Origin of the sequence: Pseudomonas sp. WPR_5_2 (assembly GCF_003634475.1) — a bacterium.
In the GTDB taxonomy this organism is placed as follows: domain Bacteria; phylum Pseudomonadota; class Gammaproteobacteria; order Pseudomonadales; family Pseudomonadaceae; genus Aquipseudomonas; species Aquipseudomonas izuensis.
In genome coordinates, this window is the sequence record NZ_RBLA01000001.1 from 1,544,675 (window position 1) to 1,602,345 (window position 57,671).

46 protein-coding genes (1 of these 46 cut by a window edge) are annotated in these 57,671 nt (G+C 61.1%); 29 read left to right on the forward strand and 17 right to left on the reverse strand.

All coding sequences use genetic code 11. The features are described from left to right. Positions 1–241: 241 nt before the first annotated feature. Positions 242–6,082 (reverse strand): manganese-oxidizing multicopper oxidase MnxG, encoded by a 5,841-nt coding sequence (mnxG, locus tag BJ917_RS06845; RefSeq protein WP_121102742.1) that lies wholly within the window; start codon positions 6,080–6,082, stop codon positions 242–244. A 206-nt stretch (positions 6,083–6,288) separates the two neighbouring features. Next, positions 6,289–6,897 (reverse strand): lytic transglycosylase domain-containing protein, encoded by a 609-nt coding sequence (locus BJ917_RS06850; protein ID WP_096512416.1) that lies wholly within the window; start codon positions 6,895–6,897, stop codon positions 6,289–6,291. Between the two features lie 218 nt (positions 6,898–7,115). On the opposite strand from BJ917_RS06850, the gene gspG reads away from it, so the two are divergent. From gspG to BJ917_RS31725, 3 genes are all read left to right on the forward strand, one after another. Further along, positions 7,116–7,565, forward strand: coding sequence for a type II secretion system major pseudopilin GspG (gene gspG / locus BJ917_RS06855; protein WP_096512417.1), 450 nt, complete (start codon positions 7,116–7,118; stop codon positions 7,563–7,565). A 14-nt stretch (positions 7,566–7,579) separates the two neighbouring features. Beyond that, positions 7,580–8,767: a type II secretion system F family protein gene (locus tag BJ917_RS06860; RefSeq protein WP_096515484.1), complete on the forward strand. Its 1,188-nt coding sequence runs from the start codon at positions 7,580–7,582 to the stop codon at positions 8,765–8,767. Positions 8,768–8,935: 168 nt separating this feature from the next. After that, positions 8,936–9,517, forward strand: a complete 582-nt coding sequence (locus BJ917_RS31725; protein WP_147432551.1) for a hypothetical protein — start codon at positions 8,936–8,938, stop codon at positions 9,515–9,517. A 35-nt stretch (positions 9,518–9,552) separates the two neighbouring features. Here the strand turns inward: BJ917_RS31725 and BJ917_RS06870 are convergent, their stop codons facing one another. The 5 genes from BJ917_RS06870 to BJ917_RS06905 form a co-directional block, all read right to left on the reverse strand. Then, on the reverse strand, positions 9,553–10,449 hold the full coding sequence (locus BJ917_RS06870) for a LysR family transcriptional regulator (protein WP_121102746.1): 897 nt from the start codon (positions 10,447–10,449) through the stop codon (positions 9,553–9,555). 174 nt (positions 10,450–10,623) lie between these two features. Next, positions 10,624–11,250, reverse strand: a complete 627-nt coding sequence (ycaC, locus tag BJ917_RS06875; protein WP_096512420.1) for an isochorismate family cysteine hydrolase YcaC — start codon at positions 11,248–11,250, stop codon at positions 10,624–10,626. An 85-nt stretch (positions 11,251–11,335) separates the two neighbouring features. Further along, the gene (locus BJ917_RS06880; protein WP_121102748.1) at positions 11,336–13,174 is read right to left on the reverse strand and encodes an amidohydrolase; all 1,839 of its coding nucleotides are present in this window, start codon (positions 13,172–13,174) and stop codon (positions 11,336–11,338) included. 9 nt (positions 13,175–13,183) lie between these two features. Next, a complete protein-coding gene (locus BJ917_RS06885) occupies positions 13,184–13,795 on the reverse strand; it encodes an antibiotic biosynthesis monooxygenase (protein WP_096512422.1) in 612 nt (203 codons plus the stop codon). Positions 13,796–14,904: 1,109 nt separating this feature from the next. Beyond that, complete coding sequence (locus BJ917_RS06905) at positions 14,905–15,831, reverse strand: LysR family transcriptional regulator (RefSeq protein ID WP_096512424.1); 927 nt, start codon at positions 15,829–15,831, stop codon at positions 14,905–14,907. Between the two features lie 159 nt (positions 15,832–15,990). Between BJ917_RS06905 and BJ917_RS06910 the strand changes: the two genes are divergently transcribed. Next, entirely contained in the window at positions 15,991–16,407 is a 417-nt protein-coding gene (locus BJ917_RS06910; RefSeq protein WP_096512425.1) for a helix-turn-helix domain-containing protein, read from the forward strand. Positions 16,408–16,542: 135 nt separating this feature from the next. On the opposite strand, the gene BJ917_RS06915 is transcribed toward BJ917_RS06910, so the two are convergent. Together BJ917_RS06915 and BJ917_RS06920 are read right to left on the reverse strand one after the other, a co-directional pair. Next, on the reverse strand, positions 16,543–17,367 hold the full coding sequence (locus tag BJ917_RS06915; protein WP_121102754.1) for an alpha/beta fold hydrolase: 825 nt from the start codon (positions 17,365–17,367) through the stop codon (positions 16,543–16,545). 45 nt (positions 17,368–17,412) lie between these two features. Then, positions 17,413–17,988: a flavodoxin family protein gene (locus tag BJ917_RS06920; protein ID WP_121102757.1), complete on the reverse strand. Its 576-nt coding sequence runs from the start codon at positions 17,986–17,988 to the stop codon at positions 17,413–17,415. 373 nt (positions 17,989–18,361) lie between these two features. On the opposite strand from BJ917_RS06920, the gene BJ917_RS06925 reads away from it, so the two are divergent. Then, the gene (locus tag BJ917_RS06925) at positions 18,362–21,166 is read left to right on the forward strand and encodes a winged helix-turn-helix domain-containing protein (protein ID WP_121102759.1); all 2,805 of its coding nucleotides are present in this window, start codon (positions 18,362–18,364) and stop codon (positions 21,164–21,166) included. Between the two features lie 86 nt (positions 21,167–21,252). Here the strand turns inward: BJ917_RS06925 and BJ917_RS06930 are convergent, their stop codons facing one another. Next, a complete protein-coding gene (locus BJ917_RS06930; RefSeq protein ID WP_121102761.1) occupies positions 21,253–22,680 on the reverse strand; it encodes a winged helix-turn-helix domain-containing protein in 1,428 nt (475 codons plus the stop codon). 160 nt (positions 22,681–22,840) lie between these two features. Then, entirely contained in the window at positions 22,841–23,791 is a 951-nt protein-coding gene (locus BJ917_RS06935; protein ID WP_096512430.1) for a GlxA family transcriptional regulator, read from the reverse strand. A gap of 316 nt (positions 23,792–24,107) precedes the next feature. On the opposite strand from BJ917_RS06935, the gene BJ917_RS06940 reads away from it, so the two are divergent. Further along, positions 24,108–24,830: a pirin family protein gene (locus tag BJ917_RS06940; protein ID WP_121102763.1), complete on the forward strand. Its 723-nt coding sequence runs from the start codon at positions 24,108–24,110 to the stop codon at positions 24,828–24,830. Positions 24,831–24,918: 88 nt separating this feature from the next. Here the strand turns inward: BJ917_RS06940 and BJ917_RS06945 are convergent, their stop codons facing one another. After that, the gene (locus BJ917_RS06945; protein WP_121102765.1) at positions 24,919–25,794 is read right to left on the reverse strand and encodes a LysR family transcriptional regulator; all 876 of its coding nucleotides are present in this window, start codon (positions 25,792–25,794) and stop codon (positions 24,919–24,921) included. Between the two features lie 112 nt (positions 25,795–25,906). On the opposite strand from BJ917_RS06945, the gene BJ917_RS06950 reads away from it, so the two are divergent. The 3 genes from BJ917_RS06950 to BJ917_RS06960 all read left to right on the forward strand — a co-directional run bounded on the left by BJ917_RS06950 (position 25,907) and on the right by BJ917_RS06960 (position 29,368). Continuing rightward, positions 25,907–27,142: a YbfB/YjiJ family MFS transporter gene (locus tag BJ917_RS06950; protein WP_121102767.1), complete on the forward strand. Its 1,236-nt coding sequence runs from the start codon at positions 25,907–25,909 to the stop codon at positions 27,140–27,142. An 87-nt stretch (positions 27,143–27,229) separates the two neighbouring features. Continuing rightward, on the forward strand, positions 27,230–28,228 hold the full coding sequence (locus tag BJ917_RS06955) for an NAD(P)H-quinone oxidoreductase (protein ID WP_096512434.1): 999 nt from the start codon (positions 27,230–27,232) through the stop codon (positions 28,226–28,228). Between the two features lie 186 nt (positions 28,229–28,414). Continuing rightward, entirely contained in the window at positions 28,415–29,368 is a 954-nt protein-coding gene (locus tag BJ917_RS06960) for an alpha/beta hydrolase (protein ID WP_121102769.1), read from the forward strand. Between the two features lie 3 nt (positions 29,369–29,371). Here the strand turns inward: BJ917_RS06960 and BJ917_RS06965 are convergent, their stop codons facing one another. From BJ917_RS06965 to BJ917_RS06975, 3 genes are all read right to left on the reverse strand, one after another. After that, positions 29,372–31,186: an ABC transporter ATP-binding protein gene (locus BJ917_RS06965; RefSeq protein ID WP_121102771.1), complete on the reverse strand. Its 1,815-nt coding sequence runs from the start codon at positions 31,184–31,186 to the stop codon at positions 29,372–29,374. Positions 31,187–31,348: 162 nt separating this feature from the next. Next, on the reverse strand, positions 31,349–31,945 hold the full coding sequence (locus BJ917_RS06970) for a DUF6338 family protein (RefSeq protein ID WP_096512437.1): 597 nt from the start codon (positions 31,943–31,945) through the stop codon (positions 31,349–31,351). Between the two features lie 179 nt (positions 31,946–32,124). Then, positions 32,125–33,132, reverse strand: coding sequence for an AraC family transcriptional regulator (locus BJ917_RS06975; protein ID WP_096512438.1), 1,008 nt, complete (start codon positions 33,130–33,132; stop codon positions 32,125–32,127). A gap of 166 nt (positions 33,133–33,298) precedes the next feature. Here BJ917_RS06975 and BJ917_RS06980 point away from each other — a divergent pair, with 166 nt between their 5' ends. The 5 genes from BJ917_RS06980 (at position 33,299) to BJ917_RS07000 (ending at position 36,526) form a co-directional block, all read left to right on the forward strand. Next, a complete protein-coding gene (locus BJ917_RS06980; RefSeq protein ID WP_121102774.1) occupies positions 33,299–34,150 on the forward strand; it encodes a 3-hydroxybutyryl-CoA dehydrogenase in 852 nt (283 codons plus the stop codon). Then, the gene (locus BJ917_RS06985; protein ID WP_096512440.1) at positions 34,137–34,796 is read left to right on the forward strand and encodes a TetR/AcrR family transcriptional regulator; all 660 of its coding nucleotides are present in this window, start codon (positions 34,137–34,139) and stop codon (positions 34,794–34,796) included. Before BJ917_RS06980 ends, BJ917_RS06985 begins: the two co-directional genes overlap by 14 nt. 89 nt (positions 34,797–34,885) lie before the next feature. Then, complete coding sequence (locus BJ917_RS06990) at positions 34,886–35,299, forward strand: VOC family protein (protein WP_096512441.1); 414 nt, start codon at positions 34,886–34,888, stop codon at positions 35,297–35,299. 235 nt (positions 35,300–35,534) lie between these two features. Further along, positions 35,535–35,960: a hypothetical protein gene (locus BJ917_RS06995; RefSeq protein WP_096512442.1), complete on the forward strand. Its 426-nt coding sequence runs from the start codon at positions 35,535–35,537 to the stop codon at positions 35,958–35,960. Between the two features lie 365 nt (positions 35,961–36,325). Beyond that, a complete protein-coding gene (locus tag BJ917_RS07000) occupies positions 36,326–36,526 on the forward strand; it encodes a hypothetical protein (RefSeq protein WP_096512444.1) in 201 nt (66 codons plus the stop codon). Between the two features lie 3 nt (positions 36,527–36,529). Here BJ917_RS07000 and BJ917_RS07005 read toward each other — a convergent pair whose 3' ends face one another. After that, on the reverse strand, positions 36,530–37,309 hold the full coding sequence (locus BJ917_RS07005; RefSeq protein WP_121102775.1) for an AraC family transcriptional regulator: 780 nt from the start codon (positions 37,307–37,309) through the stop codon (positions 36,530–36,532). 230 nt (positions 37,310–37,539) lie between these two features. On the opposite strand from BJ917_RS07005, the gene BJ917_RS07010 reads away from it, so the two are divergent. The 11 genes from BJ917_RS07010 to BJ917_RS07060 all read left to right on the forward strand — a co-directional run bounded on the left by BJ917_RS07010 (position 37,540) and on the right by BJ917_RS07060 (position 49,671). After that, the gene (locus BJ917_RS07010) at positions 37,540–39,186 is read left to right on the forward strand and encodes an APC family permease (RefSeq protein WP_121102777.1); all 1,647 of its coding nucleotides are present in this window, start codon (positions 37,540–37,542) and stop codon (positions 39,184–39,186) included. 29 nt (positions 39,187–39,215) lie between these two features. Further along, positions 39,216–40,142 carry a 4-hydroxyproline epimerase gene (locus BJ917_RS07015; protein ID WP_121102779.1) on the forward strand — a complete coding sequence of 309 codons (927 nt, stop codon included), beginning with the start codon at positions 39,216–39,218 and terminating at the stop codon, positions 40,140–40,142. Positions 40,143–40,193: 51 nt separating this feature from the next. Next, positions 40,194–41,141, forward strand: a complete 948-nt coding sequence (locus tag BJ917_RS07020; RefSeq protein ID WP_121102781.1) for a dihydrodipicolinate synthase family protein — start codon at positions 40,194–40,196, stop codon at positions 41,139–41,141. 80 nt (positions 41,142–41,221) lie between these two features. Next, positions 41,222–42,799, forward strand: coding sequence for an aldehyde dehydrogenase (NADP(+)) (locus BJ917_RS07025; RefSeq protein WP_121102783.1), 1,578 nt, complete (start codon positions 41,222–41,224; stop codon positions 42,797–42,799). 4 nt (positions 42,800–42,803) lie between these two features. Then, positions 42,804–44,084 (forward strand): FAD-binding oxidoreductase, encoded by a 1,281-nt coding sequence (locus BJ917_RS07030; protein WP_121102785.1) that lies wholly within the window; start codon positions 42,804–42,806, stop codon positions 44,082–44,084. Positions 44,085–44,476: 392 nt separating this feature from the next. After that, positions 44,477–45,253 carry an ABC transporter substrate-binding protein gene (locus tag BJ917_RS07035; protein ID WP_096512451.1) on the forward strand — a complete coding sequence of 259 codons (777 nt, stop codon included), beginning with the start codon at positions 44,477–44,479 and terminating at the stop codon, positions 45,251–45,253. 91 nt (positions 45,254–45,344) lie between these two features. Then, positions 45,345–46,034 carry an ABC transporter permease gene (locus BJ917_RS07040; protein WP_121102787.1) on the forward strand — a complete coding sequence of 230 codons (690 nt, stop codon included), beginning with the start codon at positions 45,345–45,347 and terminating at the stop codon, positions 46,032–46,034. Positions 46,035–46,047: 13 nt separating this feature from the next. Further along, positions 46,048–46,746 (forward strand): ABC transporter permease, encoded by a 699-nt coding sequence (locus tag BJ917_RS07045; protein ID WP_121102789.1) that lies wholly within the window; start codon positions 46,048–46,050, stop codon positions 46,744–46,746. 8 nt (positions 46,747–46,754) lie between these two features. Beyond that, on the forward strand, positions 46,755–47,867 hold the full coding sequence (locus tag BJ917_RS07050; protein ID WP_121102791.1) for a succinylglutamate desuccinylase/aspartoacylase family protein: 1,113 nt from the start codon (positions 46,755–46,757) through the stop codon (positions 47,865–47,867). Between the two features lie 18 nt (positions 47,868–47,885). Next, the gene (locus BJ917_RS07055; RefSeq protein WP_096512455.1) at positions 47,886–48,650 is read left to right on the forward strand and encodes an ABC transporter ATP-binding protein; all 765 of its coding nucleotides are present in this window, start codon (positions 47,886–47,888) and stop codon (positions 48,648–48,650) included. A gap of 112 nt (positions 48,651–48,762) precedes the next feature. After that, positions 48,763–49,671, forward strand: a complete 909-nt coding sequence (locus tag BJ917_RS07060; RefSeq protein ID WP_121102793.1) for a MurR/RpiR family transcriptional regulator — start codon at positions 48,763–48,765, stop codon at positions 49,669–49,671. A gap of 105 nt (positions 49,672–49,776) precedes the next feature. On the opposite strand, the gene BJ917_RS07065 is transcribed toward BJ917_RS07060, so the two are convergent. Further along, positions 49,777–50,433, reverse strand: a complete 657-nt coding sequence (locus tag BJ917_RS07065; protein ID WP_121102795.1) for a serine protease — start codon at positions 50,431–50,433, stop codon at positions 49,777–49,779. A 436-nt stretch (positions 50,434–50,869) separates the two neighbouring features. Between BJ917_RS07065 and BJ917_RS07070 the strand changes: the two genes are divergently transcribed. From BJ917_RS07070 to BJ917_RS07085, 4 genes are all read left to right on the forward strand, one after another. Next, a complete protein-coding gene (locus BJ917_RS07070) occupies positions 50,870–51,616 on the forward strand; it encodes a metallophosphoesterase (RefSeq protein WP_121102797.1) in 747 nt (248 codons plus the stop codon). A gap of 175 nt (positions 51,617–51,791) precedes the next feature. After that, positions 51,792–52,517, forward strand: coding sequence for a PIG-L family deacetylase (locus tag BJ917_RS07075; protein ID WP_121102799.1), 726 nt, complete (start codon positions 51,792–51,794; stop codon positions 52,515–52,517). Positions 52,518–53,122: 605 nt separating this feature from the next. Further along, positions 53,123–55,432 (forward strand): dynamin family protein, encoded by a 2,310-nt coding sequence (locus BJ917_RS07080; protein WP_121102801.1) that lies wholly within the window; start codon positions 53,123–53,125, stop codon positions 55,430–55,432. Between the two features lie 10 nt (positions 55,433–55,442). Continuing rightward, positions 55,443–57,671 carry the 5' portion of a dynamin family protein gene (locus tag BJ917_RS07085; protein WP_121102804.1) on the forward strand. It continues 24 nt past the right edge of the window, so the window shows 2,229 of its 2,253 coding nt (coding positions 1–2,229); the start codon lies at positions 55,443–55,445; its stop codon lies off the right edge, out of view.

The following is a 57,671-nucleotide window of genomic DNA, read 5'->3' on the forward strand; positions in this document are numbered from 1 at the left end:
TCTCGACCCTGTGGGAGCAAAGCTTGCTCGCGATGGCGTCAGCAGCCACACCGCAAAACCAAGGCGCTCCCATCGCGGGCAAGCCTTGCTCCCACGACCGCACGGCCAATCTCGACCCTGTGGGAGCAAAGCTTGCTCGCGATGGCGTCAGCAGCCACACCGCAAAACCAAGGCGCTCCCATCGCGGGCAAGCCTTGCTCCCACAGGTTTGGTGGTGTTGCCCACCACCCCTTCCCGACCGTTACGGCACCGGTGCCGGTTCCGGCTCATTGGTCACCCGCAGCAACCCCCACAACCCGGCGGTATTACCGAAGGACGCGTTGTCGCGGTACAGGTAGTCCCCCGGTATCGCGTTGCTGCCGCCGGCGCTCGGGTGCATGAAGCTGAAGTGCGCCGCCGGCAGCACGCTTTCCCGGGCGCCGATGTACATCGACATCGGGTTGAGTCCGAACTTCACCGAACCGACGCCCGGCGTGCCCATCGGGAAGCCACCCACATCGCTTTTCTCGGACTGGAACGGGTTGACCGACCAGACGTGACCATCGAGCTGGAAGGTCGAGCCGCGGCTGCCACCGGACGGCATCAGGATGTGCGTGCGGAACGGTTGCCCCGGCTTGGCGTAGAACACCGGCGTCTGCGGGTCGCTGCCCACCAGCGCGTTGCTGTAGGCCATGTGCGCGTTCGGCACATCGCCGTAGCCATGGCCGTCGGCGTGACCGAACGGCGCGTCCGGGGCCAGGCCGAAGCGGAACCACATCGGTTCGATCTTGTAGTTGATGGCCATGCTGGCGTTGTCTTTCGGATCGTTCGGTACACCGTTGCCTTCCGAGGCAATGCCTTCCACCGGCCGCCCATTGGCCCAGCGCGTGTTCAGGGCGCGTTGCCAGACCATCGCGAAGTCGCGGTAGGTGGCCTGACCCGGCGCGGTCACCGTGGCCGATGCACGTTTGGCATCCTCGACCCAGGTGGCGCCGGCCGGCAGGATGCTCATCGCACCGCCCAGGCCTTTTTGCGGCTGCTTGATGACGTCCGCCGGGGTGATGTTCAACCCGCCGAACTCCACCGCCGTGGCGTTGATGTTGTCGACGTTGCGCCCCAGTTGGGTGATCGGCTTGCCTTCACGCTCCAGGTGCCCGGCGTAGTACTGGTAGGTACGGGTCGGGTACGCGCCCGTGTTGCCGACACGCGGCGGCACGGTCTGGATCGGGTTGGCGCCGACGTTGGCGCCGTCGGATTTGGTGATGTCATACGACAGCAGTTGCGTGTGCAGGCCGACATGACTGGAGGGCCGCAGCAGGTTGTTATTGAAGGTGGTCGAGCCCATGCCGTCGTTACGGTCACGCTTGGCCAGGCCCTGCAAGATCGCGGTCTGGGCCAGGTCCGGCATCACGCTCGGCAGACGGTTTTCCAGGGTGATGTTGATGCAATCACCGGCCGCCGCACGCAGGATCAGCGGTTCTACCGGCACACCGGGTTTGAGCTTGCCGGTGATCGGATCGAGGTCGGCCTTGCGCACATACAGGATCGCGGTCGGGTCATGCAGCGGCCCGCTTTGCCCGCCGATGGTGAAGGTTTCGCCATCCTCGGGATCGGTCACCGTGACCTGTGGAATGCTCACGGTCCGCGAGTTGAGCACCAGGGTGCCCCCCGCCGGTTTCAACGGCCCGCCGACATGTTGGCCGAGACCCGACGGGTCGCCGATGGACAGGCCCAGTGGATTGGCCAGGATGTCGTTGGCCAGCGCCGCGACCACTTCATAATTGCGTTGCACGGTCGGCCGGGTGCCGATGCCGTTCGGGTTGGCGCCAATCCGGGGGCAGATGCCATCGAACGCCACGGTGTTGCGCATGCCGGTCGGTTTCGGGTTGTTCGGCAGCGCGAACAGATCGTTGCGTTGTGCGGTGTAGTTGCGCATCACGCCCCAGATACCGTTCCAGTAACCCTCGATGGACGCGTCCATGGTGTACAGATAGTCACCGGTGGTCGCCGCCGCGCTGGACATCATCGACACCGGCGCATTGAAGCCCATCTGCTCGGAGATCCCGACCATCTGCGACGCGCGCCAGCCGGAGTTGGAGCTGTTGCCGAAACCGGAACCGCTTTGCAGCCATTTCACACCGTGCAGGGTGACGTTGTGCTCCTCCTCATGGCCGCCGGCATGCACCCGCAGCCGCACGTTGTCACCGGTGTAGGTCCGCAGCATTGGGGTGAACGGATCACCCGGTTCCGCACCGCCCTTGTTGATGTGCGGCGGGAACAGCGTGGTGCCGCCGGTCGGGCCGGTGGCCGAGGTGATCAGGTTCGGCGCCAGGTTCATCGCCGGGATCGCACGGTCGGTACGGCTTTGCATGGCGTACGCCAGATCGCCGCCCAGCCCATCGGCCTGCATGCCGCGCTTGCCGTCCGGGCCGACCTTGTTCGGGTCGAACACCCGCAGGGCCAGCGGTTCGTTGCGGTAGTTGACGACGAACATGCCCGGGTCATCCACCGAGATCGCCTGCGGGCAAGGCCGGCTCGGGCAGCCCGGTTTCACGCCGCCTCGCAGTTCCACCACCGCTTCGAGCAACTCGCTGGTGTTGTCGCGCACCGGCGGGTTGATCGCGTAGCGGAAGCTGTCGGCCGTGGCCGGGAACGCTTGCGGGTTCGGCACGCCATTGGGACCTGCGCCCACGTACACACCGGCTTCATAGGCGTGCTGGAAGTCGCTGTATTCGAGGAAGAACTCACGGAAGCTGTCGTTCTTGCCGTCATTGTCCAGGTCACCGGTGGAAATCACCGCCTGCCACGAAGTCGGCCCGCCATCCTGCCGCGCGCCGCTGTACAACGGCTCGCCGGTTTCGGCGTGGAACCAGGTGGAACCGGCCGGCTCGGCCAGCACGGTGGCGTACAGGCCAATCTGTTGGTGGGTCGATGGGCCCAGGTGGTCGTGGGTGAAAATGGTGCCCAGGCCACGGTCGACGCCCTGGGTGTTCACCACCGGGTCGACGAACCAGCGCTGCATCGCCGTGCGCGCCCCGACCCAATCGGCCCGGCCGAACTGGCCGAAGTACGGGTGATTCTTGGCTTTTGGGCAGGCTGGCGTACCGTCGCGCGGGTCAGTGCCTTCGCACTGGTTGTATTCGCGGATGGCGTGGATGCGTTCCTGCACGGCACCTGGGGAGAGCACACCGTCTTCATAGTTCCAGCCGTTGGACGAACCGTCCGCGGCGGTCAGGTCCCATTTCGGCAGGTGGATGTGCTGGCCGATCACGTCGGTCGGCGTGCGCACCTGATAGTCGTCCATCTCATAGGTGGCCGGCACCAGGTTGGTTTGCTGGTATTGCACGCAGTCGAAGGTGTTCATGCGCATCACCAGCGGCTCTGGCGGACGCTGCTTGGTGATCACCGGCCAGGCGTCTTCCCACAGCGCCAGGATGCGCGCTTGCGGGAAGTGGTAGCCGACCTTGTTGTACACCGCGTCGAACTGGATGTTCGCTGCCTTGTAGACCCGCGGACGGTCGGCGGTGAAGGTCGAGGCACCGATGAAAGACATGCCGTCCAGGCGCTCGCCGCTGTTGAACTCGCCGGTGCCGGCGCTGCTGGTCAGGCGTTTCTGCCGGTCATCCATGCAGGGTTCGTAATACGGGGCGCCGGCAATCGGCAGCGCACCGTTGGTGCGGAAGTTGCGCGCCACGATCTGGCTGCCCGGCAGCACGGCGTAACTGGGGTGATCCTTTTTCGCGTGGAAGGCCATGGCCGACTGTTCGACTTCGGTGCCTTCTTCCGGCAGGTAAATCGGTTTGGCGCGGGTCACCGACTTGGAGAAGTCCAGCGACGTGGTAACGGTCTGGGCCTCGCCCCCCTCGGACACGCCGCCCAGGGCATGGCGCGGCAAGCCGCCGTTCCAGCCACCGGACTGATTCGGATCGAGGTTGGCCCACAAGGCTTTGCCACTGGCTTTCAAGCTCTGTGCCGTGGCGGCGTCGAGCATGTCCAGCGGTGGGGTCGGTGGGCGTTGGCCGACCGAGCTTTCCATGCCACCGATCCAGAAGGGATAGCCAGGGTTTTTCAGGGTGCCGTCGGCATTGCGGTTGGCGTCGCTGCGATCGATCAGCGCCAGGGAACCGATGGCCGCACTGTTGGTATGAGCACCGCCACCATGATGCTCGCCGTCATCGTCGCCCTCATCATCGTCATCATCGTTGGCAGCTACCAGGGCTTCGCCGATCTTCGGTACGACAGCGACTTTGCCTGGCATCGGTGCCATGGCTTTGCCGGGCAGCGGCACCACGGCCGGAATCGGCGTGCCGGCAACGATTTCACCGTCGGGCAAGGCCCGTGCGCCTGCCGCCGGTTTGCCGCTGCGCAAGGCATAGGGTTCGCTGTGGAAACCATCGGGGCCCTGTTGCGAGACTTCGAGCCGGGTGCCTTCTTCGAAGACGTCATGCACCCGCCACATGGCCCACATGCCTTGGGCGAAGTGTGGGTAGAAGTGGCAGTGATAGATCGCATCGCCCGCGACCCGGTTGCGGTTACCCGAACCACCGTTGGCGATTTCATAGGTGTAGCCGGCGCCCGGACCGATGCCTTGGGCGTCCACATAGTCGGAGTTGTCGTCGTTGGGGTTGAACAGCCACTGATGGCCGTGCAAGTGGAAGATGTGATGCTCGTAGCCGTTGTGGGTGTTGCGGAATTTGACGAAGTCGCCGATGTAGCTGTGGGCGACGTTCGAGGGCTCCGACGGATACAGCGCCGTGGTCGCCTTGACCCCGACCTGATCGGCGCGCGGGGTCTGGCCAGGGGTGATGCCTTCCAGCCCGGCGTTGGCCGGTACGTCCACCAGCATCGCCACGTCGCCGACGGTATGGGCACTGAGGAAGAACTCTTCATAGGCGCAGGACAGGCAATCGTGCATCGGCCCCACACCCAGGCGGTTGGCGACCACTTCGGCGCCCATGCCGCCGGAGCCGTAGTTGATCATGAACGAATCGCGGGTCGGCTCCAGTACGTGGGCCATGACCGGGTCGGCCCAGTAAGCCGGGAAGGCCTGGGTCACTGCGGTTTCATCCTGGAACTGCGCGGAGAAATCGCGGAACGGCTCCAGCCGGTTGGGGATGGCCGGATTGCGTTTGCCAATACTTTCCAGCGGATAGGTCGAGGCCGGGAAACTGCCGTCGGCGTTGCTGCCCATGACAATCGCATCGGCTTCGCTGGAGACGATTTCATTGCCGTCGACCATGTTGATGATCGGCTTGCCGGCCTTGCCTTCGCGGATCCACGGTTGGCGCTGTGGATAGCGTGCCTGGTAATCGACAATCGGATGACCGGCCGGGGTGCGGCCGGTGCTGGCCAGGCGCATCTCTTCTTCGGTGATGGTGTTGCGGTAACTGCGACCGCCCTTGGGCATGACCGCCACTTGGCCGAACAAGCCATTGGCGTTGTTGCCGGCCGCACCCTCGCCACCAAAGGTCGCGCCGCGGCTGCTTACCGTGAAGGCACCTTCGCGTTCGGCGTACAGGGTGTAGGAACGACTGGCGCCGGGGGCGACCAGGGTGTTGGCGTTGCGCCCGGTATAAGAAGAGATGTCATCGATACTGTTGACCGCTTGCATGCCGTTGACCTGGAAGCCGACATGACGGTCGGCGACCTGTTCGTCAGCCTTGAAGGCTTCACCGCCAGCACCGATTTCGATGCCGCCCTCTTCACCCTCTACTTCGCCGCCCTCATCATGGGCACCAGGGTTGGCCTGGTAGGCCAGCAGGTTTTGCAGGTTGACCGTCAGGCAGTCACCAGCGGCGACCCGCAGGACCAATGGACGCGGGCGCTTGTCCGGCCGCAACGACACCTTGCCCGGCACCGCGGCGCCCCCCTGGTCCAGGGAAACCTGACGGTCATCGACCACGTCGCGACGCAAGGCGAACATCATGCCATTGACGTTCTGCGCCCCGAGACGGTTGAACATCAGCGGCTGGTCCAGCGCCACGACATTCGCCGTCAGGTTGCGTTCGCAACGTACAGCGGCTTCGGCGAACTCGATGCCCAGCATGGACGCGGCCAACAACAGCCAGGGGAGGATGGTGGGAACATGGTGTATGCCGGTCATGATCACGGGCCTCGCTGTGGGCGCTCACAGGGAATAATTCTCGATAACTCCCTTGAGCAATCTGCATGCCATAAAAAATTCATCTATTTTTCAGCCAGTTACAGTCATCACTTAATTCGCAGGGGGAAAATTCCCCACTTTTTCCCCACTTTTTCGCCGGGGCCACTATTCCCCACTGTTGGGGAAAACCACCCCGGGGCTTTCACTCACAACGGGGCATCCGCCGACAGCCCCTGCAAACGCCGGTATTGGTTCAACACGCTGGGCACATAACGCTGGGTTTCGGCGAACGGCGGGATCACGCCGCCACGGCTGAGCACGGCCTGGGGACCTGCGTTGTAGGCGGCCACGGCCAGGGCAATGTCGTTGTCGAACATCGTCATCAGGCGTTTGAGGTAGCGGGCGCCGCCCTGGATGTTGGCCTTGGGGTCGTAGACATTGGCCACGCCCATCTCACGGGCGGTGTCGGGCATCAACTGCATCAACCCCCCCGCGCCCTTGGGCGACACGGCGCGGGCGTCGTAGTGGGATTCGGTCTGGATCACGGCGTGCAGCAGCGCTGCGGGCAATTGATTGTCCGTGGCGGCCTTTGACACCAGCTCGGCATAGGGCCGTGCGGCAATCATCTGCGGCTGCCGGTCGATGCTGACCACGGCCGCTTGGGGCTCATGAATGACCCGCTGATAGTGGCGACCGGGGCGATGGACGTTGGACAGGACGAAGTTGCCCCTGGCGTCCACCGAGACGAACACATCGGCCTGGGCGGTGCCTGCCAGCAGCGTCAGGCCGAGTAGTCCTGCGGTGAGAGTTTTCATTGTTCTACCTCCCCTGCCCGGCCCCGAAAAATGGGGGTATTGCCCCAATGGCCGCTCGTTTATCAGCCATACGCAAGCACTGTGCCGAAACCGCAAAGGGCCTTGGCACGGGGGGTTCGGGGGGAAGACAAAGTCTTTGGCAATCCCTTGCATGGCAATTGCATACGCCTCAATTGCATCAACCCGCTGCGATCCTTTCTGCCGAGTGTGAGGTCATCATGAAACAGCGACTGTATTGCGCCCCGCGTGATTCTTTTCCCAAAGCCCAGCGCGGGTTCACCCTGCTTGAACTGTTGGTCGTGCTGGTGGTGCTGGGGCTGTTGGCCGGCATCGTCGCGCCGAAGTATTTCGCGCAGCTGGGCCGCTCCGAAGTGAAAGTGGCCAAGGCGCAAATAGAAGGTCTGGGCAAGGCCCTGGATTTGTACCGGTTGGAGGTCGGCCATTACCCGTCGACCGAACAGGGCCTGCAGGCGCTGGTCACCGCGCCCAGTGACGAACCCCACTGGACCGGCCCGTACTTGCAGAAAAAACTGCCACAGGACCCATGGGGCCGTAACTACACCTACCGCTGCCCTGGCGAAAACGGTGAATACGACCTGCTGTCCCTGGGCAAGGACGGCCAACCCGGTGGCGAAGGTGAAAACGCCGAAATCACCAGTTGGCAGTGACGGGGATGGCGACCATGCGTTTTCACCTCAAAGCAGTCGGCAAGGCCGGTGTGGTATCGATGACCGTCGAAGCGCCGGGCCACAGTGAAGCCCGGCGCATCGCCGAAGACCAGGGCCTGCGGGTGGTCAGCCTGCACGCCGAGCGACATTGGCGGGCGTTGCGCCTCAAGCAGCGGGAGACGTTCAACCTGGTGCTGTTCAGCCAGGAACTGACGACGTTGCTCAACGCCGGCCTGCCGTTGATCGATGCGCTGGAAAGCCTGGCGGAAAAAGAAACCGCGCCACAGGCTCGCAAAACCTTGAACGAACTGGTGCGCCTGCTCTATGAAGGCAAATCGTTCTCCCAGGCATTGGGCCAGCTGTCGGCGGTGTTCCCCCCGCTGTACGTGGCGTTGGTGCAGTCCAGTGAAAAGACCGGTGCCGTGGGCGATGCCCTGGGCCGATACGTCAGCTATCGCCAGCGCATGGACGAGGTTCGCCAGAAGATCGTCAGCGCTTCGATCTACCCCATGCTGTTGCTGGTGGTGGGCGGTGGCGTGGTTTTGTTTTTGATGGGTTACGTGGTGCCGCGCTTCAGCCTGGTGTTCGAAGGGCTGGGGTCCAACTTGCCGTGGCTGTCTCAGGTGCTGATGAGCAGCGGCATGTTCCTGCACGCCCACCAGGGCGAATTCTTCGGTGCCTTCCTGGCGATCATCGTCTCCCTTACCCTGCTCCAGCGACAGCCGTCCTTTCGCCGGGGCGTGGACCGCCTGATCGAAAAACTCCCGGCGGTGCACCAGCGCATCTTCATGTACGAACTGGCGCGTTTCTACCGTTCCCTGGGGATTCTGCTGCAAGGCGGCATTCCCCTCGTCACCGCCATGGGCATGGTCCGTGGCTTGCTCACCGTGGCTTCCCGCACGCGCCTGGATCAGGCCTGCGAACGGGTGCGCGAGGGGCAATCGTTGTCGACCGCGCTGGAACTCAATCGCCTGGTGACCCCGGTATCCCTGCGCCTGCTGCGCGCCGGCGAACAGTCCGGCAATCTGGGACAGATGATGGAGCGCAGCGCCGACTTCTACGACGAAGAAATCAGCCGCTGGATCGAGTGGTTCGTGCGGCTGTTCGAGCCCTTGCTCATGACCTTCATCGGCCTGCTGATCGGGGTGATCGTGATCCTGATGTACATCCCGATTTTCGAGCTGGCCTCCAGCATCCACTGACCCTCTGGAACGGGCCATGGCGGCGGGTTGCAGGGGGGCTTCAACGTCGCAACTGAATAAATCAGTACGTTGAAGTGTTTTTCAACGTTCCTACTGAATAAAGGAACCAAGCAGCACGTTGCATTGTTCATCAACGTTCCAACTTGAAAAAAGAAAACGGAGAACGACATGCACATCAACAAGCTTTTACTTGCAGTAGCTATTGGCGCGGTTTTGTCGGCGTCTACCGTATTGATTCCGGACAGTCTGTCCGATGTGTCGAGTGCCCACGCGAAAGACGGTGGTGGTGGTGGCGGCGGTGGCGGCGGTGGCGGTGGCGGTGGCGGTGGCGGTGGCGGTGGTGGCGGCGGCGGCGGGAATGGTGGCGGCGGTAACGGCGGCGGTAGTGGGGGCGGCGGCGGAAGCGGCAATGGCGGTGGAAGCGGCAGTGGTCACAGTGGCAGCGACCATGGCCAGGGGCACTCCGGCGGCACCGCTTCAAACTCCGGACGCAGCAGCGACCATGCCGAGCCGGGTGACGATCATGGGGTTCATGCCGGTGAAGCCGGTGACGATCACGGCGTTCATCGCGCCGGCGAAGTGGGTGATGACCGTGGGGCTCATCGCGCCGGCGAAGTGGGTGATGACCGTGGGGCTCATCGCGCCGGCGAAGTGGGCGATGACCGCGGAATGCATACGGCGGGTGAACCGGGAGACGATCACGGCGTTCACGCCGGCGGCGAACCGGGTGACGACAAACGCGCGAACTGATGCACTCCCCCCTGTAGGAGCGAGCAGGCTCGCTCCTACAGGGGATCGTGTGAGCTACCGAGCCTTTCGCGCAAAAACCCGACCAACGCCTGCACCGGTCGTGACGACTGACGATGCTGCGGGTACACCGCCGACAGCGTCAGCGGCTCCGGCCGAAACGCATCCAGCACCGGCACCAGCCTGCCATCCTTCAGCGCCGAACCGACGATAAAGGTCGGCAGGTAGGTAATGCCCATCCCGGCAATCGCCGCGTCCTTGAGCAACTCACCGTTGTTGACCCGCATCCGCCCGGTGACGTTGACGGACAGTGGCTTGCCCTGCCCGGCGAAGCGCCATTGCACCTGACGACCGTGGCCATAGGGCAGGCAGTCATGGCTGAGCAAATCGTCCGGTTTGAGCGGCGTGCCACGCTCGGCCAGGTAAGCCGGGCTCGCGCAATACACGCGCTCGATTGACGCAAGGCGGCGGGCGATCAGCGTTGAATCTTCAAGCAAGCCGATGCGCAGGGCCAGGTCGTAGCCCTCACCGAGCAGGTCCACCGGGCGATCACTCAGGTCCACTTCCACCGTGACGTCACGATAGCGCTGCAAAAACGCTGGCAGCAGACTGCCCAGGTGCGCCAGCGCAAACGACAATGGCGCGCTGACACGAAGGGTGCCGCGCGGCTCGGTGGTTTGCCCGGCGATACCCTGCTCCACTTGCTCAACCTCACCGAGCAGGCGCAGGGCCGATTCGTAATAACTCTGGCCCAGGGGCGTGACGTCCAGGCGCCGGGTCGAACGATTGAGCAGCCGCACACCCAGCCGTTCCTCAAGCTGCATCAAGCGTCGGCTGACGAACTGCTTGGACAGGCCCAATTGATCGGCGGCTGCCGTGAAGCTGCCGGAGTCCATGACCTGGCAGAAAATACGCATGTCTTCGAATGGGTTCATTGTCATGCCCTGGGTGACAGTCAGGGCACTCTATAGCGGTTTTTCACCTTTTTAACCCCCTTGCGCAAAACAATGTGGGAGCGGGCTTGCTCGCGAAGGCGGTAGACCAGACACTTTTGCAGTGACTGTCAAACCGCTTTCGCGAGCAGGCTCGCTCCCACAGGGGTTATGCGTTTATTTGGCAGTGAAGGTCGTGTAGCTGTTGATCAGGTTGCGGTAGTTCGGCAGGCGTTCCGACAGCAGGTTGGCCAGGCCTTCCATATCGTTGCGCCAGTCGCCTTGCAGCTCGCAGGCCACGGAGAACCAGTTCAGCAGATGTGCACCGGCAGCCGACATGCGCGCCCACGCCGCTTGCTGCACGCTGGTGTTGAAGGTGCCGGAAGCGTCGGTCACCACGAACACTTCAAAACCTTCGGCAATGGCCGACAGCGTCGGGAACGCCACGCACACGTCCGTTACCACACCAGCGATGATCAGTTGCTTGCGACCCGTGGCCTTGACGGCCTTGACGAAATCTTCGTTGTCCCAGGCGTTGATCTGGCCCGGACGGGCAATGAACGGTGCGTCGGGGAACTGCGCCTTGAGCTCCGGCACGATCGGACCGTTGGGGCCCTTGTCGAAACTGGTGGTGAGGATGGTCGGCAGTTTGAAGAACTTGGCGATGTCACCCAGGGCCAGCACGTTGTTCTTGAATTCGTTGGGCGAGAAATCCTGCACCAGCGAGATCAGGCCGGTCTGGTGATCGACCAGCAGCACAACGGCGTCATCTTTGTTCAGGCGAGAGTACGAAACGTTGCTCATGAAAAAACTCCTTGGTGGATGATGGTTTGTTGCTGCGCCGGACCCTGTACCTAAAGGTATTGGCATCGGCGCTTATGGGTATTGATCAGAAGGCGAAGCACGAGCAGCCGAAGGCGCCCCAGAAACCCGCGAAATCACTGACCGGCGCATTCGACAGGCGCGCCCGCTCATGGCTGTGGGAATGCACCGCGCAAGGTCCGCTGCACTGGTGCACCTGCGCCCGCATCGGCGAGCCCGGCCGCCAGTGACCCGGGACCTTCACCACCGGTGACCAGTCCGGCAGCACCGGCACGCTGGCAGGTCCCAGCTTCTCGAAATCCCCGGCGGCATACACGACCTTGCCGCCGACCACGGTCAGCACCGACTCGATCCACTTGATGGCTTCTTCCTCGACACTGAAAAAGTCCGCGCTCAGCGCAGCAAGGTCCGCCAGTTGCCCGACCTTGATCTGGCCCTTCTTGCCCTGCTCGGATGAGAACCAGGCACTGCCGTGGGTGAACAGTTCCAGCGCCGTGGTGCGCGGCAAACCTTCCTCATACAGCGCCAGGCCGCCGACGGTACGGCCGCTGACCATCCAGTACAGCGAGGTCCAGGGGTTGTAGCTGGAGACTCGGGTGGCGTCGGTACCCGCACCGACCGGCACGCCTTCGGCGAGCATGCGCTTGATCGGCGGCGTGGCTTCGGCGGCCTGCTTGCCGTATCGGTCGACAAAATATTCACCCTGGAACGCCATGCGGTCCTGAATCGCGATACCGCCACCCAGCGCCCTCACCCGCTCGATGTTCTGCGGGGTGATGGTTTCGGCATGATCGAAAAACCACGGCAAGCCATTGAACGGAATGTCGCGGTTGACCTTCTCGAACACGTCGAGCATGCGGCTGATGGATTCGTTGTAGGTGGCGTGCAAGCGGAACGGCCAGCGCTGCTCGACCAGGTGGCGCACTACCGGTTCCAGTTCGTCTTCCATGCTTTGCGGCAGGTCCGGGCGCGGTTCGAGGAAGTCCTCGAAATCCGCCGCTGAGAACACCAGCATTTCCCCGGCGCCGTTGTGCCGCAGGTAATCATCGCCCTGGTGCAACTTGACGCTGCCGGTCCAGTTCTGGAAGTCGGTCAGCTCTTCCTTGGGCTTCTGGGTGAACAGGTTGTAGGCGATGCGAATGGTCAGTTGCTGATCCTTGGCCAACTGCTCGATCACCTGGTAATCGTCCGGATAATTCTGGAAACCGCCGCCGGCATCGATGGCGCTGGTCAGGCCCAGGCGATTGAGTTCGCGCATGAACTGGCGGGTCGAGTTGACCTGATACTCCAGCGGCAGCTTCGGCCCCTTGGCCAGGGTCGAGTACAGAATCATCGCGTTGGGTCGCGCCACCAGCATGCCGGTGGGGTTGCCATTGGCATCACGAACGATTTCGCCACCCGGCGGGTTCGGCGTGTCACGGGTATAACCGGCCACGCGCAACGCGGCACGGTTGAGCAGCGCGCGGTCGTACAGATGCAGGACGAACACCGGAGTGTCCGGTGCCGCCTGATTGAGCTCTTCGAGGGTCGGCATGCGCTTTTCGGCGAACTGGAATTCGTTCCAGCCCCCCACCACCCGAACCCACTGCGGCGTCGGTGTGCGATCGGCCTGTTCCTTGAGCATGCGCAGTGCATCGGCCAGGGATGGCACGCCTTCCCAACGCAATTCAAGGTTGTAGTTCAAGCCACCGCGGATCAGGTGCAAGTGCGAGTCGTTGAGGCCGGGAATCACGCAACGGCCCTTGAGGTCGATCACCTGCGTGCCCGAGCCGCGCAACGCCATGGCTTGGGCATCGTTGCCGACCGCGACAAAGCGGCCGTCGCGGATGGCCACGGCGCTGGCGTGCGGATTTTCCCGGTCAACGGTATGAAACTGGCCATTGAACAAAATCAGATCGGCGTTCATCGCGGCTCCTTAAGGCAATGTGGAATGGGACTGGCCGGCTTCCAGCCACGGCGCGAACAGGCGCGTGGCCCGCGGCATAAAGACGTACACCACCGACAGTACGATGGTCAGGGTGATCAGGAACGTGGCGACCACGTAATTGGAAAGGAAGGCATTGAGCTTCAACAGCGGCCCCCAGAGCAGTGGCACCAGCAAGGTGTGCGGCAGAATCACCAGCAACGTCACCACTGCCTGCTTCCAGCGCGGGGGTGGCGACGCGGCATCGGCCAGCGGGGCGAACCAGAATTCGTTGAGCGGATTGACCTCGGTCTGGTCGCCGTCCGCCAGCATCGGCGCGGCTTCATCCACCAATGCCTGGCGCTGCGGCGAATCGAGCCAGCGCTGCATGGCCTCGGTGGAGCAAAAGCGCAGCACGCAGGTGAACATTTGCAGGCCGGCGTGCTTGCCACGGACCACGTCCACCCCCAAATGCCCTTCGCTCTGCCCGGCCACCTTGACGATATTGCGCAGCCAGGCTTCATAGGTCGCTTCAAAACCGCTCTTGATCCGGTGTTTGACGATCAGGGTCACGATTTCATCGAACCCCGGGGCTGGCGTGCTCTGGGAATGGGCTTGAGGCATGACGAAAGGCTCCGGCGAATCAGGTTGAGCGAAATAGTGCCGGGGCGGGGGAGGAAAAAATTGGATGTACGTGCTCTTTTTGGGAGGGCGCGTGGATCGGTTGGCTCACCCATTTCCTGTAGGAGCTGGCTTGCCAGCGAAGGCTTTGTGTCAGGCGACGTATTTTTTGATGGTGTACATATCCATTGCTGCGGTAACGGCTGCTTATGGTTTCGCCCTTACGGCGAGTCACTTTCGAAAAGCGCGAAAGTAACCAAAGCGCTCTTGCCCCACCACTCGGTGCCTCGCTATGGCTCGGCATGCCCTCACTCCGGTATTGCTCCGTGGGTCGCCGCGATGGGCCATCCCTGGCCCAGCGCGGCTAAACCGGCGTCCTGCCGGTTTACCCACGGAGCAATGCCTGCGTTCGGCCAGCGTGGTTTTACGGGGCGCCCAGATCAAAAACCAAAGCGAGGCGGCCTGACAGCCGACCTGATTGTTTCAAGCGTCCCCGATTCCCTGTAGGAGCTGGCTTGCCAGCGAAGGACGTCAACGATGACGCGTGCTGCCTGGATGCCCGCGTTGTCTGGACGTTTTTCGCGAGCAGGCTCGCTCCTACAGGGGAACGCGTTCATCCGCAAACTCAGGTTGGCTGTGAGGCCGCCATCGCTGCGATGCGGCGCCCCGACAAGCCAGCTCCCACAGAGGATTGGGCGCGTCCGCCAAAGCAGGTCGAGTGTCAGCTCGCCTCGCTTTGCTTTGGCTTTTGATCCACCCGCCCCTTCGGGAGGCTGAGTGGAGGTGTTCATCCGGGGAGTGGCGCGCAGCGCCGTTCGACGCAGTCGAACACGCTGCATGTAGGTGCAGCGAAGCCAACCGGAGGGCAGTGTCCCCGGATGGATACCGGAGCGAAGGAACCCCGAGCCTTGGCGAGGGGCCGGACGCCGGGGCGAGCCTTTTTGGGTACTTTTTTGGCGTTTGAAAAAAGTGCCTCGCCGTAAGGGCGAAACCATAAGCGGCCGTTACCGCAGAAATGGATATGTACTCAGTCAGCAAAAGCCAGGTCGGCTGTCAGGCCGCCTTCGCGAGCAAGCTTTGCTCCCACAGGGGATCGGGGATATCAGTAAGAATCAGGCAGTCGCCGAAATATCCAGTGGTGCCGACATGAACTGACTGATACGCGAGCGCAACCAGCGCTCCGCCGGGTCGTTGTCATGCACCCCGCTCCAGGCCATCGACAACTGCGCCGCTTCAATCTCGAACGGTGGATCCTCGGCACGCAAGTCACAGCCTTCCACCAAGGCACAGGCTGCATAATCCGGCACGGTGGCGATCATCTCGGTGCCTGCGAGCAATGCACGCAAGCCACTGAACTGCGGCACGCCAAGCACCACTTTGCGACACCGTCCGACTTTGGCCAGGTCGAGGTCGATATTACCGCTCAGGTCACCGGAAAACGACACCATCGCATGGGGTCGCGCACAGTATTCATCGAGGCTCAGCGGCCCCGGCCTAGTGTCGCCACGCAACACCTTGCAGGGGATGTCACGCAGTTTCTTGCGCTTGGCATTGGCCGGTAGATCGGTGGTGTAGCTCACACCGACGGAGATTTCCCCGGACGCCAGCAACGCCGGCATCAACAGGTAATTGGCCCGGCGCACCACGACTACGATTCCCGGTGCCTCTTCCTGCAACTGACGCAGCAATGGTGGAAACAGACCGAACTCGGCATCGTCCGACAACCCGATGCGGAACACATCGCAACTGGTCGCCGGATCGAACTCCTTGGCCCGGCTGACTGCGCCGGAGATGGTGTCCATCGCCGGTTGCAGTTCCTTGAGAATCGCCAGCGCCCGCCCCGTCGGCTCCATGCCGCGACCATTGCGCAACAGCAGCGGATCGTCGAACAGGTCGCGCAACCGGCCGAGGGCGGCACTCACCGCCGGCTGGCCCATGAACAGCTTTTCCGCAACACGGGTCAGGTTCTTTTCGAACATCAACGCCTCGAAAATCACCAGCAGGTTCATGTCGACGCGACGCAGATCGTTTCGGTTCATAGGCACGGGTTCCTTGTGTGTCGGGGCCAGGTGCGAGGATGACGATTGTGTCTGACTTTACGCAAGACTTCCCGCAACGGACGAGGAATTAACAACGTTTAACTCGCAAGCCAGAGCCCTCGGATTCAAGAATTAGTCCTACCGACCCGGACATTCGCCATGGCTCACTTGCAGCAAAAAACTGCCCACGCGACAGTCACTGAAACGCAAAAGAAAAGCGCCGGCGGCCTCAGTCCGTGGCGCGAGCGGTTGGTAAAACAGCTGATCCTCGAGCGCCTGGGTGAATCCCTGGAAGTGACTGAACTGGCCCAGGCCTGTGCGTTGTCGCGCAGTCATTTTTCCCGTGCCTTCAAATGCAGCACCGGCCTCTCGCCACAGGACTGGATTCGCCAGCAACGCATCGCCCGGGCCAAGCTGTTGATCCAGCATACCGACCTTAGCCTCACGCAAATCAGCCTGGAGTGCGGCTTCTGCGATCAGGCGCACTTCTGCCACATGTTCACCCGCAGCGAAGGCATCAATCCGTTTGCCTGGCGTTGCCGGACGGTGCGCTCCCTTCACCAGACCACCCTGTAGGCCGGCACCAATACGGAAGTGAGTGATCCCCACTGTGGGAGCGAGCCTGCTCGCGAATGGGAGTGTCAGTCGACATTACTGCTGAATGACACACTGCATTCGCGAGCAGGCTCGCTCCCACAGAGGGGGAATCGGTCAGCCCTTGAGGAACGCCAGCAGATCAGCGTTGAGTTGGTCCTTGTGGGTATCCGTCAAGCCATGGGGTGCACCGGGATAGATCAACAGCTGCGAACCCTTTACCAACCCTGCCGAAGCAATGCCCGCCGCTTCGATCGGCACCACCTGGTCGGCGTCGCCATGCACCACCAGGGTCGGCACATCGAATTTCTTGAGGTCTTCGGTGAAGTCGGTTTCCGAGAATGCCTTGATGCAGTCGTAGGCGTTCTTGTGGCCGGCGGTCATGCCCTGCATCCAGAACCAGTCGATCATGCCCTGGGATGGCTTGGCGCCGGGTTTGTTGAAGCCGAAGAAGGGGCCGCTGGCGAGGTCCTTGTACAGCTGCGCACGATCCGCCAGCGACGCCTGGCGAATGCCATCGAACACTTCAATGGGCAATCCGCCAGGATTGGTTTCGGTCTTGAGCATCAGCGGCGGCACCGCGGAAATCAGCCCGGCCTTGGCCACGCGACCAGTGCCATGGCGGCCGATGTAGCGCGCCACCTCGCCGCCACCGGTGGAGAAGCCGAACAATACGGCGTCTTTCAGGTCCAGCAGCTCGATCAATTGCGCCAGGTCATCGGCGTAGGTGTCCATGTCGTTGCCGGTCCAAGGCTGGCTGGAGCGGCCGTGGCCGCGACGATCGTGGGCGATGACCCGGTAGCCTTGGGACGCCAGGAACATCATCTGTGATTCCCAACTGTCGGCATTCAGCGGCCAGCCGTGACTGAAGACGATGGGCTGACCGCTGCCCCAGTCCTTGTAGTAAATCTCGGTACCGTCGCGGGTGATAAACGTACTCATGGGCGTGCTCCTTTACGTGGGGTGGGGTTATTGGTTTGAGTTGAATCAGGCAGATGCGCGTCCCATCAGCTCGGCCAGCCGCGCGACTCGCTCTCCCAGGTGCGCGGCGGTGCAACGGTCTTCAGCCGGTGGCGCCTCGTCAGGGGACTGTTCGACATTCGACTGGGCCATCGCGCCCAGGGAGCTGCCGAGGCGATTGAGTTGCCCATCGAACACGCCGATGCCGGAGCGCGCGGGTAGCAGGTCGAGGCCGACCCAGATCATCGAGTGCTGGGCAGCGAACACCGCCATCTGCAGCAGGGTGTTGAGCTTGTCACCGCACAGGCAGCCGGAATTGGTGAAACCGGCCGCCAGCTTGTCGCGCCACGGTTGCGCCAGATAGAACGCCGCTGTAGCGTCCATGAAGCCTTTGAAGGCTGCCGAGGCACTGCCCATGTAGGTCGGGGCACCGAAAATGATCGCGTCGGCGCGGTGCAGGTGGTCCCAGTGCTCATCCACGTCTTCGACCGCCACCAGCAGGCAGGTGCTGCCCGGATGCCGCTCCACACCCCGGGCCACGGCTTCGGCCATGACCCGGGTATGCCCGTAGCCACTGTGATAGACCACCACTACGTTGCTCATTCCGGTGTCCTTTGTGGGAGCGAGCCTGCTCGCGAACGCGTTGTATCAGTCACTGACGATGTTGAATGTGCCGCCGCATTCGCGAGCAGGCTCGCTCCCACATGACCGGGTGGAAGTTGAAGAAGGTGAGTTTTGGGGGTAGACCGGACGCAGGACGAGTTAAACGTTGTTAATTTTTCATGACGCGCCAAAAGCCCCGGCGCCGCGTTATAGACGCCACGCCCAATAAACACGGAGCGACTATCAGTGCGTGGCAACCGACAGTCCGAAGCGAACCCCGGCCGTCACCCAGGTCCTGCATTGCGCTGGCGAAAAAATCTGGGGAATATGCTCGAAAACCGCGAACTGAAAGGCCCCAGGCAGGAGTGACCCGTTGACCCTTTTCCTCGAACAGGCTGTGCATTTCGGCCCCTACAGGATCTACCCCGGACAGCGCCTGATCATGGAGGCCGACCAGCCCCTGCGCCTGGGCCGACGGGCCATGGACATCCTGTTGATCTTGCTCAAGCACGCCGGGAACGTGGTCAGCAAGCAACAACTGATTGCCGAAGTCTGGCCCAACACTGTGGTGGAAGAGATCAACCTGCGGGTGCACATGGCGGCCCTGCGCAAGGCGCTCGGCGACGGTCAGGCCGGCCAGCGCTATATCATCACCGTGGCCCAGCGCGGCTACAGCTTCGTTGCACCGTATTCATTGGAATCAATCGGACAGCGCCCGCAAAACGCTCCGGTTGAATCGAGCGGCCACAACCTGCCCCTGCGCCGCACTCGCCTGATCGGTCGCAAGGCATTGGTCGACAGCCTGGTGACGCAGCTGCCGCGCCAGCGCTTCATCACCCTGGTCGGCCCAGGCGGCATCGGCAAGACCACCGTGGCGCTGCGCGTGGCCGAACATCTTATCGGTCAATACCGCGACGGCATTCGCCTGCTGGACCTGGCACCCATCAATGACCCGCTGATGATCGCCGGTCACCTGGCCACGCTACTGGACCTGTCCCTGCACGATGCCGAACCGCTGAACAGCCTCGCCCTGTTCCTGCGCGAACGGCAGATGCTGCTGCTCTTCGATAACTGCGAACACCTGATCGACCACGTCGCCCTGCTCTGTGAAAGCCTGCTGCGTGGCGCACCGCAGGTGCACATCCTGGCCACCAGCCGCGAGGGTCTGCGGGCCGAGGGTGAGTTCATCCAGCGCCTGGAGTCGCTGGACTGCCCACCGCCCATTGCCGTGCTGGACCGTGCCCAGGCCCTGAGCTTTTCCGCGTTGCAGCTGTTCGTCGAGCGAGCCATGGCCAGCCAGGACAGTTTCGAACTGAGCGATGCCGAGTTGCCGCTGGCAGTCGACATCTGCCGCCGCCTCGATGGCATTCCACTGGCCCTGGAGCTGGCGGCCGCCCAAGTCCCCAGCCTTGGCCTGGGTGGTTTGCTGGCGCAACTGCAGGACAGCTTTCGCCTGCTGCCCCACGGCAGCCAGGCAACCCCGGGCCGGCATCAGACCCTGCGCGCCACGCTGGATTGGAGTTTCGAACTGCTCAGCGCCTGCGAACAAACCTGCCTGCGCCGACTGGGCGTTTTCCGCGGTGGCTTTACCCTGGAGTCGGCAGCGGCGGTGATCGTCGGCGAGCACATCGAACCCCGAGAAGTGTTTGGCTCGATAATGCAACTGGTGGCCAAGTCCCTGTTGAGTGTGGACGTGGGCGATGAAGAAGTGTTCTACCGCCTGCTCGACACGACCCGACGCTATGCCCTGGAAAAACTCGAACAGGCCAGCGAACTGTCCGCCACCCGGGAACGCCACGCCGAACGGTGCCTTGCCTTGATGCATCAGGCGCAAAAAAATTGGGAGCAGACGCCGACAGCGCTGTGGATCGAGCGTTACGCCCGTGGCCTGGAAGACATCCGCGCGGCCCTCGATTGGGGCCTGAATACCCGGGGACCGCAAATGCTGGCGATCCGCTTGACGGCGGCGTCCACGCCACTCTGGCAAGAACTGTCACTGCTCAAGGAGCACGGCGGTCATGTGCGCAAGGCCCTGGCCTTGCTCGACGCTGCGCCCGAGCCCTGCCCGCGTTTGAAAATGAACCTGAAGCTGGCCCTCGGTAGCGCCTGCTATCACGTCCAGGGCGGCAATGAGGAAACCATCGGCGCTTTCGTCACCGCCAGAACCCTGGCCAGACAATGCAATGACGTGGTCGGAGAGCTGCGCGCCGTTTCCGGGCACATGGCGGTCAACCTCAGCTGTGGCAATTATCAGATGGCCCTGGAGCAGAGCCAGCAATTCGACCAGTTGGGCCTGCACGGCGACCCGGTGCTGTCGCTCAGCACGCATCGCCTGCGGGTGTTGGCCCTGCACTTTGCCGGGGATCAGTCACGGGCGCGGTTGAATGCCGAAGAGGTGATCCAGCGCATGGCCCAAAGCGGCCACCTCAACCGCTTCACCCATGGTTTTGGCGTGCAGTACGACCAGAGCGTCGCCGCCTTGACCATCCTGGCGCGCATTCTCTGGTTGCAGGGGCAACCGGAACAGGCCTGGCGCACGGCCCAACAGGCGCTGGACATTGCCTTGCAGATCAACCATGGCACGTCCATCTGCTACACCCTGGCGCTCTCGGGTTGCCTGATCGCCCACTACAACGGCCACACCCGCACCGCTCGCGAACTGTTGCACCTGCTGCTGGAACAGGCACAGAAAAACTCGGTGCTGCTGTTCTACACCTGGGCCCGGCAGTATGCGCAAGTCATCGACGGTGCCGATGCGCAGGCATCGCAACGTCCTGGCGTCGGCTTGATCAAGGAAATCATGGTCACGCTGGGCCCCGGGTTCATCGATGACGATTTGCTGCAACGTGCCGACAGCGGCGCGGCAGGCTGGAGCACCGCAGAGATTCTAAGGGCCCGTGCCGATACGCTGCTGGCCGTCGATTGCCCGGTGAAAAACTGTACTGCCGAAACCACCTTGCTCAAGGCGCTCAACGTGGCGAAATCCCAAGGCGCGCTGGCCTGGGAACTGCGCAGCGCCACTTCGCTGGCCAGGCTCTGGCAGCGTCAGGGGCGCTACCGCCAAGCCCATGAACTGTTGACGCCGATCTACCAGCGTTTCACCGAAGGACATGCAACGCCGGACCTGATCGCCGTGCGCCGTTTACTCGACGAGTTGCAGGACAACGTTCGGATTTGATGCCGAGGCGCTTTTTTTTGTAGGAGCGAGCTTGCTCGCGATGGACTTAAGCACGCCGCGTTTAACCAGAAAAACACGCGTAATCGTTAACGACCATCGCGAGCGGGCTCGCTCCTACATTCGAGTTTTTCCAGGGCATAGCCACGGGTGGTGTTGAGGAAGCGGTAACGGGAAACACCGTTGGCTTGCTCCAGGGAAAGCAGCGATTTCAGCGCGAGGCTCTGCAGCACCTTTCCCAGATTGGCAGCCGACAGCGCGGCGCAATCCACCACGCCCATCGCCGCCTCCAGGGTGAACGCCGACTTCAACACCGCCAGGCGCTGCAACACGGTTTGCTCCACCGGACTCAGCCGTTCATAACTCCAGTCCAGCGCGGCCTTGAGGGTCTGATGCCGGGGGACTGCCGTGCGCCGACCCTGGGTCAGCAGTTGGAAGCAGTTATCCAGTTGCGCTTGCAAACCCACCAGCGCCAGCGCGTCGATCTGCGACGCCGCCAGCTCTATCGCCAGTGGCAAACCATCGAGCCGCCGACAGATCTCGCGCACGGCCTTGAGGTCCTGTTCGCGCAGGGCAAACCCTTGCTGACGAGCCCGGGCACGGCTGACGAACAGCTGCACCGCCGAATAGCCCATGACTTCATCGACACTGCGCAACGCCGACCTCGGCGGAACCACAAGCGGCGGCAACGGCAGTCGTGTTTCGCCGGTGGCCAGCAGCGGTTCGCGGCTAGTGACCAGAATCGACAGGCGCGGCGCCGAGGCCATCAGCGTTTCGACCAGGGCCCGGCAGCGTTCCAGCACGTGTTCGCAGTTATCGAGGATCAGCAGCGCATGCCATTGCCCCAGCGATTCCAGGGCGGTGCCGGTGTCCAGCTCAAGGGTGCGCGCCAGGTGATCGACCACCTGTGCCGGGTCATCGAGCATTGCCAGATCCACCCGCCATACGCCGTCGCGATAGTGCTGCAACAGCAGCTCGCCAACCCGCAGGGCAACGGTGGTCTTGCCAATACCGCAAGGCCCATCCAGGGACATGCAGCGCTGCACCGGCAACTGGCGCACCAGACTGCCCACCACCGCATCGCGTCCGGTGACCGGTGTCAGGCGTGCCGGCAGATTATGGCGGGGCTTTTGTGGGTGTGATGGCGGGCTTTCGAGCGCGATGGGCGTGAGCGGCGAGGCCTGCCGCACCGGCGCGACAAAGCTGTAGCCGCGCTGCGGAATGTTGACGATGTAGCAATGCCCGTTCTGCCCGTCGCGAAAAGCCCGACGCAGCGCGGCAATGTGCACGCGCAGATTGATTTCCTCGACCACCGAACGCGGCCAGACCCGAGCGATCAGTTCGTCCTTGCTGACCACCGAGCCCGCGTGCTCGACCAGCACCTGCAGGATATCCAGGGCCCGTCCGCCCAGGCGCAGCGGCTGGTCGCCTTCCAGCACCAGCCGCTGATTCAGATGAAATGCGTAGGGGCCGAAGCGCAGCACCGTTTCGCTGTGTATGTCTCGTAGGCTGTTCATGCACCTTCACCCGCCGGGAGCCTGCTCGGCACGCGAGTCCATCCAGGCTCCGTACCTTCCTTGCAATGAGTTCCCGGCTATCTTGGCAGGCCTCGGTGACGGTACAACCATCACGGGGGGAGCGTCACGGCCATTACGGTGCGCACGACGGACAAGAACGCTAGCTGAATTGCTCGCGGTACTGCGCCGGGGTCAGTCCGAGTTTTTCACCGAACAGAAAACGCATGTGCCGCACGCTGCCGAAGCCGCTTTTGAAGGCCACGGTCTTGAGCGGCAACTCCGTGGTTTCCAACAGATTGCGGGCGCAATCGATGCGCGCACTTTGCAGAAACTCCATGGGCGTCATGCCCACTTCACGGGCGAACACCCTGGCGAAGTGGCGCGGGCTCATGGCACCCAGACCGGCCATGCGTTCGATGCTGAAGGGTTCGTCGAGATGCTCGAGGACATGGTTCTGCACCCGGGTGATCGCCGTCTCATGGGGCGCCACCGCCGCCATCAACGGGCTGAACTGCGCCTGGCCGCCCTGGCGTTTCATCACCACCAACAACACCTTGGCCACATCCTGCGCGACTTTCTTGCCATGGTCTTCGGCAACCACTGACAACGCAAGGTCAATGCCGGCAGTAACGCCACCGGACGTGATGAGGTTGCGGTCCTGAACGAAAATCTGGTCGGTCTCGACGGTGGTCCTGGGGAAGGCCTTGATCAAGCGCTCGGTGTAGTGCCAGTGGGTCGTCACACGGTAGCCGTCGATCAAACCGGCATGTCCCAGCACAAACGCGCCGGTGCAAATCGAGCCATAGCTTGCGGATCGGCTGACACAGCGCTTGAGCCAGTCGAGCAACCGCGGATGTTTTTCGTTGTAGGCGCCGGGACCACCGGGCACCAGCAGCAGATCGAAGCCGTCACAGGCCTGATCGATATCGACATCGGCGTGCACGCTCACGCCATTGGACGCCCGCAGCGCACCAGGCTCGGTACCGATGGTCGTCAGCACATAGTGGTCGTCAGGCTTGAGGTACCGATTGGCAATGGAAAACACCTCCATGGGCCCGGCCATGTCGAGCAGGAGAAAGTTGGGGAACAGCACCATTGCCACGGTTTTCATGGGTTCAACATCACTGGAGTCATCAATAGATCAGTCTGCTGGACGCCATCCCCTGTGGGAGCGAGCCTGCTCGCGAAAACGGTTTCACATTCAACGAAGAGGTGAGGGTCAGACCGCTTTCGCGAGCAGGCTCGCTCCCACAGGTTAGGTGCCTTGCGTTGGTGTGCATTATGGCGAAGTGCGAAGTCAGCGTCGCCAATATTACTGTCAACCTGAATGCGACAGTATTTCAATTTCCATCTACTTATTGCACCAACCAGTAACCATTAACCTTCTCCTCACTCGGACGAATTCACGTCCCTCAGGAGAATCCATCATGCTGACCCTTCGCAAAGCTTCTGATCGTGGCATGGCCAACCATGGCTGGTTGAAGTCGTTCCATACCTTTTCCTTCGCTAACTATCGCAATCCCAGGGAGCAGGGATTTTCCGATCTGCTGGTGATCAACGATGACCGCGTGGCCGCCGGTAAAGGCTTCGGCCAGCACCCGCACCGGGATATGGAAATTTTCTCCTACGTGCTCGACGGCGCGCTGGAACACAAGGACACCCTGGGCACCGGCTCGGTGATCCGTCCTGGCGACGTGCAGTTGATGAGCGCCGGCAGTGGCGTGGCACACAGTGAATTCAACCACTCGGACAAACGCCCGGTGCACTTCCTGCAAATCTGGATCGTGCCCGAGGTGAGTGGCGCCAAACCGCGCTATCAACAGGAGCATTTCAGCCCGCAGAAGAAGCGCGGTCGCCTGCAACTGATCATCTCCCCCGACGGCGCCAAGGGTTCGCTGAAGGTGCGCCAGGATGCGCGGGTGTATGCCGGTCTGATCGATGGCCAGGAAAACGCAACTCTGGAACTGGCCGCCAATCGCTACGCCTATGTGCATGTGGCACGGGGCAGTGTCGAACTCAACGGCATGCCCTTGCAGGAAGGTGATGGTGTGCGGGTTCGCGAAGAACAGTTGCTGACATTGAGCAACGGCGTGGATGCCGAGGTACTGGTGTTCGATTTGCGTGCGCAGGAATTGCCCGAAATGCCATAAATCCCTTTAGGAGCGAGCCTGCTCGCGATGGCGGCTACACATTCAACATAGGTGTCACCGCTATCGCGAGCAGGCTCGCTCCCACAGGTTATTCACCCGCCTTGGAAAACTCCTCGACGATCTCATCGATCACCACCCGCACCCTGGCGGTGTGCCGCAGGTCGGCATGGGTCACCAGCCACACATCGTAGGGTAGCGGTCGGGTGCGCTCCGGCCATAGCCTGACCAGCCCGTCCCTCTCCCCCATGTACACCGACATTTCCCCAATCCCGATCCCCGCCGCGATGGACCGGCGCACCAGCAGGCTGGAGCTCAGGCTTGAGACAATCCGTCCGCGCCCCAGCGGCTCACTGACCAGCGTCATGTCCTTGCCTCCCTGCAAATACGGCTGATACACCACCAGGTCATGGCCCTCGAACGCCTTTCCCGGCTCCGGAATACCGTGGGCGTCCACATAATCTTGCGAAGCAAACAGACCCACCGGCCAACGGGCGATCCGCCGAGCGATCAAGTCCGGGTTATCCGGCCGGGTATTACGCACGGCAATGTCGGCTTCGCGCTTGGCCAGGCTGAGGATTTGCGTGGAGGCATTCAGTTGCACCCGCACATCGGGGTGGTGGCGATGCAAACGGGCGATGGCTGGAATCAGGAAATCGATCGCCAGGGAGTCCGTAGTGGTGACCCGCACACATCCGGTCAATCGTTCATCGAGCCCCTGAATCCGCCGCTCAAGTTCCAGCGCCGTATGCTCCATTTTCTCCACCGCACGCATCGCCGCTTCGCCCACGGCGGTCAGTGCGTAGCCTTCGGAGGTGCGCAGAAACAGGGTCGCGCTCAATGATTTTTCCAGCGCTACGATCCGCCGACCCACCGTGGCCTGATCCACACCCAGCACCCTTGCGGCGCCGCGCAACGTCGATTCGCGGCAGACCGCGAGAAATACCCGTGCGTCATCCCAATTCATAGGGGCCTCCTGACGATGCATTAATGCATCACTGAAACGCAAATTCGCAGCATTATTGCATCAAAAGATCTCGTTATGCTGGTCACCAGAGAATACCCACAGGACAACGCTCATGCCCAGCTCAACCGCTCCTCCCGGCATAACGCGCAACGCGCTCTGGTTGCCGATCCTCGCCGGCCTCTGCGCCAGCCTGGTCAGCATCGGCCTGGCGCGATTCGCCTATACGCCGTTGATTCCCTCGTTGATCGAAGCCCACTGGTTTTCCGCCAGCGACGTCGTGTTCCTTGGCGCCGCCAACCTGGTGGGTTACCTGATCGGTGCGCTGATCGGCCATCCGCTGGCTCGGCGCACGTCCAACAAAACGGTGCTGCGGCTGATGATGCTGGCAGTGACCCTGGCGTTTTTCGCCTGTGCCTTTCCGTTATCGGTGAGCTGGTTTTTCGGTTGGCGCTTGCTGTCCGGCATTGCCGGTGGCGCGATCATGGTGCTGGTGGCGGCGACGGTATTGCCCCATGTGCCGGCCTCGCGCAAAGGCCTGGCCAGTGGTGCGATCTTTCTCGGTCTTGGCCTGGGCATTGCCGGGTCGGGGACGATCGTGCCGCCGCTGCTGAGCCTGGGCTTGCAGCAAACCTGGCTCGGCCTCGGCCTGCTGGCGCTGGTCCTGACAGCGGTCAGCTGGTTCGGCTGGCCTTCGTCCGCGCCCCCTGCAACGGCTTCGACGCCAGTCAAAGCCCCTTCGACTTCGATGAATCCAAGTGTCTACCTGCTGTTCTCCCAATACGCGTTCATGGCGGCCGGGCTGGTGCCGGCCATGGTGTTCCTGGTGGATTACGTGGCCCGCGGGCTGGGGGCCGGACAACATGTCGGCGCGCTGATCTGGGTCATGTATGGCCTCGGCGCAATTGTCGGGCCGGTGAGCTACGGTTTTCTGGCCGATCAACTGGGAGCGAAGCCGGGCATTCGCCTGGTGCTGGTGGTGCAGGCGATAGCGATCGGCCTGCTGTCGATTTCCAGTTCTTTCGCGGCACTGGCGTTGCTGGCGGTGATCATCGGCTCGTTCCCGCCGGGCATCGTGCCTCTGGCGCTGGCCCGGGTTCACGAACTGATCCCCGAGCATCATCAACAACAGGTCGCCTGGAGTCGCGCCACGGTTTCGTTCGCCACCGTTCAGGCCCTGTCCGGTTTTGCGTACTCGGCGTTGTTCAATGCCAGTGGTGGGCATCACGGGTTGATGTTCGTGATTGCGGCGGGGGCGTTTGTTTGTGCGTTGTTGCTGGAATTAGCTGTTCGCCTGATAACCCCATCCTATGCGGGAGCGAGCCCGTTCGCGAAGACGTCGGCCCATTGAACATTGTTGTTACCTGACACACCGCCTTCGCGAGCAAGCTTGCTCCTAAGGTTTTTGAATTGATTTCACTTTTGATAGGTATCCCACATGACACTTCCCCAGACCATGACCCTCATCGAAATCACCCAACCCGGTGGTCCCGAAGTCCTGCAACCGCGCCAGGCGGCCGTGCCCACCGCCGGCAGCGGTGAAGTGCTGATCCGCGTGCGTGCCGCCGGGGTCAACCGCCCCGATGTGATTCAACGTGCCGGCAAGTACCCGATGAAGCCCGGCATGAACCCGATCCCGGGACTGGAAGTGGCCGGTGAAGTGGTCGCGGTCGGCGCAGGTGTCAGCGAGTTCAATGTCGGCGACAAGGTCTGTGCGCTGACTAATGGCGGTGGCTATGCGCAGTATTGCGCGGTCCCGGCCAGTCAGACGTTACCGATTCCGGAGGGCCTGGACTGGGAGCACGCTGCGGCAATTCCGGAAACCTTCTTCACCGTGTGGGCCAACCTGTTCGAGATGGGTGGCGCCCGCAAGGGTCAACGGGCCCTGATTCATGGCGGCACCAGTGGCATCGGCACCACCGCGCTGATGCTCTGCCGCGAATTTGGCATAGTGGCTTTCGCCACGGCCGGCAGTGAAGAAAAGTCTGCGGTGATTCGCGAGTTGGGTGCCGAGGCGATCAACTATCGCGATCAGGATTTCGCCCAGGTCATCGCCGAAAAAACCGCGGGGCGGGGCGTCGATGTGATTCTCGACATCATGGGCGGTTCGTACCTGAACAGTAACGTCGCGGCCCTGGCCCTCGAGGGTCGGCTGGTGATGCTGGGCTTCCTGGGTGGCGCGATCGCCAAGGATGTCGATCTGCTGGCGATCATGGCCAAACGCGCCATCGTCACTGGCTCGCTGTTGCGTTCCCGCACTCGGGAAGAGAAAGCCGAGATCGCCCGGCAATTGCGCGAACATGTATGGCCGGTGCTGGCGGCCGGTCGTTGCCTGCCGATGATCGACAAGGTCTACACGCTCGACGAAGCATCGCTGGCCCATGCGCAGATGGAAGCGGGCAATCATATTGGCAAAATTGTTTTGCGGGTGAAGTGATCCGTTGGAGCAACACTAGCCCCTGTGGGAGCGAACCTGCTCGCGATTGCAGTCTGTCAGTCGACATATCAGGCGACTGGACAATCGCAATCGCGAGCAGGCTCGCTCCCACAGGTCTAAATTTTCCCCGCCTCACCCGCGCATCTGTTACAACGCGGGCTTTATGTCTTCCCGGCGAACCACCCAATGCCCTCCGCCCTCCTCACCCGTCTGCGCCGACGCTGGCTGCCGCTGCTGTGCATGGTTGCGCTGGTCGTCGGGCTGCCGGCGAGTTGTGGTGCGCTCAAGTACAAGGAGCGCGAATTGTTGTTCCGCATCGAACCGGGCACCGCAAGCTGGTACAGCGGCTTGCCGCAGGACGTCCAGGAATTCGACATCCAGCCTCCCGGTTTCAAGGCCGGGCAAAACCTGCACGCCTGGTGGTGGCCTGCGGCACGTCGCGACGCCCCCTCGATCCTCTATTTGCACGGGGTGCGCTGGAACCTCACCGGCCAGGCCTTTCGCATAGAGCAATTGCGCGCCATGGGCTATTCGGTGCTGGCGATCGATTACCGCGGCTTTGGCCAGAGCAAAGGCGACCTGCCGTCGGAAGCCAGCGTGTACGAAGATGCCCGTGCCGCCTGGGAGCGCTTCACGGTGATGCAACCCGATGCCGGCAAACGCTTGATCTACGGTCATTCCCTGGGCGGCGCGGTGGCCATCGACCTCGCGGCAGACCTGGCCGCCGAAGCGAAAAAGGCGCAGGTCGCCGTGCCCGTGCACGGTCTGGTGATCGAGTCCACCTTCACCTCGCTGGGCGATGCCGTGGCGGAGGTGGCCGGCAACAACCTGCCTATCAATTGGTTACCAGTGCGGTGGCTGCTTTCGCAGAAATTCGATTCCATTGACAAGATCGTCGACATCGACATGCCGTTGCTGGTGGTCCATGGCCTGGCCGATCCATTCATGCCTTCGCGCTTCAGCCAGCAACTGTTCAATGCCGCCAACCCACCTAAACGCCTGTTGTTGATCCCTGGCGGGACGCACAACAACAGCATGAGCCTGGGTGGTAGCCAGTATCGCCAGGCGCTCGACGGTTTGATGAACGCCAAACCGCAGATCGCCGGCCCGACGGTTTCTCGGGACGCGCAGGACTCCTGAGGGTTATCGATAGCCCCGCGCCTGCAAGTCGAACAATTGCGCATAGCGCCCACCCGCCGCGACCAGGCGGTGGTGATCGCCGCGCTCAAGAATCCTGCCCTGATCGAGCACGATGATGTGATCGGCGTTGCGCACACTGGAAAAACGGTGGGAAATCAGCAGGGTCATGCGTTCTTGGGTGTGCCGGCTGAAATGCTCGAACACCGCCGCTTCCGCCGCCGGGTCGAGCGCCGAAGTCGGCTCGTCGAGAATCAGGATATCGGCGTCACGGCGCATATAGGCACGGGACAAAGCGATCTTCTGCCACTGCCCGCCGGACAGCTCCTGCCCACCGGCAAACCAGCGCCCCAGTTGCGTGGCATAACCGCGATCCAGGCGCTCGATGAAAGGCGCGGCCATGCCTTCGGCAGCGGCTTCTTGCCAACGCTGCTCATCCTGGAACGCCAGGGTATCCCCCACGCCGATGTTCTCGCCGACAGAGAACTGGTAGCGAATGTAATCCTGGAAAATCACGCCGATACGCCGACGTAGCGCGTCCTCCTCCCAGGCCTGCAGGTCGCTGCCATCCAGCAGGATTCGCCCCTGATCGGGACGGTATAAACGGGTCAGCAGCTTGATCAGGGTGGTCTTGCCCGAACCGTTCTCCCCCACCAGCGCCATGCTGTGCCCCGGTGCAAGATGAAAGCTGACACCTTCCACCGCCGCCCGACTGGCACCCGGATAACGGAAGCCGACATTCTCGAAACGCAGGCCGTCACCCGGCACTGCACCGACAATGAGATGCCCGGTATCGACCACCACGGGCTCGGCCAGGTATTCATAGAGGCTGGACAGGTAGAGGCCATCTTCGTATAGACCGCTGATGGCGCTCAGACTGCTGCTCACCGCTGACTGCCCCTGCTTGAACAGCACCAGGTACATGGTCATCTGCCCAAGACTGATGGTGCCGTGGACCGCATCGACCACCACCCAGGCATAGGCCAGATAAAACGCCCCGGTGCCGAGCAGACCGAGCGCGAAACCCCAGCCATCGCGACGCAGGGTCAGCCGCCGGTCCTCGGCATAGAGCCGGGCGAAGGTCTCGCGGTAACGCCGCAACAGCAGCGGCGCGAAACCGAACAGCTTGACCTCCTTGATGTAGGCCTCATGGGACAGCAACGTTTCGATGTAAGTCTGCTGCCGGCTTTCCGGTGCACGGCGAGTGAACAAGCGAAAGGCATCGCCGGAAAAATGCGCCTCGGCAAAAAACACCGGCAACGCGCCGACCACCAACAGCACCAACGCCCACGGCGAAAAATGTACCAGCAACACGCCGAAGCTGATCAGCACGATCAGGTTCTGGGTCAACCCCAGCGACTTCATCACCAGCGCCAACGGCCGGGTCGAGGCTTCACGCCTTACTCGCACCAGCTTGTCGTAGAACTCGGAATTCTCGAACTGCACCAGCGACAGCGTCTGGGCCTTTTCCAGAATCATCGTGTTGACCTTCTGCCCCAGCTGCACACGCAACAGCGACTGCTGGACAGACAAGGCACGCTGGGTGGCAGACAGCATCGCCAGCACCCCCGCCTCCAACAGCACATAACGCAGCACTGGCCACAGCGGCGCACTGCCCTGCTGCGCATGCAACTGCATGGCGAACACCACCGCATCGACAATGCGCTGCCCCAACCACGCCGCCAGCGCCGGCAGTACCCCGGCGATCAGTGTTGCAAGCACCAGGCCGAGGAACAGGCCACGGGAGGTTCCCCAGACCAGCAGCAGAGCGCGTCGGGACTGGTCGAGCAATGAGGAGAAGCGGGTAAGGACCGCGGGCATATTTATCGGTTTCGCCGACGCGGTCTCTCGGATTCTTTTCTTGAAGGTGGAGGGCCAAGTGGAATCACCAAGCCTGGGGGAGGAGGACCGCCGTTAATCCATTCCTCCATTAGCCGCCGCACTTCAGGCGGCATTTCTTGCGGTGCTCTGCTTGTCATTTGTTCACCCTATTGTTTTCAGGAGTTCGACCCATTGTACTTTTGAAACATCGATAACAATCACCTCAGCTCCGGTGTGAAACCTCTGGTCTGCATCTTCAATCCAGTGAGGGTACTCAAGAACGAACTGCCCTCTTGCAGGCTCCGCCGGCCATTCTATCGGCCAGCCAAACAGGCGTTTACCATCGACCAGGTGCAGCACCACATGTCTCTGCCGCGTTGAAAAAGCACTGTACCACTCGCAAGGATATGAAGATTGCCGGGTTATTTTCAGCTTGCGAAGCAGAGCATGAAGCTTGTCGCTACTGGCAATGTGGCAGGAAAGAAACCCCATCAAGACCGCAATCACCGCTGACCATAAGGTCTCTGATTTTCTGTCCCACATGCCAACTGAAAAGAACCGTTCACCTGCAACCAACAGCAACGCTCCCAAACCGACAACCAGCGACTGGATCACAAAGGTAAAAATAAGCGCCTGAACTATTTGTCCAAAGGTGTCTGGCCGCTTGAAGGCTGTCAGTGAATAAAAGATCCAGGCGGCTAAAAATCCCGGAATCAAATACTGGAGTAGCGGTATCACTTCCTTGATCAATTCATCCATGCAAGTTTTCAATCCATTGAAAGCTTTGATTCGGGCAAAGAAATACCTCACCTCAGCAACTCGCGCCATTAGTTGCGAAGTCGCTGTCGTCACAAGACGTTTCAAGGTTAAAGGCCGGGATTTAGCGGGCAAATATCAGGGAAAAATCCTACAAACACTTAATCGAAGACCCACGTTATCTACGCCTGAAACCTTGCCCGATACCGCCCAGGACTCTCCCCCGTCCACTTCTTGAACGCGCGATGAAACGCACTCGGTTCCTGAAAGCCCAATTGCTCGGCGATGTCGCTGATGCTCGCCTGGCTCTGGCGCAATTGCTCGAAGGCCACGGCGCGGCGCACTTCGTCCTTGATCTCCTGATAGGAACAGCCTTCGCGTTCCAGCTTGCGGCGAAAGGTGCTGGGGCTCAGGTGCTGTTCGAGAGCAAAGGCCTGCAAGGTCGGCCAATCGCTGTAATGGCTGTTGCGCAGGCGCTGATGCACCTGTGACGCCAGGCCGTGCTGGTTGCGGAAGCGGATCACCAGCCATTGCGGCGCCGTGCGTAAAAACACTTTCAGCGAGGCCAGGTCTTGCACCACCGGCAGACGCAGGTAGTGGCTGGCGAACTCGATCTCAGTACGTTCGGCACCAAAGGTCAGGTTCGGTCCCCAGAGCAAGCGGTCGTCACTGAGGGACACCCGCTCGTGGCGAAAATCCGCGCGGTCGATGGGAATGCGTCGACCGCCCAGCCAGCACAGCAGGCTGATCATCAACACCAGAAAGGTCTCTTCGCCGAACCGAGCGACGTCATCGTTCGCCGAATGGCTATCCATGCTGATGAGCGCGCGTTTGCCGCGCACGGTCAGCGTGCCGCGAAAGTCGCGCAGGAACAGGGCGAAGTTGGCCAGGCACTGACGCATGGCCTTGTGCAGGTCGGGCTCCTGAATCAATGCGCGGCAAATCAGGGCGAAAGCGCCCGGCGGCATGCCATGGGAGTCGAGCCCGAAGAACTCGTCATTCAATTCGCGGATCTGAATCAGCCACAACGCCGCAAAGGCGTTGGCCGAAACCCGGGCGGTGGGCTGCTGCATCAGCGCCGGATCGATGCCCGCCTGTTCCAGCACGGCCTGCACTCGCTGCGGATCGTCCCCCAGCCCGTGGATCATCGCCTGCACGAAGTAGGCGGCCACCGAGTCCTTTTCCCGCATCTGAACGCTACGCTCCCCATCATTCGAAATGGCAAAAAACACCAGTGCCGTTGAACAGTTTCGGCATAGGACAACCGCCCCGCCGGCTCTAGACTCGCGGCAATAGTACGCCTTCGGCCACCCTTACGGCCAAGGTATCGCAGGGTTTGAGCGGAAGGACGGCAACATGAATTTGCAAAACATTGGCGTGATCGGCGCCGGCACCATGGGCAACGGTATTGCGCAAGTTTGCGCCCTGGCCGGTTTCAACGTGACCTTGCTTGATATCTCCGAGAGCGCTTTGCAAAAAGCCGTGGCGACCGTCGGCAAGAACCTTGATCGGCAGATCGCCAAAGAGACCCTGACGCCGGAGCAAAAACTCGCCGCCCTCGACAAGATCCGCACCAGCACCGACTACAGCAGCCTGAATAACGCGCAACTGGTGATCGAGGCCGCCACGGAAAACCTCGAACTGAAACTGCGGGTATTGCAGCAGATCGCAGCACAGGTCAGCGCCGACTGCGTGATTGCTTCCAACACCTCGTCGCTGTCGATCACCCAGCTTGCCGCCAGTGTCAGCCAGCCTGAGCGTTTTATCGGCCTGCACTTCTTCAACCCGGTGCCGGTGATGGGCCTGATTGAAGTCATCCGCGGCCTGCAAACCAGCGACGCCACCCACGCCCTGGCACTGGACATGGCAACTGCACTGGGCAAAACCGCGATCACCGCCGGCAACCGTCCGGGGTTCGTGGTCAACCGGATTCTGGTGCCAATGATCAACGAAGCGATCCTGGTGCTCCAGGAAGGCCTGGCCAGTGCCGAAGACATCGACGCCGGCATGCGCCTGGGCTGCAACCAGCCAATCGGCCCGCTGGCCCTGGGGGACCTGATCGGCCTGGACACCCTGCTGGCGATCATGGAAGCCTTCTACGAAGGCTTCAACGACAGCAAATATCGCCCGGCGCCGCTGCTCAAGGAAATGGTCGCCGCCGGTTACCTGGGCCGCAAGACGGGGCGTGGCTTCCATGTCTACGCCTGAGCGTTGCTCGCGTTTCGCCGAGTACCGGGACAAGGTGCTGGAGTTGTTTGCCAGCAAGGGGTTCGGTCAGGTCGGCATGCGCGAGCTCGCCGCGTGCCTGGGGCTTTCCCCTGGCTCGCTGTATCACCATTACCCGAGCAAACAGCACTTGCTGCTCGACCTGATCGAGGAGTTTTACGAAGAGTTGTTGGCCACCCTTGGCCGCATCGAACAAAAAGCCCCGGCCAAACGCGACCGGCTCAACAGCCTGATTCGCGCGCACCTGAACCTGCACCGTGACATGCCGTGGCATTTCCGGCTGGTGGAGCGCGATAGCCGCTGCCTGAATGAAGAACAACAGGCTCGGGTCCGGCACCTGCGCGAGCAATATGAGCGCCGGTTGCTGGTGATGCTCGGGGCCAAAACGCGCTTCAGTGAACCGGGCGTTCTGGCGGCCGGGCATGCCATTGCCAGGTTGCTCAATAGCGCGCCCGATTGGCTGGCTCGCCATTCGCTTGACGAACATGAGCATGATGAGCTGCTGGAAAACCTGGTGAGCGGCGGCATCGAGCGTTTGTTGGCGCCACGTCGCGCGAACGAAGCGATAAGCCTTGCCCGGTCTATCGAAAAATCGTCTAAAGAAACCCAGGCTCCCACCGCCATTTAGCGCTTTGCTTGCCCAGTCGATGTCATCGGAATTCGCGCCTGAACGAAGCGTCCAATCCGATGTGTCCCTCAATGACCGGGAGCCAAACCATGAAAATCAATCCCTACCTCATCTTCAATGGCGACTGCGAAGCCGCGTTCACCTTCTATGCCGAATGCCTCAAGGGCCGGATCGAAGCCATGCTGACCTTCGGTGAAACCCCCGCCGGCGAGCATGTGCCCCAGGACTTGCATAACCTGATCATCCATACGCGGCTGGCGGTGGGCGACCAGGCAATCATGGGTTCGGATACCACACCCGACCGCCCCACCGAAGAAATGAGTGGATGCTCGATTTCGTTGAATGTCGACAGCATTGCCGAGGCGGAACGGGTGTTCTCTGCGCTGTCAGCAGGCGGCAATGTGCAAATGCCACTGGAGGCCACCTTCTGGGCCGCTCGTTTTGGCATGTTGGTCGACCGTTTTGGGGTGTCGTGGATGGTCAACTGCGAAAAGGATCAATAACAACACTCAATGCCCTCCTGTAGGAGCTGGCTTGTCGGATCGCCGCACCGCAGCGAAAGCGATGTACCTGTCACACGTCGGCGCGCCCTTCGCCAGCAAGCCGGCTCCTACACGTTCGACGATGTTCCATGCATGAAAGGGCCCAACCTGAACAGGTTGGGCTTTCTGGCAACTCCCCGACCGTCTGCTACCGTCAACATGCCATCCCCAGCGGATTGTCCGGAGGAAATCCACCATGCCTGCCCCTTCCTGGTCTGCCCGTTTCAAATTGTCGCTATTGGCCGGAGGGCTCACCGCTGCACTGCTCGCCCTCAGTGGCTGCGCCACTGTCGATGCCCATACCACCGCCTACGTCGGCGTCGAGCATCCCGCGCCAACGGTGCCCAGCGAAGTCGTGGTGCTGCGCTCCGAACCCCTGCGCCCGCACATTCGCCTGGGTGAAGTGCTGATTGACGCCAGTGTCGATCCCGCACCACCGATTGCCGAGGTCGAACAGAAATTGCGCGAGGAATCCGCCAAGCTGGGTGGTGATGCCGTGGTGGTGGTCTATGACCATATCGGGACAGTGGGCGCCTATGCCAATGGGCCGCTGTGGGCGCGCGATGTGAAAGCCATCGAGGGGCGCAAGCTCAAGGGGATTGTCATCAAGTACCGGTTGTAGCCGGAACAGGGATGGCTGGCGAAAGCGGTGGGTCAGGCGACGTCCCTGTTGATCGACCCGCCGCCCTCCGTTTTCTGTAGGAGCCGGCTTGCCGGCGAAAGCGGTGGGTCAGATGTCATCCATGTTGAATGACTCAACGCCTTCGCTGGCGAGCCAGCTCCTACAGGTGTTGGCGGGTCCGGTGGTGATCACACAACCTTTCGTCGCAAATCAAAACCTGAGGCGCAAAACGCGCCCCTGTCTGGCTTACGGCTTGCACAGGCGGTCGTAGCGGCCTCAGAACGACATAATTCTGACACGCCCGCCCCTCAAACTAATGCTTAAGGCCTCCAGCAATACGCTTGGTCAGTCACCGGAGATGTAACGTGTCAACTCTTAATGAAATCGCAGCGAACCACGCGAGAATGGCCAAGGCAAAAGAAGAGGAGGCGACCGGGTTGAATGAGCGACAGCTTCAGATCGTGGGTAGCTTTGAAATTCCGTGTCTGGAGAAACAACAGCAGGTGCCGCTGCACCTGATGGCCGCAGCGCAGGACAATCACGTCGCGCAGGTAGCCGGTTTTTGATCGTCATGATTCACCGAGGGTGACCTGCCGGTACTGACGCGGAGTGAAGCCGGTCAATGCCTTGAACTGGCGGGTGAACGCGCTGTGGTCGGTATAGCCGCACTGCAGTGCGACATCCGTGATGGGCATGTCGGTATGCAACAGGCGATGCGCGTGCTCCAGGCGAACTTTCTGGATCATCTGTCGCGGCGTCAGGTTGAACACACGCTTGCAGTATCGTTCCAGTTGCGCCACTGAAATGCCGGCAATCCGCGTCAACTCGCCCAGGGTGACGCGCCGGTTGAAATGCGTGCGAATGTACTCGTCCACAGCCGCCAGGCGTTGGTAGGCCGGATGTGTCTCACTGGCCGACTGCAAGTCGACCGAGATCCCCGCCAGGCCGATGATTTCACCATTACGGTTATACAACGGCCGTTTATGCGTCAGGCACCAACCGGGCTCTCGACTGCCGTACAGATGCAGCTCCAGTTGGTCCTCCAGTACAAACCCCTGCTCCAGAACCCGTCGATCCTGTTCGGTATAGCCAGGCCCCAACTGCGCGGGGAAGACCTCGGCACTGGTTTTCCCCAGCAGGGGCTGCAAGTGTTTCAGCCCGCAGCGCTGAACCAGGGTGCGATTGGCCATGACGTAGCGCGCCTGGACATCCTTGATAAAGATCGCCGCATTGGGAATCACGTCCAGCATCGGCAGCAGCAGTGCCACGCCCGCCAATAATTCATCGATGGTCTGAGGACGACTGGCGTCGTTCCCCTCGCACAGGATCGCCAGCGCATTCTGCGTCATGAAACTCCCTCCCCTCTTTGCCCAGGCAAAACACCCTTGATACGGCGCACGCCGAGCAGGTTGCCGCAACCCCGTCATCCTGTCGAGGGCACCTCGCCGTCCTCCGCACTGTGCTGATTTCGTCATCCATGCCAATGGAAAACATCAATCGCGGCCAGGCTGACGGGTTCACGCTATAGCCCCAGTGACATCACCCCTGCCTATCCAATAACTCACAAGAAGGCGACGCCATGTCAGGCAACGGCAAGTTCAAAAAGCAACTTTCATTGATAGACCTCACGTTTATCGGACTGGGGGCGATCTTCGGTTCGGGCTGGTTGTTCGCGGCCAGTCACGTGTCCGCCATCGCGGGACCGGCCGGGATTTTTTCCTGGCTGCTGGGCGGTTTTGCTGTCCTGCTGCTGGGCATCGTCTACTGCGAACTGGGCGCGGCGCTGCCCCGTGCCGGTGGCGTGGTTCGCTATCCGGTGTACTCCCATGGCCCGCTGCTCGGCTACCTGATGGGCTTTATCACGCTGATCGCCTTCTCTAGCCTGGTGGCGATCGAGGTGGTCGCCTCGCGCCAATATGCCGCCGCGTGGTTTCCCGGGCTGACCAAGGCCGGCTCCAGCGACCCCACGGTGGTGGGCTGGCTGGTGCAATTCGGTCTGCTCTGCCTGTTCTTCCTGCTCAACTATCGCAGCGTGAAGACCTTCGCCAAGGCCAATAACCTGGTCAGCGTGTTCAAGTTCGTCGTGCCGTTGCTGGTCATCGGCGTGCTGTTGACCTTCTTCACGCCGGAAAACTTCCAGGCCCAGGGCTTCGCGCCATTCGGCCTTTCGGGTGTGGAGATGGCGGTGTCCGCCGGCGGCGTCATCTTTGCGTACCTCGGGTTGACGCCCATCATCTCGGTGGCGAGTGAAGTGAAGAACCCGCAACGCACCATTCCGATTGCACTGATCCTCTCCGTGCTGCTCTCCACCGCCATTTATGTGTTGTTGCAGATCGCTTTCCTCGGCGGCGTGCCCACCGAAATGCTGGCCAACGGCTGGGCTGGGGTCACCAAGGAACTGGCGCTGCCTTACCGTGACATCGCCCTGGCGCTGGGCGTGGGTTGGCTGGCCTACCTGGTGGTCGCCGATGCGGTGATCTCCCCCAGCGGCTGCGGCAACATCTACATGAACGCCACACCGCGGGTCATCTATGGCTGGGCGCAAACCGGCACCTTCTTCAAAGTCTTCACCCGCATCGACGAAAAGTCCGGCATCCCGCGCCCGGCGCTGTGGCTGACCTTTGCCCTGTCAGTGTTCTGGACCCTGCCCTTCCCGTCCTGGGAAGCGCTGATCAACGTGGTATCGGCCGCCCTGGTGCTCAGCTACGCCGTGGCGCCCGTGACGGTGGCCGCACTGCGCCGCAACGCCGCCGATATGCCGCGTCCGTTCCGGGTCAAGTGGATGAGTGTGCTGGGGCCGCTGTCGTTCATCATCGCCGCGCTGATCGTCTACTGGTCGGGCTGGAGCACCGTGTCCTGGTTGCTCGGCCTGCAGATCCTGATGTTCGTGGTGTACCTGCTGTGCGGTCGCTTCGTGCCGACCCATCACCTGAACCTGGGCCAGCAAGTGCGCTCATCCGCGTGGCTGATCGGTTTCTACGCCGTGACTATCGTGCTGTCCAAACTCGGAAGCTTCGGTGGCATTGGCGTCCTCAGCCATCCCTTCGACACCCTGGTCGTGGCGGCCTGCGCCATGGGTATCTATTACTGGGGCGCGGCGACCGGCGTGCCGGCGCATCTGGTCCGTCTCGAAACCGAGGACGATGAAAGCGAAGCCGCGCTGACCACTACCGGTATTGCTACTGGCCAACGTCCCGCAGGCGCACAGGTTCGGGCTTCGTCCTGAAACCCTCAAATCACTCAATGGACAGGTTCATGAAACGAGTACATGTCATCGATTCCCACACCGGCGGCGAACCCACTCGCCTGGTGATGAAAGGCTTTCCCGATCTGCCCGGCAACTCCATGGCCGAAAAGCGCGATGCCCTGCGCGACCAACATGACCGCTGGCGTCGCGCCTGCCTGCTGGAGCCCCGGGGCAACGATGTGCTGGTGGGCGCCCTGTATTGCGAGCCGGTCTCGCCGGATGCCACCTGCGGCGTGATCTTCTTCAACAATGCCGGTTACCTCGGCATGTGCGGCCACGGCACCATCGGCCTGGTCGCGTCCCTGCATCACCTGGGTCATATCAGCCCTGGCGTGCACAAGATCGATACGCCGGTCGGTCAGGTCAGCGCCACGTTGCACGCAGACGGGGCGGTGACCGTGGGTAACGTGCCCGCCTACCGCTACCGCCAACAGGTCGCCGTCGAGGTGCCCGGCCATGGTCGCGTGTATGGCGATATCGCCTGGGGCGGCAACTGGTTTTTCCTGGTATCCGACCATGGAAAGACGCTGCAACTGGACAACGTCGAAGCCCTCACCGAGTACACCTGGGCGATGCTCAAGGCGCTGCAAGACCAGGGCATCCACGGCGAAGACGGCGCCCTCATCGACCATATCGAACTGTTTGCCGAGGACGACCGCGCCGATAGCCGCAACTTCGTCATGTGCCCAGGCAAGGCCTACGACCGTTCGCCTTGCGGCACCGGCACCAGCGCCAAACTGGCGTGCCTGGCGGCCGATGGAAAACTGGCCGCGGGCGAGCGCTGGGTTCAGGCCAGCATCACCGCCAGCCAGTTTGAAGGCCGCTACGAATGGGAAGGCGAACGCATCCGCCCGTTCATTACCGGCCGCGCGTACATGACTGCCGACAGCACGCTGCTGATCGACGAACAGGATCCCTTCGCGTGGGGCATTTGAGCCCCCGTGCCTTCCTATCAATCTGAATGAATGTTCCAAGGAGCTACAACAATGAGCGATAACATCTTCACTGGCTGCATTCCCGCGCTGATGACCCCATGCACCGCCGAGCGCAAACCGGACTTTGACGCCCTGGTGGCCAAGGGTCGTGAACTGATCGATATCGGCATGAGCGCTGTGGTGTACTGCGGTTCGATGGGCGACTGGCCCCTGCTGACCGAGGCCGAGCGCCAGGAAGGCGTGGCGCGCCTGGTCGCCGCCGGCATCCCGACCATCGTCGGTACCGGTGCCGTCAATAGTCGCGAAGCGGTGTCCCACGCGGCCCATGCGGCCAGGGTCGGTGCCCATGGCCTGATGGTCATTCCTCGCGTGCTGTCCCGTGGCGCTTCGGCCACCGCGCAAAAGGCGCACTTCGCCGCCATCCTCAACGCCGCCCCGAATCTTCCGGCAGTGATTTACAACAGCCCTTACTACGGCTTCGCCACCCGCGCCGATCTGTTCTTCGAATTGCGCCGCGAGCACCCGAACCTGATCGGCTTCAAGGAGTTCGGCGGCGCTGCCGACCTGCGCTACGCCGCCGAGAACATCACGTCCAAGGACGACGACGTCACCCTCATGGTGGGCGTCGATACCCAGGTGGTTCATGGCTTCGTCAACTGCAACGCCACCGGTGCCATCACCGGCATCGGCAACGCACTACCGCGGGAAGTGCTGCAACTGGTGGCCCTGAGCAAGCAGGCCGCCAAAGGTGACGCGAAGGCCCGGCGCCTGGCACGCGAACTGGAATCCGCGCTGGCCGTGCTGTCGTCCTTCGACGAAGGCTGCGACCTGGTGCTTTATTACAAGCACCTGATGGTGCTCAACGGCGACAAGGAATACACCCTGCACTTCAACGAGACCGATGCGCTCACCGATGCCCAGCGTCGATACGCCGAGGCCCAGTACGGGTTGTTCCGCCAGTGGTACGCGAACTGGTCGAAAGAGCAAAACCTGGTCTGACACCCGGCACACGACCACAGCGGCGCGTGAAAGCGCGCCGGCTGTGGGACAGGATCAACCCAAATTTTTCAGGAAGCGCCATGACTCTGACAGGCAACATGCTGATCGGCCCGCACGCCATTTGCGGCAGCCGCGAAGCGATCCGGGCGATCAATCCAGCCACCGACCAACCGCTCGAACCGGCCTATCCTGGCGGCACCGCCGAGCAGGTGGAACAGGCTTGCGCACTGGCCTGGGCAGCCTTCGACGGCTATCGCGAAACGCCCCTGGGCGCACGCGCCGAATTCCTCGAAGCCATTGCCGATGAAATCGAAGCGCTGGGCGATGAGTTGATCGAACGCGCCATGGCCGAGACAGGCCTGCCGCGCCCACGTATCCAGGGTGAACGTGGCCGCACCTGCCAACAACTGCGCACCTTCGCCCGCACGGTGCGTGCCGGAGAATGGCTGGACGTTCGCGTTGATCTCGCGCAACCGCAACGCCAGCCGCTGCCACGCGCGGATCTGCGTCAGCGCCAGGTGCCGTTGGGGCCGGTGGCCGTGTTCGGCGCCAGCAATTTTCCACTGGCGTTCTCTGTCGCCGGCGGCGATACCGCTTCGGCACTCGCGGCCGGTTGCCCGGTGATCGTCAAGGCCCACGGCGCCCACCCCGGCACCAGCGAACTGGTGGGCCGCGCGGTGGCTCGTGCCGTGAAAAAATGTGATCTGCCCGAAGGCGTGTTCTCGCTGTTGTTCGGTTCCGGTCGTGAAGTGGGCATCGCCCTGGTCTGCGATCCGCGTATCAAGGCCGTGGGTTTCACCGGCTCGCGCAGCGGTGGCATCGCCTTGTGCAAGGCGGCCCAGGCGCGTCCCGAGCCGATCCCGGTGTACGCGGAAATGAGCTCGATCAACCCGGTGTTCCTGTTTCCGGCCGCCTTGCAGACCCGTGGCGAAGCGCTGGCTCAGGGCTTCGTCGCGTCCCTGACCCAGGGTGCCGGCCAGTTTTGCACCAACCCTGGCCTGGTGATTGCCCGTCAAGGCCCCGCACTGGACGACTTCATCGCCGCCGCTGCCGGCCTCGTCCAGCGCAGCCCCGCCCAGACCATGCTCACCCCGGGCATTTTCAACGCCTATCAGCAAGGCGTCGGCGCACTGGCCGATAACGCCCACGCGCAGCGCGTGGTGACGGGTCAAACGGGAACAGGACCGAACCAGGGCCAGGCCCATCTGTTCGTCACCCGTGCACAGGATTTTCTCGCTGACCAGCATCTTCAGGCAGAGATGTTCGGCGCCGCATCGCTGATCGTGCAATGCGCCAACGACGAGGAGATCCGCCAGGTCACCGAGCATCTTGAAGGTCAACTGACCGCCACCTTGCACCTGGATGATGCCGACCTGGACCAGGCCAGGGCACTGCTGCCGACCCTGGAGCGCAAGGCCGGTCGCCTGCTGGTCAATGGCTGGCCAACGGGTGTCGAGGTGTGCGACGCCATGGTTCATGGCGGCCCCTTCCCGGCTACCTCCGACCCGCGCACGACCTCGGTCGGTACCGCCGCCATCCTGCGATTCCTGCGGCCGGTCTGCTATCAGGACTTCCCGGACACCTTGTTACCCGCCGCGCTCAAGCACAGCAACCCGCTTCAGCTGCGCCGCCTGCTCGACGGCCAGAGGGAAGCCTAGGAACATGCCTCTCACTTCAAACAATCCGCACGACCCGGTGGACATCGCCGTGATCGGCGCCGGCATCATCGGCGTCGCCTGCGCCCTGCGCCTGGCACGCCAGGGTCGGCGGGTGGTGGTCATCGATCACCAGGACCCCGGCCAGGGAGCATCATTCGGCAACGCCGGGCATCTGGCGACCGAGCAGGTGTTTCCCATCGCCGATCTGTCCATCCTCAAGCGCCTGCCGGCGATGCTCATGGACCCGATGGGGCCTTTGCGCCTGGACTGGAAATACATGCCTCGCGCCATGCCATGGTTCATGCGTTTGTTGCTGAACCTGCGACCGGCGCCGTTCCAGCGCACCGTGGCCGGCATTCGTGTACTCAACGAAAGCAGCCTTGGCGCCTGGCAACGGCTGCTGCAAGCGATTGCCCGTGCGGACCTGCTGAAAGAGGACGGCTCGCTGCTGGTGTTCGAGCGCCCCGAATCGCGACAGGCTATCGACGGGTTGCAGGCACGCATGCGCCAACAGGACGTGCCCGTCGATTTATGGCAGGCGAGTGAAGTACGTGAGGTCGCTCCGCAGCTGAGCGAGCACCTTCAGGGCGGGCTGTTCTTCCCGCGCACGGGGCATTTTCTGGACCCCTACCGGGTTGTCTGCGAATTGGTCAAAGCCGCCAGGGCCAGCGGCGTGCAGTTCATCAAGCAACAGGTGGTTGACGGGCGTGTGCAGCAGGACGGCGTGTCACTGCTCACCCACCAGGGCAGCCTGACCGTCCGCCAGGTTCTCATTGCTTGCGGCGCCCACTCCGCCCGACTCACCAACGCGCTGACCGGCAAGAAAGTCCCCCTGGACACCGAACGCGGCTATCACCTGATGTTGCCCCATGAACACGAGCGCCTGCCTTTCGCCGTCACCTCACTGGAGCGCAAATTCATCATGACGCCCATGGCCGATGGCCTGAGGCTGGCCGGCACCGTCGAATTCGCCGGCCTCGACAGCCCCCCGAGCATGGAGCGCGCCTGGCAGTTGCACCGATTGAGCAAAGGCCTGTTCAAGCATGATCTGAATGCCGAAGCTGCAACGCCGTGGATGGGGTTTCGTCCTTCGCTGCCGGATTCACTGCCGATCATCGATAAGGTGTGCGACGGCAAGGTGTTGCTTGCGTTTGGTCATCAGCATTTGGGACTGACTCAGGCGGCGGTGACGGCTGAGATGATCGGACGAATGGTCTCGCCTGTGGGTGCCACGACGGTCCATGCATTGCCTGCGGTTGAGGCGTACCGGTTGGGGCGGTTTTGAGGGAAACACCCCACACCACCCATCCACCCATCCACCCAATCCCCCTGTGGGAGCGAGCCTGCTCGCGAAGGCGGCTACATAGCCAACACCTGCATTGCCTGACAGTCTGCTATCGCGAGCAGGCTCGCTCCCACAGGTCTTTCACCTTGACTGACCGGTATTAGCGTTTCCGGCGCCCTTTTTTCATTCAAAGGTTCGGTGGCATGACGGCGATTACCGTCCTTCCGAACACCTTCTGTCGCCTCGAACTGACACGTTTATTTTCACAATATTGATTTGTGAAAAATTATATGTCATTTATATCCCCAGGAATCTCCCGGACCGATCCACCTCCGCGGATCGGACGGCAGATTCCCGCGTCATCCAAACGCCCCCTCCAAGGAGTCAACAATATGAACAAGACAGAACTTCTAGGTGCTCTGGCACTGTGCGCCGCAAGCTTTCTGGCACATGCCGACGAAGACAGCCTGCGTATCGGTATCGAAGCCGCCTACCCGCCCTTCTCCTTCAAGACGCCAGAGGGCAACGTCAGTGGTTTCGACTACGACATCGGCAACGCGCTGTGCGAGGAGATGAAGGTCAAATGCGAGTGGGTCATCCAGGAGTTCGACGGCATGATCCCGTCGCTGAAAGTGCGCAAGATCGATGCTGTGCTGTCGTCGATGTCGATCACTGAAGACCGGATGAAGTCAGTCGACTTCAGCAAAAAGTACTACCACACGCCGGGCAAGTTCGCGATGAAGGCCGGCAACGCGATCACCGATCCGCAGGTCGATCTCAAAGGCAAGAAACTCGGCGTGCAACGTTCCTCGACCTACGACCGTTTCGCCACCGAACAGCTTGAAAAAGCCGGCGTCGAGGTAGTGCGCTACGGCTCGCAAAATGAAGCCTTCCTCGATCTGGCATCAGGTCGCCTGGATGCCACGCTCGCCGACATCGTCAACACCGATGAGAGTTTTATCAAAACACCTTTGGGCAAAGGGTTCGCCCTGACAGGGCCGGACATCAACGACCCGAAATACTTCGGCAGAGGCGCCGGGATCGCGGTGCGCAAAGGCGACAGTGCGAACGTTGCGCGCCTGAGTGCCGCAATCGACGCCATCCGCGCCAATGGCAAGTACCAGCAAGTGATGGCCAAGTACTTCGCCTTCGATATCTACGGCGAATAAGCCTTTACCCGAAACCCTGGCGCCGGCACTGGCGGGCGTCATTTACGGCTTGTCTCGCGCGCCTCCCGGCGCTCGCCTGAGGAACTTCATCATGCTACACGGCTACGGATCGAGCATTCTCGATGGCGCCTGGCTGACCATTAACCTGGCCCTGATCTCCATGGCCATGGCGATTGCCCTGGGCCTGATCGGCGCCGCCTTTCGTCTGTCACCGTTCAAATGGCTGGCGCTGCTGGGCGAAGGTTATACCACCCTGATTCGCGGTATTCCTGACCTGGTGTTGATCCTGCTGATCTTCTACGGCGGCCAGGACCTGGTGAACCGCATCGCCCTGGCCCTAGGTTACACCCGCTACTTCGACATCAATCCCTTTATCGCCGGCGTCTGCACCATGGGCTTCATTTTTGGTGCCTACCTCTCGGAAACCTTTCGTGGCGCCTTCATGGCGATCCCTAAAGGTCAGGGCGAGGCCGGCGCGGCTTATGGCATGAGTGGCGCCCAGGTGTTCTGGCGGATTCTGGTGCCGCAGATGATCCGTTTCGCCATTCCCGGGTTCACCAACAACTGGTTGGTGCTGACCAAATCCACCGCGCTGATCTCGGTGATCGGCTTGCAGGACATGATGTTCAAAGCCAAGAACGCAGCGGACGCCACCCATGAACCGTTCACGTTTTTCCTCGCGGTCGCCGCGCTCTACCTGATGCTGACCAGCGTGTCATTGCTGGTCCTGCGCTATCTGGAAAAACACTACTCGGTCGGCGTCAAAGCCGCCGAACTGTAACCGGGAGCCCCCCATGATTCTCGACTACAACCTGATCTGGGAAAACCTGCCGCTGTATTTCAGTGGCGCCCTGGTGACCCTGAAAGTGCTGCTGATTTCTCTGGCGGCTGGCCTGGTGCTGGCGATTCCACTGGCGTTGATGCGGGTATCCCGGTCGCAGCTGATCAACTTCCCGGCCTGGCTCTACACCTACGTGATTCGCGGCACGCCGATGCTGGTGCAATTGTTCCTGATCTATTACGGGTTGGCGCAATTCGAAGCGGTGCGCCAAAGCGCGCTCTGGCCTTACCTGTCCAGTGCCACCTTTTGTGCCTGCCTGGCTTTCGCGATCAACACCAGTGCTTACAGCGCGGAACTCCTGGCCGGCAGTTTGAAATCCACGGCCCACGGCGAAATCGAAGCCGCCAAAGCCATGGGCATGTCGCGCTTGACCTTGTATCGCCGCATTCTCCTGCCGTCAGCCTTGCGCCGGGCGCTGCCGCAGTACAGCAACGAAGTGCTGATGATGCTGCAGACCACCAGCCTGGCGTCGATCGTCACGCTGATTGATATCACCGGGGCCGCGCGAACGGTCAGTTCGCGGTTCTATCTGCCCTTCGAGGCGTTCATCACCGCCGGCCTTATCTACCTGGCCCTGACCTTCATCCTGGTTCGCCTGTTCAAGCTGGCCGAGCGCCGCTGGCTGGCCTATCTGGCACCGCGCAAGCACTAAGGAGCTTTATGAAGCACATTCAATATCTCTTGCCGTGGAGTGCCTCGGGCACGGAACGAAAGCTGACCGTGTTTCGTTTTGGCAGCGGGCCGCGCAAGGCCTACATCCAGGCCTCACTGCATGCCGACGAGCTACCGGGGATGCGCGTCGCCGCCGAGCTCAAGCGGCACTTGCAAGCGCTGGAAGAACAAGGTCGCCTGACGGGTGTGATCGAGTTGGTGCCGATGGCCAATCCGATCGGTATCGCACAGATGTTTCAGGCCACGCATCAAGGTCGTTTCGAGTTCTCCAGCGGGAAGAATTTCAACCGCGATTTTCCGGAGCTCACCGAAGCCGTGGTGCCATTGCTGGAAGGTCGCCTGGGAGACGATGCCGACACCAATATCGCGCTGATTCGCCGCGCCATGAGCGACGCCCTCGCAAACCTGTCACCGCCGACATCGGAACTCGATGGCCTGCGGCGCCTGTTGATGCAGCATGCCTGTGATGCCGATGTGGTGCTGGACCTGCACTGCGACTTCGAGTCGATCATGCTGCTGTATGCGATGCCGCAAAACTGGTCACGCTTGCAGTCATTGGCCGCCCGTCTCGGCGCTGGCGTTGCCCTGCTGGCCGAGGCCGCGGGTGGCAGCGCTTTCGATGAAGCCTGTGCGATTCCCTGGCAACACCTGGCCGATCGCTTTCCTGAAGCCAATATTCCGCTGGCATGCGTCGCCACCACGATCGAATTGCGCGGTATGGCTGACACCGAACGCGAGCAATGCGTCGACAGTGCGCAGGCCATTCTCGGCTATCTCGCCGAGCAAGGCCTGATCAGCGGTGACTGGCCCGCCGCGCCACCCAGTCGTTGTGAAGCGACACCGTTCGCCGGCGCCCAGTACGCCTATGCACCGCACCCGGGGGTGGTGAGTTATCTGCAACCGTTGGGCGCCCGCGTCAAGGTCGGCGATCCGCTGTTCGAAGTGATTGATCCGCTGACCGATCAGCACAGCGTGGTGCACGCCAGCACCGACGGCATCCTTTATGCCCGCGAACGCCTGCGCTTTGCCCAGCCCGGTTTGTGGCTGGCCAAAGTGGCCGGCAGTACCCCCATTCGCCAAGGCCGCTTGCTCAGCGACTGATTCCAGAGAGTTGAAACCATGTACAAACTTGAAATTCAGGACCTTCATAAAAGCTACGGCACCCACGAAGTGCTCAAGGGCGTGTCCCTGGAGGCGAAAGCCGGTGACGTCATCAGCATCATCGGCTCCAGCGGTTCAGGCAAAAGCACCTTTCTGCGCTGCATCAACCTGCTGGAGCAGCCCAATGCAGGCAATATCGTGCTCAATGGCGAACAGCTCAAACTGGTGACCAACAAGCTCGGCGGGCTCAAGGCCGCCGAACCCAAACAGCTGCAACGCATGCGTTCGCGATTATCGATGGTGTTTCAGCACTTCAACCTCTGGTCGCACATGAGTGCCCTTGAAAACGTCATGGAAGCACCGGTGCATGTCCTGGGCATCAGCAAAAAAGAGGCGCGGGAAAAAGCCGAACACTATCTGAACAAAGTCGGCGTGGCGCACCGCAAGGATGCCTGGCCGGCGCATATGTCGGGGGGTGAACAACAGCGGGTGGCCATTGCCCGTGCACTGGCCATGGAGCCTGAAGTGATGTTGTTCGATGAACCGACGTCGGCACTCGACCCCGAGCTGGTCGGCGAAGTACTTAAAGTCATGCAGGACCTGGCACTCGAAGGACGCACCATGGTGGTCGTAACCCACGAAATGGGTTTTGCACGGGAAGTGTCGAATCAGTTGGTGTTCCTGCATAAAGGCCAGGTCGAAGAGCGTGGCGATCCGCGCGAAGTGCTGGTCAATCCGCAGTCAGAACGCCTCCAGCAGTTTCTGTCCGGCAGCTTGAAATAACCTTACACTCCAGCCAACGCAAAACCCTGTGGGAACGCCGCCCGCACGCTCCCACAGGTTATGCGTTCGCCCCCTGCCCCTTTTCCAACCCTCAGGAAGTGTTGAACCGGATATGCCGAGCCCTTCGAAAGACACCACGGTCTATGCCGCGCCAGTGATGCGCAAACTCGCGGAAATCGTTCCCGATTTACCGCCTTCACTGCGCAAGGTGGCGGATTTTATCCTGCGTCACCCGCTCAGGGCCGCGACGCTGACTATCGAAGAAATGGCTCATGAAACATCCACCTCGCCAGCAGCGGTGAATCGTTTGGCCAAGGCGCTGAACCTGGGTGGCTACACCGGCATGAAGGCCGAACTGGTCGCGACGTTGCAACAGATGGTGTCGCCGGTGGACAAACTGCGCAACGAACTTGCGCATCGCCCTGGCGGCGCATTTGGCCTGCATGAGCAAATTCAGAGCGCCACCAGCAACCTCGCCACCGCGGCGACGAACAACCATGCAGACACCTTCGAAGCATTTGTCACCCGCCTGATCAACGCTCGCAAAATCTACATCCTGGGCTTTGGCAACAGTGTCTACTTCGCCGGCCTCGCCGCCTCGACCCTGATGCCGTTCTGTGCGGACGCCACGGCCATCAGCATGGAGGGCGGCAACGAAAACGCCGCTTACCGTCTGGCCGCCATCACCGATCAGGACGTATTGCTGGCGATTTCCCTGCCACGCTATTCCCTCGACACCCTGCAACTCGCACGTTTTGCCAATGAGCGCGGCGCCTCGGTGCTGGCAATCACCGACTCACCCGCATCGCCTCTCACCGGCATTGCCGAACACGTGCTGTTTGCCCCCGCCGATCATCCGGTCATGACCAGTTCCAACATTGCCGTGCTCGCATTGATCGAAGGGTTGGTGGCGGGTGTGATGGCGCGCAATAAAGAAGCCGTCAAACTTGCAACTGAGCTGACCGAAAGTGTGATGTCTTACTTGCATATTCCCTCGAGTGGTAAATCGACGAAGAAGTGATGGTTCATATACCTGCGGGAGCCGGCTTGCTGGCGATCGCGGTGGATCAGGCATCCGATTGTTGGCCGGGCTGTCGCCTTCGCCGGCAAGCCGGCTCCTACAGGGTTACTTCGCGGCATACTTCGGTCCGTGCGGATTATTAAGATTTGCCTGCAACATCCCCCACTCCCGCTGAATGATCGAGTAAGGGATAAAGATGCTGATCCTCTCAGCACCCTTGACCCCGGAGTTGGTACTCACATCGTTTAATGTGGTGGAGTAGAAACCGATATTGATGCCGACGACACTGCCGTCATTGGCGATGACCGGCCCACCCGACATCCCCTTGACCAGCGGGGCATCATGGATGGCGTAGAGATCACCGCTGTGCTCATCGGCATTGACGAAAGGCGTCTGATACACCTTGCCTTTCCCGGTAGTGGTCACGAGGTAGGGACTTCCCCCCACGGCCGTTATGCTCTCGCCCACACGCGGTGCGCGCCACGAAGGGTAGTGGCCGTTGGCTTTATGCTTGATGAAGACAAGATCGCAGTGGGTGCTGCAGCTGTATTTTACATCGGGGATGAATGGCGTATGGCGGGTGGTGACGGCGTAGTCATCGTTCCATTGCACGGCCGAGGCCATGTATAGATACGGCAACGGAAAGCCGGAGAAGACTAAAAAGTATGAATCATTAGTAACACCCGAAAGATCGGGTTTTACGATGCCGTTGCATCCTGCAGTGACAACTCCTATTAAAAAGCAGGCCATGATCTTGATCATGATGTATCACCGACTTATAGGAAGAATGTGACTGTTTTTTGTTGTCAGAATTTTGTCTTTTGTCGGGTCGCAATACTCCTCGCCTCTTGTTCTAGTTGGACGCTGTGATACTTATGGTTGAAGTTTCAGCACGGCGTATGAATGAATTGCACTAAGACCAATCGCTTTTCGATCAACTTTATTAGTGCAAATATTTGACGTCAGAAATATGTTAACCCAAAGGATAAATACCAGAAGAGCCTATGATCGTCTTGGTTAATGACGGGCGATTTTAGTTGGTATGTTTAAAAGAAAGGACAGCGTTCTCGTCGGTTAACAGCGGGCGCTGCAAAGCTATGCCAGAATTTAAAGGAACGCTTGGCGATGGGCCACTGATGTCGAGTCATTCATCGCCAACGCGATAACCTGGCCGTCTTCTGTCGCGTCGGAGCATCCAATGTTCGAAACTACCGAGCTGTCGCGCGTGAAGCATTTCGCCGCAAACACGGTTGGCCGGGATTTCGCGGTCGGGGACATTCATGGCCACTTCACCCGGCTACAGGCTGCGCTGGATGCGGCCGGATTCGATACTGCCGTTGACCGCCTGTTCAGCGTCGGTGATCTGATTGATCGTGGGCCCGAGTCACTGGATGTCGATGAATGGCTCCTGCGCAAGCCCTGGTTCCATGCAGTGCGTGGCAACCATGAGCAAATGGCTATTGATTCGCACGCCGCCGGCCGCTTGAGCAATCAATGCAGCATGCACTTCATCAATGGTGGCGCGTGGTTCTACGGGTTATCCAGCAATGAGCAAGACGGGTACGCCAGTATCCTTCAGGACTTGCCCCTGGTGATCGAAATCGAGACCGCCCAGGGCCTGATCGGCATCGTGCACGCCGACGTTCCGTGCGCCAGCTGGGGAGAAATGATTACTGCGCTTTCCGGATCGGCAAGGGAGGCCGAGCACATTGCCGCCATCCTTCAGTGGTCACGCAAGCGTCTGACCGACGAAAACCACGCCGGTGTCGATGGCGTGCGGGCCGTGATCGTGGGCCATACGCCACTCTGGCAGCCGGCTGTACTCGGGAATGTCTACCACATAGATACCGCCGGCTGGATGAATGGCCACTTCACGCTGTTGGAGCTGGCCACGCTGCAATGCTTGCCGCCAATCGACCCCGCGCTCGGTTGCGGCGAGCGCTGAATCGCAAATAATACTCACTTTTAAATACAATGTTTTTCCTGAAGCCGAAGCGATTTCGGCAACTCCTTGTGCGCCCGATATTCAAGCTTGGCTATAACTGAGGAGAGGCACCGGTTTCCCTGAATTGATGAAGTGACAAGCGCTTACACATCTGCAGTCGGGAAGTGGAAATCAAATGCTTTTGCCAATCCCCAAACGACTTACCGTAATTTCCCCACATTTAGATGATGCTGTCTTTAGTTGCGGTTGCCTTTTGGCTGAGAGTCGAGACGCTCTTGTCATTACAGTATTCGCTGGCGTGCCTGATCCTGACATAGCAGCCCCGGCTTGGGATATGGCAACAGGCTTTAGTAGTGGGTATCAGGCGGTGCTTGCGCGACGTGATGAAGATACGGAGTCGATGCGCAGACTGGGTGCGAGAAACCAGTGGCTCAGCTTCTGGGATAGCCAATACGGTCGCAGTTATCAAACGACCGACCTGGTACCTGCGTTAAAAACAATCATCGAGCAAAGGGGTGGGACCGTTCTCATGCCTATGGGACTTCGCCACCCCGACCATCTGCTGACAAGCAACGCTTGCCTGGCGGTGCGCGAAGCGTTGCGTCTTGCACAACAATGCACAGAGGATGGAGTACCTGACCACCCAATGAATTGGTTCGTCTATGAGGAGGCTACCTATCGGCAGTTTCCGGGTCTGGTCATTACTCGGCTCGCAGCCTGGAAGCAGGCTGGACTGACAATGAGGGCAGTTAAATTTCCCACTTCAAGCATAATAAAGAAAGCCTACGCCGTAGGCGCCTATCAGAGTCAACTTCCACTATTCGGAACCGCCAAACGCGCCGATATGGGCTCTCCTGAACGCTATTGGCAGCTCGATTATGAGCAGCCGTTGCAGCGGTGAACGGGTCTGAATCGATTCGTCATCGACACGATTCCCGTCATTAATTTTGTCTGGCGCCTGTTCTTGTACTCAACTCGGCTGAGCAAACGTCGTTCCATTCAGGCTAGGCTGCCATAGACAATTGATGTCAAAAAGCCATAAATTGATGACCTGGATCGATGACACCTCCCAACGAGTAACAGCTATGTGCTGCCAGGATGCACATTTCACGCGCGTCATCAGGAGATTGTCAGTCCGAAGTGCTTTGCCTATGCATGACGACACAACCTGTCGCGCAAGCCTGTCAATCTCAAACTCCAGGTTTGACCAAATCAGCAGTTCGGACGTACCCCGGTTTTGTGAGATCGCTCTCAGTTAAGGAACATCTTTTTGTCAGGAGACACAGTCATGCTGCTCAAATCCAATCAATTTTCCAAGCATCGGTACACACCGAATCCGCTATCGACATCGTCTGCGGTGATCTGACGAATGTCCGCCTACAAGCCAGGATAAACACGTGCTAATGCTGATTTTTTGGCAATTGCAGCACGACCCACTCGTTGAATCCTCCTCTTACCTATCGGCACGCGTCAGGCCGTCAGACAACCCGAGAAAGATACTAATCAATGACCAATATACTGACTCAAGGCCTCGAACAGCGTCAGCAGAAGATCAATGCGGCCAAGGAGTTCCTCAGCCGCACCCGGAGCCTGTTCGATGAGTTCGGGAGTGCTAGGCTTCGCACCTCCCATGCCCGCTTCAGCGAATTGCTCGATGCACTCAATGCAGATGCCGTGCGCCTGGTGGTACTGGGCGAATTTTCCCGTGGCAAGTCAAGCCTGGTGAACGCACTGCTGGGCATCGAGTTGCTACCGACCGCCCTGCAAGCCACCACCGCCATTAACACCTTTGTACGCATGCTGCCTGCCGATCGCACCGAGCGATTCATTCGTATCCACTTCCAGGACGGAAGACCGGTGCAAGAGGTACCCTGGAATGACGATCTGGCACTCGAACGCTGGGGCACCGAGCTGGATGAAAGCCATGCCGATGTCCGGCAGACGCTCGACTACATCGAAGCGTTCATGGATCACCCCTTGCTCGAAAGGGGCCTGGTCCTGGTTGACACCCCCGGCCTGGAAACCGTAATCAAGCACCACGAGGCAATCACCCGCAAAGCCATTGCCGAAGCCCACATCGCCCTGTGGGTGCAAAACACCACCCAACTCGGTGGTGCAGCAACGGAATGGGAGTTCCTCACAGAAACCCTGCGCAACAACTTTCGCAAATTCGTCACGGTCATTGGCTGGTGGGACAAGGTCCTGGCACCTGACGATGCTCGTGAGCGCCGCGTGCCCCTGGATCAGCGCATTCAGGACAAGCTGGACGTTGTGCGGCAGAACTTCCGCCGACACCTGCAGGATGACGATGAGTTCAAACTGCTGACCGACAGGAACCATCTGATTCCGGTCAGCGCCCACTGGGCCATGGATAGCGATCCGGCAAAGCAGTCACAGTCGGGGATTGAAGAGTTGTCGTTGCGTATCGCGCAAATGTTTTCCAGCGGTGAAGCGCTGGAACAGATCTACAGCAAGCCGATGCAACAGATGTCCCACATCCAGCAACAACTGGCCGAGACGCTGCAGGACGAACTGCAACAACTGGAATCGGACAAGACCCTTGAGGAGCGGGCTCGTGAACTTGCCCAATTCGACCTGGAAACCCAGCTGCTCGAGCAGGAAGCCGATGCCGTCGCACGGGATTCGCGCGAAGAACATGAGCGCGCGGCCCGGGCGCTGGTGGAAAAGATCCAGCGCGAATTGATCAGCCCGCTGATCGAGCTCAAAGCCGATATCGAGAACCAGGTCGATGCCGGATATGTAGAGCGCCAAATCAAGAAACGGGTCAAGACCGTGACCCTGCCAGACGATCTGCACGAGCAGTTCCAAACTATCTCCGTACAGGTCGGCGATGTCTGGAATCGGCAGAAACAGGAGTTGGCCAAAGCGCTGGACGGGCTGAGTGTCGATTACAGCAAGCAGATGGAAAAGCATGCGGGCCGAATCAGGAGTGAGATGAGCAAGATGGATGTGCAGATGCCATCGCTCGACACTCAATTCATGCTCGACTTCAGCGCGATAGAACAGCACCACCAGCAAGCCATGGCCCTGGAGCAGGAAATCGCTGCCCGTCATGAGCAGATCGATAGCATCGAAAGCGACATGTCGAAATACATGGCCAACGGCGCTCAACTGGAAATGGCGCGCCAGGCCCTGTCCCGTGTCGAGCGCATGCACGACAACCTGGGTGGGCAGCCCAGCCCGAAAATGTCTTCGCAACGCAAAGTGGTGAAAAAAGGGGGCATGTACAGCGACGATACCTATGGCGACGTGCCTTACACCGATCACAGCAACGTGCAGGCCTGGAAGGAGGAGCGGGACAAGCTGATGGCCGCGCTAGCGGACAAGGAACAGCGTCTGGAGCAGATCGCCGCCGAGGAAGAACGCAAGACAGGCCTGCGCATGTCTCTGGAAAAAGCGCAGAAGAAGTATGAGCGCGAAGTGGCCACGTTCGAGAAAAAGAAGGCGCAGTTCGAACAACAGTCCGAAGCCGCCGAGGGCCAGTTGATCAAGGAAACCACTCAGCGCCTGATCAAGAATACCGCAGGCCAGCTGGAGCAGCGCATTCGCCACCTGGAGAATCATGTGAAGGATGCCATCCACAAAGTCTTCGCCGATCAATTGCAGGCTTTGCATGACTGCGTGAAAGAGCAATACCTCGAACCGCTGAACGCCAAGCTGGAGAAGCGCCGGGAAATCCATTCGCTGCTCGAACAGGGCAAGCTGGATGTTGCCCAGCGCAGGACACGCCTGGAACAGGCCAGTAAAGATGTCGACGATCTGATGACCATCACCCAAAACGCGTTGAAGGCCTGAAGGAGCGACCATGTCACAGCCCAATGCATTCCTGAGTGAACTGCTGTCCAGCCTGCCGACCGACTGGCACGAGCCGGTCGAAGCCCTGGCCGCTGAAGTCCTGCACGCCGATTCCCCCTTACGCCTGGTCCTGCTGGGGAGTTTTTCCGTCGGTAAAAGCAGCCTGCTAAACATGCTGCTGCAGGAGCCGCTGCTGCAAACTGCGCTCGAAGAGACCACCGCCCTGCCCACCTTCATTGAATATGCCCCCGAACGGGGAATGTCCTTGATCGGTCTGGACGGTAGTCAACTGCCACTGGATGGGGGGCAATTTGCCCACGTCACCACCCATGCGCCCGAAGGTGCCGCGTGCGCCGTGCTGGGCCTGCCTCAGCCCTGGCTCAAGGGCGTGTCTATCATCGACCTGCCAGGGCTGGGTAGTACATCCGCCAGCCATCGCGAATACACCTTGTCCCAGGTTCGCCAGGCCGACGCGGTGCTCTATCTGTTGAGCCCCCGCGGCCCCTCTGCCGCCGACATGGACACGCTGAAAATCGTTCAGCAGTCCGGTAAGCGTGTGAAAGTACTCGTCACCCACTGGGACGAAGTCGAAGAGGCGATTGCGCGGGGAGAAAAAGCGCCTTCGTTCGAGCAATGGACCCGGCAGATCGAAAGCGCCACCGGCTTGCGAGTGCGATTGGCCGCCAGCCATCGCGAAGGCCTGGGGCGCGAAGAAATTTTGGAGTTCGTGCAACGTGCGCGCGACGATCTGCAGAGCATCCGCTTGCGTCGTTTTCAGGCAGAGCTGCGCCCGCTCCTGCAGAATGCCCTCGGGCACAATGCCGAACAGCAACGCGCCTGTGAGGTCGACTCGGAACAGCAGGCACAAGCCCTGCATCAAGAGTTGATCGAGCGAAAACAGCGACTGGCCGAATTCAAGTCCAGCCTGTATGGCGAACAGCAGGCCGATCGTGCCCGTCTCAGCCAGCAAGCCGGCGTCAGCGTGCGCCAACAGCGCCAGAATCTTGCGCAGCAACTCGATGACCAGGCCGGGAGCCTGGTTGAAGAAACCGACTGGGAGCGCTTCGGCCGGCAAGGTAGCCAGCAACTGGATGCCACCCTCCGAAATATCGCCAGCCTATTCTGCGAGCTCTCGCAGAACTACGGCACCCTCGAACTGCCGGCGACAGATGTCGTGGAGCTCAATTTGCGTCTGCCCGCCCCGGAGACAGTCTCTGCCGAAGACTTCATCGATATTGGCCGCCTGACTCAATTGCAACAGGCGTTGAACGAGCAACAGGACGCCCAGCAGGCGATCAGCCAGAAGCAGGCATCGTTGCAGGTCCAGGACATGGACGAGCATGAACAGAGCCTGCAGGCGCTGACCTGTCAGCAAGAAACCCTGGCTACCCAACCACTGCCAATGACCCTGCAGCAAACGGGCAATGCCAATGGCGCCTTCATTGGACGGCTGGTGGGCGAAGTTGCGGACATTGGCCTGATGTTCGTCAACCCGGCAGCCGCCGGAGCGAAGATTGCGGCGCTGATCGGTAAAGGGGCCAAGGTCGCCAAGATTGCGGTCAACACCGGGAAACTGGCCAAGACCATCAGTACCACCGTGAAGGTCGTCAAAGGTGCCCAGCAAGGCAATGCCACGATCAAGGGCGTCCCGCAACCGATCATGGATAAGCTCGGCGGGCTGGAAATGCTGTCGCTGAGCTACTGGGGCGAACGCGTTGGCCACGCCTTGGGTGGCCCCACCGAGGTTCAGGTGGTCGACACGCAGGCCATGGCCGAGCGCGAAGCGGCAATCGCCGAACTGGAACAGCAACGTCAGACGCTGCGCCGAGCCTTGGCCCGCAATGAGGACATCGCCAACGAACGCCAGTTGACCGGCTGGGCGCTGGAACAGAGCCAGAAAGAACAGGCGCGGCTGCAGAGCGAGCTGGAGCGACTCAAGCTACAAGCCGAACAAAAGCATCGGGAAGCCCTGCAACAGTTGCAGCAGGAACGCCTCAAACAACTGCGCCGCAGTTCCGAAAAAGCCCGGACGCAGTGGCTGCAAAATTTCGACCGACAGGCCTCGGCCATGGATGAGCTTCTGCACAACCGGGTTCGAAGCTATTGGGAGGATCGCGTCGAGGCGCTGCTCAACGAGCGCCTGCAAGACATTGACCTGCTCACTGTCCAGTCCCAGGCCAGCGCTCAGGATAAACAGGCCGCACTGGTTCGTTTGCGCGAGCATGCGCGAGCACTGGAA

Excerpts from the sequence above, each read along its gene's own strand:
- BJ917_RS07080 (WP_121102801.1), top strand. The coding sequence starts at position 53,123 with ATGACCAATATACTGACTCAAGGCCTCGAACAGCGTCAGCAGAAGATC.
- BJ917_RS31725 (WP_147432551.1), top strand. The coding sequence starts at position 8,936 with ATGCACATCAACAAGCTTTTACTTGCAGTAGCTATTGGCGCGGTTTTG.
- BJ917_RS06870 (WP_121102746.1), bottom strand. The coding sequence starts at position 10,449 with ATGAACCCATTCGAAGACATGCGTATTTTCTGCCAGGTCATGGACTCC.
- BJ917_RS07060 (WP_121102793.1), top strand. The coding sequence starts at position 48,763 with ATGCCGAGCCCTTCGAAAGACACCACGGTCTATGCCGCGCCAGTGATG.
- BJ917_RS06910 (WP_096512425.1), top strand. The coding sequence starts at position 15,991 with ATGGCTCACTTGCAGCAAAAAACTGCCCACGCGACAGTCACTGAAACG.
- BJ917_RS07005 (WP_121102775.1), bottom strand. The coding sequence starts at position 37,309 with ATGACGCAGAATGCGCTGGCGATCCTGTGCGAGGGGAACGACGCCAGT.
- BJ917_RS07050 (WP_121102791.1), top strand. The coding sequence starts at position 46,755 with ATGAAGCACATTCAATATCTCTTGCCGTGGAGTGCCTCGGGCACGGAA.
- BJ917_RS06965 (WP_121102771.1), bottom strand. The coding sequence starts at position 31,186 with ATGCCCGCGGTCCTTACCCGCTTCTCCTCATTGCTCGACCAGTCCCGA.
- BJ917_RS06920 (WP_121102757.1), bottom strand. The coding sequence starts at position 17,988 with ATGAGCAACGTAGTGGTGGTCTATCACAGTGGCTACGGGCATACCCGG.
- BJ917_RS06850 (WP_096512416.1), bottom strand. The coding sequence starts at position 6,897 with ATGAAAACTCTCACCGCAGGACTACTCGGCCTGACGCTGCTGGCAGGC.
- BJ917_RS07045 (WP_121102789.1), top strand. The coding sequence starts at position 46,048 with ATGATTCTCGACTACAACCTGATCTGGGAAAACCTGCCGCTGTATTTC.
- BJ917_RS06880 (WP_121102748.1), bottom strand. The coding sequence starts at position 13,174 with ATGAACGCCGATCTGATTTTGTTCAATGGCCAGTTTCATACCGTTGAC.
- BJ917_RS06990 (WP_096512441.1), top strand. The coding sequence starts at position 34,886 with ATGAAAATCAATCCCTACCTCATCTTCAATGGCGACTGCGAAGCCGCG.
- BJ917_RS06935 (WP_096512430.1), bottom strand. The coding sequence starts at position 23,791 with ATGAAAACCGTGGCAATGGTGCTGTTCCCCAACTTTCTCCTGCTCGAC.
- BJ917_RS07020 (WP_121102781.1), top strand. The coding sequence starts at position 40,194 with ATGAGCGATAACATCTTCACTGGCTGCATTCCCGCGCTGATGACCCCA.
- BJ917_RS06885 (WP_096512422.1), bottom strand. The coding sequence starts at position 13,795 with ATGCCTCAAGCCCATTCCCAGAGCACGCCAGCCCCGGGGTTCGATGAA.
- BJ917_RS06975 (WP_096512438.1), bottom strand. The coding sequence starts at position 33,132 with ATGCGGGAAAAGGACTCGGTGGCCGCCTACTTCGTGCAGGCGATGATC.
- BJ917_RS06905 (WP_096512424.1), bottom strand. The coding sequence starts at position 15,831 with ATGAACCGAAACGATCTGCGTCGCGTCGACATGAACCTGCTGGTGATT.
- BJ917_RS07025 (WP_121102783.1), top strand. The coding sequence starts at position 41,222 with ATGACTCTGACAGGCAACATGCTGATCGGCCCGCACGCCATTTGCGGC.
- BJ917_RS06955 (WP_096512434.1), top strand. The coding sequence starts at position 27,230 with ATGACACTTCCCCAGACCATGACCCTCATCGAAATCACCCAACCCGGT.
- BJ917_RS07030 (WP_121102785.1), top strand. The coding sequence starts at position 42,804 with ATGCCTCTCACTTCAAACAATCCGCACGACCCGGTGGACATCGCCGTG.
- BJ917_RS06995 (WP_096512442.1), top strand. The coding sequence starts at position 35,535 with ATGCCTGCCCCTTCCTGGTCTGCCCGTTTCAAATTGTCGCTATTGGCC.
- BJ917_RS06985 (WP_096512440.1), top strand. The coding sequence starts at position 34,137 with ATGTCTACGCCTGAGCGTTGCTCGCGTTTCGCCGAGTACCGGGACAAG.
- BJ917_RS07015 (WP_121102779.1), top strand. The coding sequence starts at position 39,216 with ATGAAACGAGTACATGTCATCGATTCCCACACCGGCGGCGAACCCACT.
- BJ917_RS07065 (WP_121102795.1), bottom strand. The coding sequence starts at position 50,433 with ATGATCAAGATCATGGCCTGCTTTTTAATAGGAGTTGTCACTGCAGGA.
- BJ917_RS06950 (WP_121102767.1), top strand. The coding sequence starts at position 25,907 with ATGCCCAGCTCAACCGCTCCTCCCGGCATAACGCGCAACGCGCTCTGG.
- BJ917_RS06940 (WP_121102763.1), top strand. The coding sequence starts at position 24,108 with ATGCTGACCCTTCGCAAAGCTTCTGATCGTGGCATGGCCAACCATGGC.
- BJ917_RS07075 (WP_121102799.1), top strand. The coding sequence starts at position 51,792 with ATGCTTTTGCCAATCCCCAAACGACTTACCGTAATTTCCCCACATTTA.
- BJ917_RS06930 (WP_121102761.1), bottom strand. The coding sequence starts at position 22,680 with ATGAACAGCCTACGAGACATACACAGCGAAACGGTGCTGCGCTTCGGC.
- gspG (WP_096512417.1), top strand. The coding sequence starts at position 7,116 with ATGAAACAGCGACTGTATTGCGCCCCGCGTGATTCTTTTCCCAAAGCC.
- BJ917_RS06860 (WP_096515484.1), top strand. The coding sequence starts at position 7,580 with ATGCGTTTTCACCTCAAAGCAGTCGGCAAGGCCGGTGTGGTATCGATG.
- BJ917_RS07070 (WP_121102797.1), top strand. The coding sequence starts at position 50,870 with ATGTTCGAAACTACCGAGCTGTCGCGCGTGAAGCATTTCGCCGCAAAC.
- BJ917_RS07040 (WP_121102787.1), top strand. The coding sequence starts at position 45,345 with ATGCTACACGGCTACGGATCGAGCATTCTCGATGGCGCCTGGCTGACC.
- BJ917_RS07010 (WP_121102777.1), top strand. The coding sequence starts at position 37,540 with ATGTCAGGCAACGGCAAGTTCAAAAAGCAACTTTCATTGATAGACCTC.
- ycaC (WP_096512420.1), bottom strand. The coding sequence starts at position 11,250 with ATGAGCAACGTTTCGTACTCTCGCCTGAACAAAGATGACGCCGTTGTG.
- mnxG (WP_121102742.1), bottom strand. The coding sequence starts at position 6,082 with ATGACCGGCATACACCATGTTCCCACCATCCTCCCCTGGCTGTTGTTG.
- BJ917_RS06980 (WP_121102774.1), top strand. The coding sequence starts at position 33,299 with ATGAATTTGCAAAACATTGGCGTGATCGGCGCCGGCACCATGGGCAAC.
- BJ917_RS06970 (WP_096512437.1), bottom strand. The coding sequence starts at position 31,945 with ATGGATGAATTGATCAAGGAAGTGATACCGCTACTCCAGTATTTGATT.
- BJ917_RS07035 (WP_096512451.1), top strand. The coding sequence starts at position 44,477 with ATGAACAAGACAGAACTTCTAGGTGCTCTGGCACTGTGCGCCGCAAGC.
- BJ917_RS06945 (WP_121102765.1), bottom strand. The coding sequence starts at position 25,794 with ATGAATTGGGATGACGCACGGGTATTTCTCGCGGTCTGCCGCGAATCG.
- BJ917_RS07055 (WP_096512455.1), top strand. The coding sequence starts at position 47,886 with ATGTACAAACTTGAAATTCAGGACCTTCATAAAAGCTACGGCACCCAC.
- BJ917_RS06915 (WP_121102754.1), bottom strand. The coding sequence starts at position 17,367 with ATGAGTACGTTTATCACCCGCGACGGTACCGAGATTTACTACAAGGAC.
- BJ917_RS06960 (WP_121102769.1), top strand. The coding sequence starts at position 28,415 with ATGCCCTCCGCCCTCCTCACCCGTCTGCGCCGACGCTGGCTGCCGCTG.